51 protein-coding genes, 1 tRNA gene and 1 pseudogene (2 of these 53 only partly in view) are annotated in these 57,077 nt (G+C 67.5%); 20 read left to right on the forward strand and 33 right to left on the reverse strand.

Translation table 11 applies throughout. The features are described from left to right. A protein-coding gene (gene lysS, locus QM721_RS00495) for a lysine--tRNA ligase (RefSeq protein WP_415117888.1) crosses the window boundary here: on the forward strand, positions 1–1,339 show its 3' portion. Its footprint begins 167 nt before the window's first position; 1,339 of the gene's 1,506 nt are visible here — the last part of the coding sequence; its start codon lies off the left edge, out of view; its stop codon occupies positions 1,337–1,339. Positions 1,340–1,595: 256 nt separating this feature from the next. Here lysS and QM721_RS00500 read toward each other — a convergent pair whose 3' ends face one another. From QM721_RS00500 to QM721_RS00510, 3 genes are all read right to left on the reverse strand, one after another. Continuing rightward, complete coding sequence (locus QM721_RS00500) at positions 1,596–2,762, reverse strand: hypothetical protein (protein ID WP_415117890.1); 1,167 nt, start codon at positions 2,760–2,762, stop codon at positions 1,596–1,598. A gap of 10 nt (positions 2,763–2,772) precedes the next feature. Continuing rightward, complete coding sequence (locus QM721_RS00505; RefSeq protein WP_415117892.1) at positions 2,773–4,518, reverse strand: PQQ-binding-like beta-propeller repeat protein; 1,746 nt, start codon at positions 4,516–4,518, stop codon at positions 2,773–2,775. 247 nt (positions 4,519–4,765) lie between these two features. After that, a complete protein-coding gene (locus tag QM721_RS00510) occupies positions 4,766–5,056 on the reverse strand; it encodes a cell division protein CrgA (protein WP_415117894.1) in 291 nt (96 codons plus the stop codon). 38 nt (positions 5,057–5,094) lie between these two features. On the opposite strand from QM721_RS00510, the gene QM721_RS00515 reads away from it, so the two are divergent. Both QM721_RS00515 and QM721_RS00520 read left to right on the forward strand, forming a co-directional pair. Then, the gene (locus QM721_RS00515) at positions 5,095–5,856 is read left to right on the forward strand and encodes a DUF881 domain-containing protein (RefSeq protein ID WP_415117896.1); all 762 of its coding nucleotides are present in this window, start codon (positions 5,095–5,097) and stop codon (positions 5,854–5,856) included. A 30-nt stretch (positions 5,857–5,886) separates the two neighbouring features. Next, positions 5,887–6,519, forward strand: coding sequence for an aminodeoxychorismate/anthranilate synthase component II (locus tag QM721_RS00520; RefSeq protein ID WP_415117898.1), 633 nt, complete (start codon positions 5,887–5,889; stop codon positions 6,517–6,519). A gap of 3 nt (positions 6,520–6,522) precedes the next feature. On the opposite strand, the gene pknB is transcribed toward QM721_RS00520, so the two are convergent. The 6 genes and pseudogenes from pknB to QM721_RS00550 form a co-directional block, all read right to left on the reverse strand. Continuing rightward, on the reverse strand, positions 6,523–8,298 hold the full coding sequence (pknB, locus tag QM721_RS00525; RefSeq protein WP_415118028.1) for a Stk1 family PASTA domain-containing Ser/Thr kinase: 1,776 nt from the start codon (positions 8,296–8,298) through the stop codon (positions 6,523–6,525). A 58-nt stretch (positions 8,299–8,356) separates the two neighbouring features. Further along, complete coding sequence (locus QM721_RS00530) at positions 8,357–9,775, reverse strand: peptidoglycan D,D-transpeptidase FtsI family protein (RefSeq protein ID WP_415117900.1); 1,419 nt, start codon at positions 9,773–9,775, stop codon at positions 8,357–8,359. A 221-nt stretch (positions 9,776–9,996) separates the two neighbouring features. Next, a pseudogene (locus tag QM721_RS00535) lies at positions 9,997–11,340 on the reverse strand (FtsW/RodA/SpoVE family cell cycle protein); the annotation flags it as partial. A gap of 2 nt (positions 11,341–11,342) precedes the next feature. Further along, positions 11,343–12,725 (reverse strand): PP2C family protein-serine/threonine phosphatase, encoded by a 1,383-nt coding sequence (locus QM721_RS00540; protein ID WP_415117902.1) that lies wholly within the window; start codon positions 12,723–12,725, stop codon positions 11,343–11,345. A gap of 2 nt (positions 12,726–12,727) precedes the next feature. After that, a complete protein-coding gene (locus QM721_RS00545) occupies positions 12,728–13,207 on the reverse strand; it encodes an FHA domain-containing protein (protein WP_415117904.1) in 480 nt (159 codons plus the stop codon). Beyond that, the gene (locus QM721_RS00550) at positions 13,200–13,910 is read right to left on the reverse strand and encodes an FhaA domain-containing protein (protein WP_415117906.1); all 711 of its coding nucleotides are present in this window, start codon (positions 13,908–13,910) and stop codon (positions 13,200–13,202) included. Before QM721_RS00550 ends, QM721_RS00545 begins: the two co-directional genes overlap by 8 nt. Positions 13,911–14,070: 160 nt before the next feature. Here QM721_RS00550 and QM721_RS00555 point away from each other — a divergent pair. Beyond that, positions 14,071–14,156, forward strand: a tRNA-Leu gene (locus QM721_RS00555). A gap of 248 nt (positions 14,157–14,404) precedes the next feature. On the opposite strand, the gene QM721_RS00560 is transcribed toward QM721_RS00555, so the two are convergent. Together QM721_RS00560 and QM721_RS00565 are read right to left on the reverse strand one after the other, a co-directional pair. Further along, positions 14,405–14,707 (reverse strand): addiction module antidote protein, encoded by a 303-nt coding sequence (locus QM721_RS00560; RefSeq protein WP_415117908.1) that lies wholly within the window; start codon positions 14,705–14,707, stop codon positions 14,405–14,407. 171 nt (positions 14,708–14,878) lie between these two features. Continuing rightward, entirely contained in the window at positions 14,879–15,364 is a 486-nt protein-coding gene (locus QM721_RS00565; RefSeq protein WP_415117910.1) for a hypothetical protein, read from the reverse strand. 272 nt (positions 15,365–15,636) lie between these two features. On the opposite strand from QM721_RS00565, the gene QM721_RS00570 reads away from it, so the two are divergent. The 3 genes from QM721_RS00570 to QM721_RS00580 all read left to right on the forward strand — a co-directional run bounded on the left by QM721_RS00570 (position 15,637) and on the right by QM721_RS00580 (position 17,724). Next, the gene (locus QM721_RS00570) at positions 15,637–16,284 is read left to right on the forward strand and encodes an AAA family ATPase (protein WP_415117912.1); all 648 of its coding nucleotides are present in this window, start codon (positions 15,637–15,639) and stop codon (positions 16,282–16,284) included. A 478-nt stretch (positions 16,285–16,762) separates the two neighbouring features. After that, the gene (locus tag QM721_RS00575) at positions 16,763–17,053 is read left to right on the forward strand and encodes a helix-turn-helix domain-containing protein (protein WP_415117914.1); all 291 of its coding nucleotides are present in this window, start codon (positions 16,763–16,765) and stop codon (positions 17,051–17,053) included. A 41-nt stretch (positions 17,054–17,094) separates the two neighbouring features. Beyond that, the gene (locus tag QM721_RS00580) at positions 17,095–17,724 is read left to right on the forward strand and encodes an IS630 family transposase (protein WP_415117916.1); all 630 of its coding nucleotides are present in this window, start codon (positions 17,095–17,097) and stop codon (positions 17,722–17,724) included. An 89-nt stretch (positions 17,725–17,813) separates the two neighbouring features. Here the strand turns inward: QM721_RS00580 and QM721_RS00585 are convergent, their stop codons facing one another. From QM721_RS00585 to QM721_RS00615, 7 genes are all read right to left on the reverse strand, one after another. Then, positions 17,814–18,758 (reverse strand): hypothetical protein, encoded by a 945-nt coding sequence (locus QM721_RS00585; RefSeq protein WP_415117918.1) that lies wholly within the window; start codon positions 18,756–18,758, stop codon positions 17,814–17,816. Further along, positions 18,755–19,411 carry a hypothetical protein gene (locus QM721_RS00590; RefSeq protein ID WP_415117920.1) on the reverse strand — a complete coding sequence of 219 codons (657 nt, stop codon included), beginning with the start codon at positions 19,409–19,411 and terminating at the stop codon, positions 18,755–18,757. Before QM721_RS00590 ends, QM721_RS00585 begins: the two co-directional genes overlap by 4 nt. Then, positions 19,408–19,566: a hypothetical protein gene (locus QM721_RS00595; RefSeq protein WP_415117922.1), complete on the reverse strand. Its 159-nt coding sequence runs from the start codon at positions 19,564–19,566 to the stop codon at positions 19,408–19,410. Before QM721_RS00595 ends, QM721_RS00590 begins: the two co-directional genes overlap by 4 nt. 79 nt (positions 19,567–19,645) lie before the next feature. Beyond that, positions 19,646–20,497: a carboxylating nicotinate-nucleotide diphosphorylase gene (gene nadC, locus QM721_RS00600; protein WP_415117924.1), complete on the reverse strand. Its 852-nt coding sequence runs from the start codon at positions 20,495–20,497 to the stop codon at positions 19,646–19,648. Continuing rightward, positions 20,494–22,017 carry an L-aspartate oxidase gene (locus QM721_RS00605; protein ID WP_415117926.1) on the reverse strand — a complete coding sequence of 508 codons (1,524 nt, stop codon included), beginning with the start codon at positions 22,015–22,017 and terminating at the stop codon, positions 20,494–20,496. The genes nadC and QM721_RS00605 overlap by 4 nt, the downstream gene beginning before the upstream one ends. Next, on the reverse strand, positions 22,014–23,006 hold the full coding sequence (gene nadA, locus QM721_RS00610; RefSeq protein ID WP_415117928.1) for a quinolinate synthase NadA: 993 nt from the start codon (positions 23,004–23,006) through the stop codon (positions 22,014–22,016). The genes QM721_RS00605 and nadA overlap by 4 nt, the downstream gene beginning before the upstream one ends. Before the next feature lie 845 nt (positions 23,007–23,851). After that, positions 23,852–24,292, reverse strand: coding sequence for an AAA family ATPase (locus QM721_RS00615; protein WP_415117930.1), 441 nt, complete (start codon positions 24,290–24,292; stop codon positions 23,852–23,854). 782 nt (positions 24,293–25,074) lie between these two features. On the opposite strand from QM721_RS00615, the gene QM721_RS00620 reads away from it, so the two are divergent. Beyond that, the gene (locus QM721_RS00620) at positions 25,075–25,977 is read left to right on the forward strand and encodes a nitronate monooxygenase (RefSeq protein WP_415117932.1); all 903 of its coding nucleotides are present in this window, start codon (positions 25,075–25,077) and stop codon (positions 25,975–25,977) included. Positions 25,978–26,124: 147 nt separating this feature from the next. On the opposite strand, the gene QM721_RS00625 is transcribed toward QM721_RS00620, so the two are convergent. From QM721_RS00625 to QM721_RS00650, 6 genes are all read right to left on the reverse strand, one after another. Next, positions 26,125–27,012 (reverse strand): NUDIX hydrolase, encoded by an 888-nt coding sequence (locus tag QM721_RS00625; protein ID WP_415117934.1) that lies wholly within the window; start codon positions 27,010–27,012, stop codon positions 26,125–26,127. Positions 27,013–27,414: 402 nt separating this feature from the next. Then, positions 27,415–28,260, reverse strand: a complete 846-nt coding sequence (locus tag QM721_RS00630; protein ID WP_415117936.1) for a D-alanyl-D-alanine carboxypeptidase family protein — start codon at positions 28,258–28,260, stop codon at positions 27,415–27,417. Positions 28,261–28,301: 41 nt separating this feature from the next. Further along, positions 28,302–28,967: a DUF6498-containing protein gene (locus QM721_RS00635; RefSeq protein WP_415117938.1), complete on the reverse strand. Its 666-nt coding sequence runs from the start codon at positions 28,965–28,967 to the stop codon at positions 28,302–28,304. 132 nt (positions 28,968–29,099) lie between these two features. Beyond that, positions 29,100–29,987 carry a DUF4031 domain-containing protein gene (locus QM721_RS00640; protein ID WP_415117940.1) on the reverse strand — a complete coding sequence of 296 codons (888 nt, stop codon included), beginning with the start codon at positions 29,985–29,987 and terminating at the stop codon, positions 29,100–29,102. 10 nt (positions 29,988–29,997) lie between these two features. After that, the gene (locus QM721_RS00645; RefSeq protein WP_415117942.1) at positions 29,998–30,525 is read right to left on the reverse strand and encodes a DinB family protein; all 528 of its coding nucleotides are present in this window, start codon (positions 30,523–30,525) and stop codon (positions 29,998–30,000) included. A gap of 1 nt (position 30,526) precedes the next feature. Then, on the reverse strand, positions 30,527–30,991 hold the full coding sequence (locus QM721_RS00650; protein ID WP_415117944.1) for a YbhB/YbcL family Raf kinase inhibitor-like protein: 465 nt from the start codon (positions 30,989–30,991) through the stop codon (positions 30,527–30,529). Between the two features lie 22 nt (positions 30,992–31,013). Between QM721_RS00650 and QM721_RS00655 the strand changes: the two genes are divergently transcribed. Further along, positions 31,014–31,613 (forward strand): hypothetical protein, encoded by a 600-nt coding sequence (locus tag QM721_RS00655; RefSeq protein WP_415117946.1) that lies wholly within the window; start codon positions 31,014–31,016, stop codon positions 31,611–31,613. Between the two features lie 148 nt (positions 31,614–31,761). On the opposite strand, the gene QM721_RS00660 is transcribed toward QM721_RS00655, so the two are convergent. Further along, on the reverse strand, positions 31,762–32,373 hold the full coding sequence (locus QM721_RS00660; RefSeq protein WP_415117948.1) for a hypothetical protein: 612 nt from the start codon (positions 32,371–32,373) through the stop codon (positions 31,762–31,764). Between the two features lie 172 nt (positions 32,374–32,545). Here QM721_RS00660 and QM721_RS00665 point away from each other — a divergent pair, with 172 nt between their 5' ends. After that, entirely contained in the window at positions 32,546–33,490 is a 945-nt protein-coding gene (locus QM721_RS00665) for a hypothetical protein (RefSeq protein ID WP_415117950.1), read from the forward strand. A gap of 75 nt (positions 33,491–33,565) precedes the next feature. Next, entirely contained in the window at positions 33,566–35,239 is a 1,674-nt protein-coding gene (pgi, locus tag QM721_RS00670) for a glucose-6-phosphate isomerase (RefSeq protein WP_415117952.1), read from the forward strand. A 76-nt stretch (positions 35,240–35,315) separates the two neighbouring features. On the opposite strand, the gene QM721_RS00675 is transcribed toward pgi, so the two are convergent. Further along, the gene (locus tag QM721_RS00675; protein ID WP_415117954.1) at positions 35,316–36,221 is read right to left on the reverse strand and encodes an IS982 family transposase; all 906 of its coding nucleotides are present in this window, start codon (positions 36,219–36,221) and stop codon (positions 35,316–35,318) included. 160 nt (positions 36,222–36,381) lie between these two features. Here QM721_RS00675 and QM721_RS00680 point away from each other — a divergent pair, with 160 nt between their 5' ends. From QM721_RS00680 to QM721_RS00690, 3 genes are read left to right on the forward strand one after another with little or no spacing between them, the layout of a single operon-like run. After that, positions 36,382–37,224 (forward strand): ABC transporter permease, encoded by an 843-nt coding sequence (locus tag QM721_RS00680; RefSeq protein ID WP_415117956.1) that lies wholly within the window; start codon positions 36,382–36,384, stop codon positions 37,222–37,224. Continuing rightward, positions 37,217–37,981 (forward strand): ABC transporter ATP-binding protein, encoded by a 765-nt coding sequence (locus QM721_RS00685; protein WP_415117958.1) that lies wholly within the window; start codon positions 37,217–37,219, stop codon positions 37,979–37,981. The genes QM721_RS00680 and QM721_RS00685 overlap by 8 nt, the downstream gene beginning before the upstream one ends. 19 nt (positions 37,982–38,000) lie before the next feature. After that, positions 38,001–39,929 (forward strand): CDP-glycerol glycerophosphotransferase family protein, encoded by a 1,929-nt coding sequence (locus QM721_RS00690; RefSeq protein ID WP_415117960.1) that lies wholly within the window; start codon positions 38,001–38,003, stop codon positions 39,927–39,929. A gap of 511 nt (positions 39,930–40,440) precedes the next feature. Here QM721_RS00690 and QM721_RS00695 read toward each other — a convergent pair. Together QM721_RS00695 and QM721_RS00700 are read right to left on the reverse strand one after the other, a co-directional pair. Then, positions 40,441–42,111 (reverse strand): fibronectin type III domain-containing protein, encoded by a 1,671-nt coding sequence (locus QM721_RS00695; RefSeq protein WP_415117962.1) that lies wholly within the window; start codon positions 42,109–42,111, stop codon positions 40,441–40,443. Continuing rightward, complete coding sequence (locus QM721_RS00700; protein ID WP_415117964.1) at positions 42,111–43,505, reverse strand: phospholipase D-like domain-containing protein; 1,395 nt, start codon at positions 43,503–43,505, stop codon at positions 42,111–42,113. Before QM721_RS00700 ends, QM721_RS00695 begins: the two co-directional genes overlap by 1 nt. A gap of 258 nt (positions 43,506–43,763) precedes the next feature. On the opposite strand from QM721_RS00700, the gene QM721_RS00705 reads away from it, so the two are divergent. The 3 genes from QM721_RS00705 (at position 43,764) to QM721_RS00715 (ending at position 48,587) form a co-directional block, all read left to right on the forward strand. Further along, positions 43,764–44,492, forward strand: a complete 729-nt coding sequence (locus tag QM721_RS00705) for a copper resistance CopC family protein (protein ID WP_415117966.1) — start codon at positions 43,764–43,766, stop codon at positions 44,490–44,492. 248 nt (positions 44,493–44,740) lie between these two features. Beyond that, positions 44,741–46,075, forward strand: coding sequence for a Gfo/Idh/MocA family oxidoreductase (locus QM721_RS00710; RefSeq protein ID WP_415117968.1), 1,335 nt, complete (start codon positions 44,741–44,743; stop codon positions 46,073–46,075). A 10-nt stretch (positions 46,076–46,085) separates the two neighbouring features. Continuing rightward, positions 46,086–48,587: a CDP-glycerol glycerophosphotransferase family protein gene (locus QM721_RS00715; protein WP_415117970.1), complete on the forward strand. Its 2,502-nt coding sequence runs from the start codon at positions 46,086–46,088 to the stop codon at positions 48,585–48,587. A 60-nt stretch (positions 48,588–48,647) separates the two neighbouring features. Here QM721_RS00715 and QM721_RS00720 read toward each other — a convergent pair whose 3' ends face one another. The 3 genes from QM721_RS00720 to QM721_RS00730 all read right to left on the reverse strand — a co-directional run bounded on the left by QM721_RS00720 (position 48,648) and on the right by QM721_RS00730 (position 53,121). Next, positions 48,648–49,520, reverse strand: a complete 873-nt coding sequence (locus QM721_RS00720) for a metallophosphoesterase family protein (RefSeq protein WP_415117972.1) — start codon at positions 49,518–49,520, stop codon at positions 48,648–48,650. 28 nt (positions 49,521–49,548) lie between these two features. Next, positions 49,549–51,222, reverse strand: a complete 1,674-nt coding sequence (locus tag QM721_RS00725) for a fibronectin type III domain-containing protein (RefSeq protein ID WP_415117974.1) — start codon at positions 51,220–51,222, stop codon at positions 49,549–49,551. Between the two features lie 243 nt (positions 51,223–51,465). Continuing rightward, the gene (locus QM721_RS00730; RefSeq protein WP_415117976.1) at positions 51,466–53,121 is read right to left on the reverse strand and encodes an endonuclease/exonuclease/phosphatase family protein; all 1,656 of its coding nucleotides are present in this window, start codon (positions 53,119–53,121) and stop codon (positions 51,466–51,468) included. 177 nt (positions 53,122–53,298) lie between these two features. Here QM721_RS00730 and QM721_RS00735 point away from each other — a divergent pair, with 177 nt between their 5' ends. From QM721_RS00735 to moaC, 3 genes are read left to right on the forward strand one after another with little or no spacing between them, the layout of a single operon-like run. Beyond that, positions 53,299–54,063, forward strand: coding sequence for a HesA/MoeB/ThiF family protein (locus tag QM721_RS00735; RefSeq protein WP_415117978.1), 765 nt, complete (start codon positions 53,299–53,301; stop codon positions 54,061–54,063). Next, the gene (gene glp, locus QM721_RS00740) at positions 54,063–55,280 is read left to right on the forward strand and encodes a gephyrin-like molybdotransferase Glp (protein WP_415117980.1); all 1,218 of its coding nucleotides are present in this window, start codon (positions 54,063–54,065) and stop codon (positions 55,278–55,280) included. Before QM721_RS00735 ends, glp begins: the two co-directional genes overlap by 1 nt. Positions 55,281–55,284: 4 nt before the next feature. Continuing rightward, entirely contained in the window at positions 55,285–55,749 is a 465-nt protein-coding gene (gene moaC, locus QM721_RS00745) for a cyclic pyranopterin monophosphate synthase MoaC (protein WP_415117982.1), read from the forward strand. A 269-nt stretch (positions 55,750–56,018) separates the two neighbouring features. Here the strand turns inward: moaC and QM721_RS00750 are convergent, their stop codons facing one another. Both QM721_RS00750 and QM721_RS00755 read right to left on the reverse strand, forming a co-directional pair. Next, positions 56,019–56,519 (reverse strand): MogA/MoaB family molybdenum cofactor biosynthesis protein, encoded by a 501-nt coding sequence (locus tag QM721_RS00750; protein ID WP_415117984.1) that lies wholly within the window; start codon positions 56,517–56,519, stop codon positions 56,019–56,021. A gap of 211 nt (positions 56,520–56,730) precedes the next feature. Beyond that, positions 56,731–57,077 carry the 3' portion of a hypothetical protein gene (locus QM721_RS00755; RefSeq protein ID WP_415117986.1) on the reverse strand. It continues 307 nt past the right edge of the window, so the window shows 347 of its 654 coding nt (coding positions 308–654); its start codon lies off the right edge, out of view; the stop codon is at positions 56,731–56,733.

Below are 57,077 nucleotides of genomic sequence, written 5' to 3' on the forward strand. Positions count from 1 at the left end.
CGAGACGTCCGACGTGGTGGGCGTCAGCGGTCGAGTGGTGTTCATTCGCAACACCGGCAAGCTCTGTTTCGCGACTCTGCAGGATGGCTTCACCGCGGCCGATTCGGGCACCCGGCTGCAGGTGATGATCTCGCTGGCCGAGGTGGGTGAGCAGCGCCTGGCCGATTGGAAGGCCGACGTCGACCTGGGCGACTTCGTGTTCGTCAAGGGCCGGGTGATCAGCTCGCGCCGTGGCGAGCTGTCGGTGCTGGCCGCCGAGTGGCGCATCGCGTCGAAGGCGCTGCGCCCGCTGCCGACGCTGCACAAGGACCTCAGCGAAGAGACCCGGGTGCGGCAGCGCTACGCCGACCTGGTGGCCCGCCCCGAGGCCCGCGACATGGTGCGCACCCGAGCCACCATCGTCCGGTCGATTCGCGAGACGTTGCACGAGCAGGGTTACCTCGAGGTCGAGACCCCGATTCTGCAGTTGGTGCACGGCGGGGCGGCGGCTCGTCCGTTCAACACGCACCTGAACGCGTTCGACATTCCGATGACCCTGCGCATTGCCATCGAGCTGTATCTCAAGCGGGCCATGGTGGGCGGAGCCGACCGGGTCTACGAGATGGGACGGATCTTTCGCAACGAGGGCATCGACAGTTCGCATTCGGCCGAGTTCACCATGCTCGAGGCATACCAGTCCTGGGGTGACCAGTTCACCATCGCGACGATGACTCGCGACCTGATCGTCAACGCCGCTGCCGCGCTCGGCATCGAGTCGGTGCAGACCCCGCTGGGCGAGGTGCAGCTCACCGGCGAGTGGGCGTGGCTGTCGGTCTACCCCGGGTTGTCGGACGCTTTGGGTGAACAGATCACCCCCGACACCCCGCTGGAGCGGCTGCGGGCCATCGCCGAGGCCCGTGGCATCGAGTACGACCCGGCCTGGATCGACCAGAAGCTGGTGATGGAACTGTTCGGCGCGATCGTCGAACCCACGCTGCTGCAGCCCACCTTCGTGAACGGCTACCCGGCGATCGCGCAGCCGCTGGCCCGCAATAATCCCGACGACCCGCGTCTGGTCGAGGCCTGGGACCTGATCATCGCCGGTGTGGAGCGCGGGACCGGCTTCTCGGAGTTGATCGACCCGGTGATCCAGCGCGAGGTGCTGGTGGCCCAGTCGCTGAAGGCGGCGGCGGGCGACCCCGAGGCGATGCAGCTCGACGAGGACTTTCTGCGCGCGCTCGAGTTCGGCGCGCCCCCGATGGGCGGCATGGGGCTGGGCATCGATCGCACGATCATGCTGTTCACCGGCGCCGGCATTCGCGAGACGATCTTGTTCCCGCTGCTCAAGCCGCAGGGCTGAACGTGACTCCACGCTGACCCGACAACGACCGGCATGTAACGCGCTGGATCGGGTGCCCAGGGTGGGCCTCGATCCAGCGCGGTCTTTCAACGAAGCGCTGATCAATCGTTGGTCGAGCTTGTCGAGACCTCGGATCGCTCTGGCTAGGGAAGCGCCGACTTTTCGCTGGTCGAGCTTGTCGAGACTTCGAATATGCCGCCCCGGCAAGGGGTTGCGACAGGCTCAACCAGCGGTGGTTGCGAAGATTAGCGCTTCCTCAGCTAGTGACCTTGGCCGGCAGTAGTTCCTGGCGTCGGGTGAGCAGGGCCGCACCCCAGACCAGGGCGGCCATCAGCAGCGGGAGTGCGACGATCGGCAGCCGGCCGTCCGAGCGCCAGGCCAACACCACGCCCAGCACAGCCACGCCGGCGACCACCCCGAGCGATGTCAGCAGCGCCCGACGCGACGACGAGAGCAGCGGTGCCTGCAGCACCAACCAGCCCAGGGCCGGCACGATCAGCACCACCAGGGCCACCAGCCAGGGCACACCCACCCACCACGTAACCAGGCTCAGGGCGAGTACCAGCAGGGTGCCGCCGCCCAGCCACAGCAAAGCCGTTATGGACCCCGACGCGTACGACCGTTGCGCCACCAGGTCGTCGGACGGGTTCGCCCAGGCGTCGATCGCCTTCCACCAGCCGCCCCCGCCCAGCGACGAACGGCCGGACTCCGTCACCACCCGGCGGGCCAGCGAGTACACCACGTCGACAACGACCAGCAGCAGCGGGGCCACCACCATGGCGGGCGAGGCGTTGCCCAGCCAGGCCAGATAGGCCAGCGCCAACCCCAACCCGCCCAGCACCGGGCCGAGCGCCCGGTCGATCACCCCAGACGGCGGAACGAACACCAGCAACGGCACGGTGATGGACGCGACCAGCAGGGCCAGCGAGGCCAGGCCCGGGTTGGGCAGCCCGAACGCCACGAGCAGCAGGTAGCCCGCACCCAGCAATCCGAGAACGGCCGGCACCCGTGGGGCGTCCGAACGTTGCGCGGCGCCCACCCCGAAGACGATCACATTGAAGCCCAGCACGCCGACCACAGCAGCCATCGCTGCACCCGAGGCGAACAGGTCGCCGCGGCGCCACTCGAAGGCCAGCACGCCGAGGATCACCACGCCCTGGGCGACCAGCCGCCAGAACCAGTGCAGTGAACGTGCGCTCAGCAGAGCCTCGACCAGCCCGAGCAGCAGTGCCGGCACCAGCACGATCACCACGAGATTGGTGGCGGCCCCCAGCCCCCACAGGGCGAGCCCGCCGGCCGCCGCACCGAGCAGCAGGGCCAGGCCCGACGCGGCGCTCGGACGATCCCCCGGCCGCCGCTGCGACCACAGCAGAACCCCTGCGGTGACCACCAGTGCCAGAACGCAGGCGACGCCTTGAGCCATGCTGTTCACCTCAACTCACCCGGATGCCGAAGATCTTCTGGTCGTAGCTGGCCACCACGATCATGTTGTCGTAGGCCGCCACCGACGCCTCGACGTTCGCCCCGAGCGAGATCGTGGTGTAGTCGCGTCCGGTGTTGGGGTCGAACAGGTGCAGCAGCCCGGCCGAGTCGCCGAACACCCCGTACTCGTGACCGTCGGCACCGTGGATCAGCACCGGTGAACTCCACGAGTAGTGCGCGACATCGCGTGACCAGGCCACCTGGCCGGTGCGCTGGTCGAGCGCCACCAGCGTGCCCTCTGAGGGTGCGGTGGTCTTGCCCACGTTGAAGAACACCAGATCGCTCACCTCGCCCTGGCCCAGCAGCGGGGTGGAGAGCAGGCCGCCCTTGACGTGAAAGTCGTAGTAGGCGGGCAGGTCGTACTGCCACACGATGTCGCCGGTCAGCCCGTCGATCTTGCGCAGGTTGGCCACCTGGTCGCGGCGCTCCGACCCGCGCCAGCCCACGGAGTTGCCGGTGTAGAGGTAGGGGTGGCCGGTGGAGTCGTCGAGCACCGGGGTGGAGTCGGAGTTGTCGCCCAGCGCGCGCGCCCAGACGATCTCGAGCGTGCGGGCATCCCAGCACACCATGAGCCCGTCGTTGTCGGTGGCCCACATCAGGTTCTTCCAGGCCGCCGCCGAACTTTCGATGCCGTACTGCCGGCTGAGCGGCGTACGGTAGGTCATCTTGGTGAGCGTGGGGTTCACCGACACCGTGCCCGCCTTGGCGTCGAAACTGGCGTTGAGCTTGGCCTGGTAGACGATGCCGTTCTCGCCCGGCTCGATCAGGGTGTCAGATTTGCGGTCGACCAGCGCCGAAGAGTCGAACGCCCCCCAGCCGACGGGGTCTTGCCGGTGCGACACCTCGTCGGTGCCGCTGATCGTTGCGACCTCCTTGTTCTTGATCAGATCGAAGATGTGGTAGTTCCAGGGCCCTTTGTCGCTGCCGTTCTCGTTGAGCCCCTGCCCGGCGTACAGCAGCGGGTAGCCGCGCGGGTCGATCGAGCCGGTGCCCTTGAACCCCCACTTGCCCTCGATCTTGGGCCGCGTCACTGACCCGTCGGCCAGGCTGAGCCGATAGACCGAGCCGTCGAACACCGGGTAGATCACCTCGACGAAGTTGTCGTCGGCCACGTTCGCGGCAGACAGCTTCATCGCCTGCTTGGTGTCGCTGGGCCACTTCACCAGCAGCGGCTGGCCGGTCCAGCCCGCGCCGGGAAAATACGACCCATCGGCGCTGACCGCCCCGATGTCGTGGGTCCACTCGATCGACAGCTTCTTCTCGGTGATCTGCGCCGTGCCGTAGGTGGGGGCCGAGCGGGCGTTGTTGCCGCGAAAGGTGAGCACTCCGGGAACGTCGGTGTACTCGCTGCCCGATCCCCAGGCCACCTTTCGTGTGCGGTCGACGTTCTCCACCGGGTTGTTCTGGGAGTTGTAGACCGTCCAGGTGATGTCGCCGGACGCGCCCAGCAAGGCCCGTCCGAACGTCGCGTCGCCCAGCGCCCGCGGTGCCTGGTAGCCCGGCAGCGCGCTCAGCGCGAGCGCCGCCCGCCGGGTGAGCGTGGTGCCCGGGGGTTGGCCCGGGGTGGGGCGGCTGCCGGTCACGATGGTGTCGCTTCCGGCACAAGCCGCCAGGGACACCGACAGGGCGATGGCCAGGGCCGCGGCACCAAACGAGCGCAGCCGGCGGCCCGGACGTCGAGGTCGTATGGAGGTCACCACTACACCGTAGGTGCCAGCTCGGACAGGTTCGCGCGGCCGGGCCGAGTGTCGGCCAGGGAAGCGTTGATTTTCCGTTGGTTGCGCGCGTCGAGACCCTGGATGTGTCACGGTGGCAAGGGGTTCGATGAAATCAACCACCTCTGGTTGAGCTTGTCGAAACCCCTAGTGAGAGCAACTAAAAGCGAGGTATCGACACGCTCGACCAGCGAAGAATCAGCACGTCGCTAGCGGGCGAAGCCGGCAGTCACTTCCACAACGTCGCGATGGCGAAGGCGGCCGCCATGCAGCCCATGCCGATCAACACGTTCCAGCCACCCAGGTCGCTCATGAACGGGATCAGGTGCCCGGCGATGTAGTAGACCACAAGCCAGAGCACGCCCAGTAGGCCGACGGTGATGAACGTCGGTGGTACCCAGCGCCGGCTGCCCGGCGCTGCGACGCGGCGTTTGCGCTCTGCGCGTGCCTCGGCCGCCGCCTCGGCGGACGCCTGCTTCTTCTTATCAGCGGCCTGCTTGCGCGTTCTGGACTCCGGCATGACCACCACTCTACCGGTCGTTGCCTACACTGCCTGATGTGAGGCGACGATGGGTGCGGGCCTGGTCACGCCTGCGTCGCGCCGCGAGCCGCTCCACCGAGATCAGGGTTACCCGCCGGCTGGTCAGCGTGCTGGTTTGCCTGTTCGCCGGCTTCATGATCGCCACCAGCGCCATCAATGCCGGTGGCACCGACCTGCGACCCAACCGCAACACCGACCTGGTCGGCCTGGTCGCCACCGAGTCGAAGCGCAATGCCGAGTTGACCGAGCGGGTCGCCGGCCTGCGCTTTGATGTCGACGCCCTGGCCAAGGCCGACGCCGGCAGCATTCCCGAGCAGACCATGACCGACGCCGCCGCCGTAGCCGGCCAGACCCGGGTGCGCGGGCCGGCCGTTGCGGTGGTGATCGACGACGCTCCGTCCGGCGTGCACCCCGCCGGGGTGAGCCCCGAACTGCTCGTGGTGCACCAGCAGGACATTCAGGCCGTGGTCAACGCGCTGTGGTCGGGCGGCGCCGAGGCGATGACCATTCAGGGCCAGCGGGTCACCTCGCGCACCGGGGTGAAGTGCGTGGGTAACTCGGTGGTGCTGCACGGGGTGCCGTACGCGCCCCCATACGAGATCGTCGCGATCGGCGACCAGAACCGGCTGGAGCAGGCGCTGGCCGATTCGCCGGCGATGAAGATCTACCGGCAGTACGTCGACGCCTACGGCCTCGGCTTCAGCCAGCGCCGTGAGGCCGACGTCACGCTGCCCGCCTACCGTGGCAGTCTCGATATTGAAGCCAGACGCATCGGCTGAGCACCGCGCCGATGCGCGACAATGTCACCCATGGCCCGCATTCTGGTGATCGACAACTACGACTCGTTCGTCTACAACCTGGTGCAGTACCTGGCCCAGTTGGGTGCCGAGGTTGAGGTGTGGCGCAACGACGACGACCGGTTCGGGCAGGACGACTGGTCCGACGGCTACGACGGCGTGCTGCTCTCACCCGGGCCGGGCACGCCCGAGGCGGCCGGGGTGTGCGTCGACGTGGTGAAGAGCCACGGTGGACGGCTGCCGATCTTCGGCGTCTGCCTGGGGCTGCAATCGATGGCGGTGGCCTACGGGGGAGTGGTGAACCGGGCACCGGAGTTGCTGCACGGCAAGACCTCCGAGGTGTTCCACGACGGCACCGGGGTGTTCGCCGGGCTGCCCAGCCCGCTGACCACCACCCGCTACCACTCGCTGGCCCTCGACCCGGCCACCGTGCCCGACGAACTCACGGTGACGGCGCAGACCGAGTCGGGCGTGATCATGGCGGTGCGGCACCGCAGCCTGCCGGTCGAATCGGTGCAGTTTCACCCCGAGTCGGTGCTCACGCAGGGCGGGTACCAGATGCTCGCCAACTGGCTGGCCGAGTGCGGGGACGCCGCCGCCCCCGCCCGCGCGAAGGGGCTCACGCCCCTGATGTCGCTGCGCTGAACGCTACCCGCTGGTTGTCGGATCGGGATCGGGCTCGGCCGATTCGGTGTGCGTCGGGGTCGGCGTCGGCGTGGGGGGTGTCTTGGCGAGGGTGAGCTTGATCTTCTGGCTGCGTTTGATTTCTTCGCCCGCTGCGGGATTCTGCTGGAACACCCGCCCGGCCGGTTGCTCGGTGGTCTCGGCTTCGGTGAACGTGACCTCGAACCCCATGCGGTCGGCCTGGGCCTGTGCTGCTGCCTTGGTCAGACTGTAGAAGTTGGGCACCGTGCCGGTGCCGGGCGCGTAGGTGATGGTGATCGGGGCGTCCAGCGTGACCGTGGCGCCCCCGGACGGCGTCACGTTGAGCACGGTGTTCGGCGTGGCCGTGCTGCCCGAGTCGACCTCAGCGGTGACGTTGGTGAAGCCCAGCTTCTCGAGTGCCGATTTGGCGTCGCTGAGCGACTTGCCGACCAGATCTCTGGGAATGGTGGCCTTCTTGGGCCCGATGTTCACCTGAATGGTCACCGTCGAGTTCACCGGCACCTTGACCCCGGCCAGCGGATCTTGGCTGATCACCCGGCCGACCGTGCCGTCGTCGAGACCGACCACCTGCTGCACCACGACCGAGAGCTTGTTGTCACGCAGGGTCTGCTGGGCAACCTCGCTGCGCTGATCGGTGACCGCAGGCACCGCGATGGTCTCGGTGCGGGCGTCCGGATTGAAGAACAGGAAGGTGCCGTAGCCGAGGCCGAGCACCACCAGGAACGCCACGATGCCCCAGACCCAGGCGCCCTTGCGCCGCGGCTCTTCGACGGCGCGCTGCGCAATCGTCTGGGTGTCGGGCGCCGACGCCGCGCTCACCGGCGACGGTTCGACGGCGGACGGCAGCACCCGGGTGGGGTCCGCGGCCGAGGCCGCCAGCAGTGCGGTAGGAGCCGCGGCCTTGACCGCATGCCCGGCGAGCAGCCGGTTGATGTCGTCGCGCATGTCGGACGCCGTCTGGTAACGGTCGGCGGGGTTCTTGGCCAGAGCCTTGAGCACGATGGCGTCCATGCTCGAGGTGACCAGCGGGTCGAGCTGACTGGGCGGCACCGGCGTCTCGCGGACGTGCTGGTAGGCCACCGACACCGGTGAGTCACCGCGGAACGGCGGCTGGCCGACCAGCAGCTCGTACAGCAGGCAGCCCGCCGAATAGATGTCGCTGCGCGAATCGACGGTCTCGCCGCGCGCCTGTTCGGGCGACAGATACTGGGCGGTGCCGATCACTGCCGCGGTCTGGGTCATGGTTGCCGAGGTGTCTGCCACGGCCCGGGCGATGCCGAAGTCCATCACCTTCACCCGGCCCGCGCTGGTCAGCATGACGTTGGCCGGTTTGATGTCGCGGTGCACGATGCCGGCCCGGTGGGAGTAGGCCAGGGCGTCCAGCACGCCGGCGCTGAACTCCAGGGCGCGGTCGGGTAGAATCTTGCGTCCGTCGCGCAATAGCTCACGCAGCGTGTGGCCCTCGACCAGCTCCATCACGATGTAGGGAATCGAGACTCCCGAGGCGGGGTCGATCTCTTCGCCGGTGTCATAGACGGCGACGATGTTGGGGTGGTTGAGCCCCGCCGAGGCTTGCGCCTCGCGGCGGAACCGGGCCTGAAAGGTTGGGTCGCCGGCCAGGTCGACGCGCAGCAGCTTGACCGCCACCTGGCGACCCAGGCGAGTGTCGCGGGCGCGGCGCACCTCGGCCATGCCGCCCCGGCCCAATGGGCTGCCCAACTCGTAGCGCCCCCCGAGCACCCTCGGTTCGTCGACCATCAGTGCGTCCTCTTCTCGTCGGTCGGGGTCCATTGTTGCCGACCCTGGCACCCGGGGGTCATCGCAGGGCCTCGATCACGGCCTTGGCGATCGGTGCCGCCACCCGTCCGCCCGCGACGTCGGTGTTGGGCATTTCGGCGTCTTGCACGAACACGCAGATCGCCACTTCTGGGTCGTCCGCCCAGGCGATGAACCAGGCGTAGGGGGTGCGCACATTGTCGGAGTTCGCCGTTCCGGTCTTGCCGCCCACCGTCACGCCCGAGACCTGGGCGCGCCAGCCGGTGCCGTTCTCGACCACTCCGACCATCATCTGGCGCAGCTTGGCGGCATTGGCCGAGCTGGTGGCCAGGCTGAGCTGCGACGGACGGGTCTGGCTGAGTAGTTGCAGATCGTCGGAGCGCACCGACTCGACCAGGTAGGGCTGCATCACGACGCCGTCGTTGCGCACCGCGGCAGCGACCATCGCCATCTGCAGCGGTGTCGCGGCCACGTCGTAGCCGCCGATCGAGGCCAGGCCGGTCTGCGGCACGTCGATCTCGTCGGGGAACCGGCTGGCCACCGAAGTGATGTCGGCCAGCGGCTTGGTGCCGAAGCCGAACTTTTCGGCCTGTTCGCGCAGGGCGTCCGCGCCCAGCTTGACGCCCAGCCGGGCGAAGGCCGAGTTGCAACTGAGCTCGAGGGCACGTTTCAGGGTCTGGCTGTCGCCGCAGGTGGTGCCGATCGTGGTGGTGGTGCCGGGCAGCTTGTACGACGATGTGTTCAGCACGCTGTCGGGTTCGTAGCCGGCCTCGAGGGCCGCCGCCGACACGATCACCTTGAAGGTCGAACCCGGGGGAAAGATCTCGCGCACCGCCCGGTTGGCCATCGGACGGTTCTTGGTGTCGCCGGTCAACTTGTTCCAGGCGGCGGTGGCGTCGGTGAGAGTGTGGGTGGCCAGGTCGTTGGGGTCGAAGGTGGGTGAGGTGACCATGGCCAGGATCGCGCCGGTGCTGGGGTTGAGCGCGACCACGGCGCCCTTCTGTGAGCCCAGCGCGTCGGCGGCCGCCTGCTGGGCCTTGGCGTTGAGGGTGGTCTGCACGCTCGCGCCGCTGGGCGTGGCGCCCGTGGCCAGGTCGATCAGCCGGTTGACGAACTGTGAGTCGTCGTTGCCCGAGAGTTGCGATCCGTAGCTTTGCTCAAGTTCGGACGACCCGTAGTTGTAGCTGAAGAAGCCCGTCACCCCCGCGTACAGGTCGCCTTGGGGGTAGCGGCGCTGAAATTTGAACTGGTCCTTGCTGGCCACCGTCTCGGCGATCGCGGTGTTGCCCACCAGGATCGCCCCACGGTCTTGGGCGAATGCCGCGTCGGTGACCCGGCGGTTCTGCGGGTTGGCGTTGAGCGATTCCTGGCGCACCAGGTAGCTCACGCACACGTTGACCAGCAGCGCCAGCGTCATCAGCATCGCCACCAGCGCCACCCGGCGAATCGGACGGTTCATGGCAGCCTCCCCTGTGGCGCGGTGTCGTCGGGGTTCGGTTCGGCGTCCGGAGTGCCGGCGATGATGGCCTGGGTGGGTTCGGCGTCCGGGGAGCCGGACGGGCCGGTGCCGGCGGGGATCGGCTGCGTCCGTTCGTCCGCACCACCCAAGCTTTGGCCGGGGGTGGGTGCCGGACGAGGCTCGGCGGCGTTCGGTCGTGACGGCACCGCCAGCACCTGCGTGGTGTCGTGCGCCAGCGACTGCAACGGCTCTGCCGCCTGGGCCTGCGGCATGCGCACCCGGTGGGTGACCACCATCAGCAGGGCCAGCATGGCGTAGTTGGCCACCAGCGACGACCCGCCCTGGCTGACGAACGGCGTGGTCAGGCCGGTCAGCGGCAGCAACCGGGTGACGCCGCCGATGATCGCGAACACCTGCAGTGCGAAGACGAACGACAGACCGGCGGCGAGCAGCTTGCTGAACGGGTCGCGGGCGGTGAGCGCGGTGCGCAGGCCACGCATGACGATCACCCCGTACAGCACGATGATCGCCATCAGGCCCGCAACGCCCAGCTCTTCGCCCAGCGCGGCCGCGATGAAGTCGTTCTTGGCCAGCGGCGTCAGGTTCGGCCGGCCCAGCCCCCAGCCGGTGCCGAACAGGCCGCCCCAGGCCATGCCGAACTGGCCCTGAATGATCTGGTAGTTCTGGTCCCACTGGGCGAAGGGGTCGAGCCAGGCCGACACCCGGGTCTGCACGTGGCCGTAGTAGCGCCAGCCCAGAAACGCTCCGCCCACAAACAGCACGGTGCCCAGAATCGGCCAGCTCGGACGTTCGGTGGCCACGTACAGCATCATCACGAACAGGCCGAAGAACAGCAGCGACGTGCCCAGATCCTTCTGGTAGATCAGCACCGCCAGGCTGGCCAGCCACATGATGGTGATCGGCCCCAGGTCACGCGGCCGGGGCAGGTCGATGCCGGCCACTCGCGCGCCGGCCAGCGCGAGCACGTCCTTCTTCTCGACCAGGTAGGACGCGAAGGCGACGGCCAGCACGATCTTGGCCAGTTCGGCGGGCTGAAAGCTGTAACTGCCGATCTTGATCCAGATCTGCGCGCCGTGGTTCTCGTAGCCGATCACCGGCAGCAACGGCATCATCAGAATCAGCAGGCCGACCAAGAAGGTCAGGTAGGGGAACCGCTGCAGCACGGCGTGGTCGCGCAGCACGAACAGCACCACGGCGAACACCGCCATCGAGATGGCCAGCCAGGTGAGCTGCAGTTCGGCCGAATGCATCACCGGGCGGGTGCCCTGGTCGAGCCGGTAGATCATCGCGATGCCCAGCCCGTTGAGCAGGTAGACCAGGGGGAACAGCAGGGGGTCGGCATAGGGAATGCGCCAGCGAATCACCAGGTGGGCGAGCAGCCCGATGCCCAGGTAGGCGCTCGCGCCCCACCACCAGTGGTCAGGCAGGTCGCCGTGCAGGTTCAGCGCCGTCAGCACGAAGGCGCCGACGGCCAAGCCCATCGCGAGAATGAGCATCACCAGTTCGACCCCGCGCCGTTTGCGGAAGACGACGACTTCGCTCATGGTCAACAGTCCTCAGGCGCCTTGGGGGTGTCAGCACTGGGGGTCGAGGTGGGCGTCGGCGTCTGGCTGGCCGATGTGGTCGGGCTCGGCCTCGGTGAACCGGACGGGCTCGTGGTGGTCGTCTCGGTGTCAGTCGGGGTTGGCGTGGTGGTGGCCCTGGCGCGTTCTTCGCGCTGCGCGATGCAGCGCTGGGCGATCAGCCTCAGCTCTTCGGTGGTGCTGGCGGCCGTTTGCAGGTCGGGCACCACGATCGCCTTGCGCACCTTCTCTTGATAGAACAGCGGCAGGTCGCTGACCTTGGTGTTGTGCACCTCAATGGCGCTGCTCAGCCGAATGCCGAGCACCGTGTCGGGCAGGCCGCGGAACACCGTGACCAGGTCGTCATTGTCGCCCACGTAGTACTTGGTCTGCACGTAGCCGTACCAGCCGAACAGCCCGCCGCCGATCACCAGCACCGGCAGCACGATGGCCAGCGTGACCTTCAGCCAGGCGGCGGAGCGGCCCTTGGTGGTGGGTTGGTAGCGCTCCAGTTCGGCCAGTTCGCGAGCGTTCGGGCCGGGGCCCGGGTCGCCGGTGGGCAACGGACGGGTGTCTTCGGTCTGGGGCGCGGGCAGGTCGATGTCGAGTTCGGCCGCCGCACCCAGCACCTGGGTCTCGCCGGCCGGGCCGTTCTCGACCACGTCGGCCAGGACGATCGTGATGTTGTCGAGGCCACCCTCGGCGTAGGCGATGCGCACCAGTTCGTCGACCACCTGCTCGGGATCGGAGCCGCCGATCACCGCTTCGATCGCCGTGTCGGTGACCAGGCCGCACAGACCGTCGGAGCAGAGCAGGTAGCGATCGCCGACGCGCACGTCGGTCAGTTCGAGATCGGGTACGTGGTTGGGCTGGCCGTTGAGCACCTTGAGGATCAGCGAGCGGTGCGGGTGCACCAGCGCCTCGGCCTCGGTGATGCGTCCGTCGTCGACCAGGGTCTGCACCCAGGAGTGGTCACGGGTGATGCGTTCGAACGCGCCGTCGCGCAGCCGGTAGCCGCGGGAGTCGCCGATGTTGGCCACGGCGAGCCGTTCGCCGTCGAACAGCAGCCCGCAGACGGTGGTGCCCATGCCGTCCAGCGACGAGTCGAGCGAGACCAGTGAGCGAATGCGCTCGTTGGCCCGGGCGATGGCCCCCGCCGCCACCTCGAGCATGTCTGTGCCGGTGAAGTCGGCGTCGGTCTCGCGCAGTTCGTTGATCGCCACCGCCGAGGCCAGGTCGCCGGCGGCCGCGCCGCCCATGCCGTCGGCGACCATCAGCATGGTGGGCGAGACGTAGGCAGAATCCTGGTTGTTCTTGCGTACCAGGCCCACCTCGGTGCGGGCGACGTAGCGGAAGCTGAGCGGCATGACTACTTCTCCACCACCATCAGGGTGCGGCCGATGCGCAGGGTGTCGGTGGTGCTGAAGGGGGTGGCGGACGTCACTCGCTCGTTGTTCACGTAGGTGCCGTTGGTCGAGCCCAGGTCTTCGACCACGTAGCCGTCCTCGGTGCGGACGATTTGCGCGTGCCGGGTCGACACGTAGTCGTCGTCGAGTACCAACTGGCAGTCGGCGGCGCGTCCGATCTTGATGCCGTCGCCCAGCGGCAGGGTGAGCCCCTCCTGTTTGCCCTTGCTCACCCGCAATTTGGTGGGCAGCGCCCTGGCAGCACGACCGCGCGGCTTCTTCTGCTTGCGTAGCTCGGCCACCGGCTGCAGTTCGCCCACCTCGTTGGTGGCGAGCTTGCGCCCGAACATGTCGGTGCGAATCACATTGCCCACGAACAGCACGAACAGCCACAGAAGTGCCAGGAACAGCAGCTTCAGCGCGAGGACGACGAGATCAGACATCGGCGCCCGGTGAGGTGATCGCGATGCGGGTGGAGCCGATTTCGAAGCGGCTGCCCGCACTGAGGGTGGCGTGCCGCACCCGTTGGCCGTTGATCACGATGCCGTTGGTGGAGCCCAGGTCTTCGATGGTGATCTGCCGGTCGCCCTCGGGGCCCTGCACGTCGATGCGGGCGTGCCGGCGCGAAATGCCGGGATCGTTGATTCGCAGGTCGGCCTCGGTGCCGCGTCCGAGCACGACGCCGGGCGGGTTGAGCGGGTGCCGAATGCCGTTGACTTCGATCACCAGGCTGGCCCGGCGCACCTGGCTGGTCGAGGCGTCGGCGCCGTCCACCCCGGCGACGGCCGCGCTGCTGACGGTGAACCGTCCGGTGGGCAGCTCGGCGTCGAGTTCGTAGTCGATGGTGACCGGCCCGTTGAAGATGTAACCCTTGTCGGCGGCGTAGTCGCGAAGCTGCGGAATGACCTCGGAGTTGAGCATCTTCGAGTACGGTGCGAGCCGGTCGTGGTCGTGCTTCGACAACTGGACGGTGAAGTCGTTGGGCACCAGCTTGCGGTCACGGTTGAGCAGCTTGGCCTCGGCGTCGAGCTCGCGCTGCAACCTGGCGGTGATCTCAACCGGCTGGACATCGCCCTTGAACGCGCGCGCGAAAACGCCGTTGACGGCGCCCTCAAGTTTCTTCTCGACGCGATCGAAGACTCCCATGCGGCCCAGCGTAGTGGAACCCTCAGAGAGGAGGGTGATCGGCGGACGTAGGGTCTGGACCCCGTCTTGAGGCTGGGCGGGCGGGTGTGGGGCTCCACCCTCGTGGGTAAGAGCCCGTCATGCCTGTGGTAATGTTCTGCGGGTCGCTCTCGGGCGGCGAGCGCGAGTGGCGGAATGGCAGACGCGCACGGTTCAGGTCCGTGTGTCCGAAAGGACGTGGAGGTTCAACTCCTCTCTCGCGCACCACAATTGCAGTATTCAAACCTTCACCAACCGGTGAAGGTTTGTTCGTTTCCTGAGCCTTGTCGCCCAGGCGTACGACGACGCGTGGAGCCGATTCGTGGTTCTCGGGAGCCACCGGTTCGATGGGCGCGGCGAGCGGCTACGGTGAGCTCAGCAGGGTGAGTAACTCTGGGGAGTGCTGATTTCCGCTGGTCGAGCTTGTCGAGACCTCAAGCGGAGTGCTCTGACGGGTCGGGCAGCGACCTTCCCCGTCAGGCCACCTCGTGCAGGGTGAGCCGTAGTCCGAGAGCGTTGGTGACTTTGAGGACGGTGGTCCAGGTGGGGTTACCTTCGGCGGAGAGGGCTTTGTAGAGGCCATCGCGGCTCATGCCGACGCGGCGGGCGAGTTCGCTCATGTTGCGGGAGCGGGCGATCACGCCGAGCGCGCGGGGAACCGCGGTCGGGTCGTCCCCGGATTCATCCAGGGCGATCTGGAGGTAGGTGGCCGCGTCGTCGATGCCGTCGAGGTAGTCGGCCGCGTCGAAGCGGGTGTACTTGTCAGCCCTCGTTGTCATCGTCGTCCTCCTGTGTTGTCAGGATCTCGACCATGTGTCGACTATAGCTGACACATGGTCGAAGTGAACGATCCGGCTGTCTGGCCGGGGTCGGTCGTACGCTCGGCGGATCGATGCTGATCGCCGCGAAGTGGGCAGTGCGTCACCACCGGGCCGACGCGGCCCGTCCGATCAGTGCACCAGCGCCTTCAACGACACCATCAGCAGTCCGAGCGCGCCGGTGGCCGCGCCGCCGAGCAGGCGGGCTCGCTGGTCGGTGGTCCAGACGGCCACCTTGCCGTAACCGAGTACGCCCAGCAGCGCGACGCACAGCCACAACGCGACCCAGACAGCTCCGGTGTCGTCGAGAAACCACGGGTGGCCGATCACCAGAACGAGCAACGGCGGGACGACCGCCAGCAGCATTCCCCAGGAGTGCTCGACGGCCACGTGAACGGCCTTCGAGATGCGGGCCATCGGGGGGACGCCGGCGTCCAGAGCGTCGCCGAGATGGGCGATCGTGCCGGCGTAGACGTGCACCGCCCAGAAGATCAACACGGTGATGAGGACCTTCACGAAGACGTCCCAGAACGCATCGGCCTTGTCGGCGGTTACCACCAGCAGGCCGGCGACCAGAACCACGCCGTAGATCGCCTGTTCGGTCGCGAACGTCTTCATCTGTACCCCTCGGCGCACGGTCACCCGCCCGGTGCGCGCGGGGTGCAGGTTGATTATCGCGTGCGGCTCGGGGGACGCAATCGTGCCCCGCAGGCAGCCGACCGAGTTTCGGCTGCAACGCCGCACCGAGCCGCAACGCCGCACCGAGCCGCAACGCCGCACCAAGCCGCAGGGCCGCTCCTTCCAGCATCGGCCCTGCGGGCGCGGGCCGCTCGGCGTAACGTTGTCGGCACAGCCACGAGCGCGGCTCATGGAGATCGCAAGGGGGCAGCATGAACCGATCGATCGTGATCAATCGCGAGTTCGGCAGCGGCGGCCGCGAGGTCGGCCGACTGATCAGTGAACGCACCGGCCTGGGCTTCTACGACACCCGCATTCTGGCCGACGCCGCAGCCAGGCGCGGCGTGCCGGCCAACCAACTTGAGGCATTCGACGAACGGCTCGCGGCGGGGCAGTACCTCAACGTGTCGTTCCCCGGGTTCAGCGACCCCGAGTTCGCGGCGATGCCCTACCGGGTGTTCGCGGTGATCGCCGAGGTGATCACCGAGGCGGCTAAGACCGCACCGGGGGTGTTCATCGGACGCTGCGCCGACTCGATTCTGCGCGAGGCCAAGCTGCCGCTGCTCTCGGTGTTCGTCTACAGCACCGACTCCCGCGCCAAGATCGCCCGCGCGGTCGAGGTCGACGGGGTGCCCGCCAAGGACGCCGAGAAGTACATCGTTCGCATGGACAAGACCCGCAGCCGCTACCAGCAGTACTTCACCGGCACCCACTTCGGCGACCACCGCGGCTACGACCTGTGCCTGAACAGCGGCAACCTGGGCGTCGGCGCGTGCGCCGACGCGATCGTGGCGGTGATCGGCGCGAGTGGTGCTCGGTTTGGCTCGGCTGCGCGACACGGCGATCAGGACGAAGGGTGATCGCCATCATCGCTGGCTCCCCGCCCAGGTCGTTGCCTCGCTGAACGGCCACCAGCCCCCCATGGCGCTCGAGTTGGTCAAGCACCGCGCTCGTGGCAGAGCGAGGGGACCGCTGAGTTTTCGCTGGTCGAGCTTGTCGAGACCTCGAACGGAGTGCGCTCACGAGGGGTTTCGACCTCACTCAACCAGCGGTGGGCGCATCGATCAGGACTTCCCTAGTGGAGTGTCGCTCCTAATAGTTTGGTAATGGGTGGGATTGGCTTGTCCTGATTGATGCTTGATCGGGAGGAGTCGTATCGTGCCCAGGCTGAAGGATCATGTCGTCGCGTTGACGGCTGAGGATCGTGTGAAGCTGACGAGGGTCGTGTCGCGGGGGACGCATCCGGCGCGGATGATTGCGCGGGCGAGGGTTCTGCTTGAGCTGGATGAGAACGCGAGGGTCGTGCCGGGTCGGCGGGTTGTCGCGGAGCGTGTCGGGGTGTCCGAACAGACGGTGTATCTGATCGCGAAGCGGTTCGTCGAGTCCGGTGGGGATGCCGATGAGGTGATTCGCCGCCGCAAACGGGTCACGCCGCCGGTGCCACCGAAGGTGACCGGGGATGTCGAGGCGCGGGTGATCGCGCTGGCGTGCACGAGACCGCCGGAGGGGTTCGACCGGTGGTCGTTGCGGCTGCTGGAGAAACACGTGGCCCTTACCGACGGGCTGCCGCCTCTGGATCACTCCACGATTGGGCGGGCCCTGAAAAAGGGGGGCTTCGTCCTCACTTAAAGAAGTGCTGGACGATCCCGCCGAAAGCCAACGCCGAGTTCGTGGCGCGGATGGAGGATGTTCTGGAGGTCTACCACCGGCCCTTCGACCCGGCAGTGCCGGTGGTGTGCATGGACGAGAAGCCGTACCAGCTGCTCGGCCACGCTCGTGACCCGATCCCGGCGCGCCCCGGCCACGATCTCAAAGAGGACTCGGAGTACGTCCGTCACGGCACCTGCTCGATCTTCGTCTGGGTCGAGCCGCTCGCCGGACACCGCCACGTCGACGCGAAGCCGCGGCGGACCCGGATCGACTGGGCCGCGGGCGTGGACCGGCTGCTGACCATGGACTACCCCGACGCCAAACGCGTCGTCCTCGTCATGGACAACCTCAACACCCATACCCTCGGCTCGCTCTACGAGGCGTTCGAGCCCGCGAAGGCCCGCGCTCTCGCCGAACGGCTCGAGATCCACTACACACCCAAGCACGGCTCCTGGCTCAACATCGCCGAGATCGAGCTGTCCGCCCTCAGCCGGCAATGCCTCACCCGCCGCATCGACGACCTCGACGTCCTCAACGCCGAACTCGCCGCCTGGCAGAAAGCGACCAACGACGACCAACGGCAAGTCGACTGGCAGTTCACGACAAACGACGCCCGCATCAAACTCCGACACCTATACCCAAATATTTAGACACGACACACTACTAGCCGCCCAAGCCCAGTGCAGGGGTCGCCGCGACCTCAGGGTCGAGTCGAACCGGCTGCGATGACCTGGCCGTGCTACCGCTGCGGTTCGAGCACCTCTGCGATGGTGTCGATCACCTTGCCGGCGTAGCTGCGGCCGTCCGGCAGCGTCGAATCGTAGTCGAAGTAGTGCTGCTTCACGTTGTGGTTGTACGGGCCCAATTCGATGAAGCTGATCTTCTCGTCGCGCAGCGCCTCGTTCCACGGCGACGCCTTCGCGATCGGCCAGCGACCGGCGAACAGCAACGTGCCGGACGCTTGCAGAAAGTCCTTCGACCCGTACAGGTGCCACAGGTGCTCGGTGCGGGCCAGCGCGATGTCGTCGCTCAGCATGCCGCCCAGAGACACCAGCGAGCAGCGCAGCCCCATGGCGTGCAGGTACCAGATCGCCCCCAGCGCGATCTGGCCGCCGCCGCTCCAGCCCAGCAGCACCACCTCGTCGGGGTTGCCAGGGGTGTGGCCGTGCTTCACCAGTGCACGATGGATCTCTTTGGCCATGCCCATGTTGTAGGTCGGGCCGTAGCGCCGGTCGGCGCAGACGAACAACTGCATCAGGTTGCGAATGTTGATCAGCACGCCGAGCAGCGAGTTGGGGTTCTTCAACCGGGCCTGTTCGAGCCGCCGCCACAGCCAGCCCAGCAACCGCTCACCGGTCAGCGACCGGTTGTCGACGGAATAGGGAAATACGTCGTCGATCACCCGGTAGCCGGGCAGTCGCCGGCGCAGGTCGGCGATGAACGGCACCTCCTCCTGGGGTACGTCCCGGGCGCCGATGGCGCCGATGCCCGACAGGTACACCACGAATTTGTGCGCCGGTTCGTCCGTGTCGGCCGCCGCGAGCTCGAGTGGGGTGGCAGCCGGGCCGAGATCGACCTCTTCGACGCCGCGGGTCGCCCACCAGTGCAGCGACTCCAGGGGTGCCAGCAGCAGGCCCACGACGGCGAGAGCGCCGATCAGTACCAGCAGGTCGGTGATGATCATGCCCGCACCTCCTCGGTGATCAGCGGACGGCCGTTCAGCACGTCGACGCCCGAGACCCAGAAGGGGCGTCCGGTGATCTTCTCGAACAGCGTCGACAGCCCCGCCGAAATCCATGGCGCGGCCACCATCGACAGCAGATGCATCACCAGCCACGAGGCGGCCACCAGCCCCAGGGCCGGCCAGCGGCCCACTTCGAAGGTGCCGGCCGTCACAGCCCACAGCACCACCGCGCTCCAGGCCGACAGAAACCGGCTGATCGCCGTGCCCAGGTAGGGCATCAGCGCCAAGAAGCCCCAGATCTGCGGCGCCATCGACACCAGCACCCCGCTGAGCACGGTCACGTAGTCGACGCCGTTCTTGCTGAACAGGTTGCCCAGCTCCCACAGCACCACCGACTCGACCACGTGCAACAGCACCAGCCAGGTGCCGCTGACCAGCAGCCCGACCGCGAACTTCCAGCCGGACATCCGGTTCACCAGCAGCACCACGGCCTGCCCGCACATCACCGAAATGCTGGCCAGCAGCGCCACCCCGATCGCGAGCCAGATGGCGAAAGGCTGCTCGCGCACCCAGGCCAGGGCCACCGGGTCGAGTCGGTAGGCCCGTCCGATCAGCTCGAATACTCCTGCCAGGTAGCGGCTGATGTCGTTCACCCTGCCAGTCCCCCGAGCCCGGGTACGGCCTTGCGGGCGGCGGCGATCCAGTCGTGGCCGCCGATCCATGACTCTCCGAAGCCCCGAACGGCGGCATTCAGCGTGGGGCTGTCACCCCCCGCGCTGAGTCTGCCCACTGGCTTGGTGCTGCTCATCGCTGTCCTCCTCGGTGACCGGGCTCGGCACGTAGTCTGCCGCGAATCGGTTACCGACGGGTGCGGAGGCGCACAGTGATCAGGGCCTTGACACGTGATCCAGGCCGATATCGAGCACCCGGGCGCTGTGGGTGAGCCAGCCGACGCTGATCAGGTCGACCCCGGCCTCGGCGATCGGCACCGCGGTCTCGGGGGTGATCCGTCCGGACGCCTCGGTGACCATCGCCCCGTCGACCAGCGCCACCGCTTGGCGCAACCGGTCGGGGGTGAAGTTGTCGAGCAACACCACGTCGGCGCCCACTTCGAGCAGTTCGGCAAGCATCGCCAGCGAGTCGACCTCGACCTCGATCTTGACCAGGTGGCCGGCGTGCGCCCGGGCCGCCTCGACGGCCCTGCGGACGCCGCCGGCGACCGCGATGTGGTTGTCCTTGATCAGCACGGCGTCGTCGAGGCCGAAGCGGTGGTTGACGCCGCCGCCGCAGCGCACCGCGTACTTCTGCAGGGCGCGCAGGCCTGGGATGGTCTTGCGGGTGTCGGCCACCTTGGCGTGGGTGTGGGCGATCGCGTCGGCGATGGTGGCGGTGCCGGTGGCCACTCCCGACAGGTGGCCCAGAAAGTTGAGCGCCACCCGTTCGCCGGTGAGCAGCCCGCGGGCCGGGCCGGTCGCCGTGGCGATCACACTGCCGGGCTCGACCCGTGAGCCGTCCGGCAGGTGCTGCTCGATGCTGATCGCCGGGTCGACGAACTGCCAGGCCAGCACCGCCAGGGGCAGCCCGGCCACCACGCCGGGCTCGCGCGAGACCAGTTGGACGGTCGTGGTCGCGGCGGCGGGAATAATCGCGTCGGTGGTGACGTCGCCGGCCCGGCCGAGGTCTTCGAGCAGCGCGGCGCGCACGATCGGTTCGATCACCAGGGGCGGCAGGGCTCTCACGTGCAGGCTCCTTCGAGTTCGGCCAGCTCGGGCAGGTCGGCCAGCGACAGCAGCGTGTGCCGGGGCGCGACCTGGCCGGCGAAGTCGGTGCGGGTGTGGGCGCCGCGCGATTCGAGGCGGCTGAGGGCGGCGCGCGCGACCAGAAAGCCGACCAGGCCGGTGTCGTTGGCCAGGTGCGGGCGCAACTCGTCCAGGGCCCGCTGCAGCCCGTCGTGGTGGCGCAGCACGCCGGCCCCGGTGCTGACGATGCCGCGAATCCCGTCGATCGCCGGTTCGGCGGGGTGCCATCGCTGGTCGTCCCAGTGCCGGCCGGGCACATCCGGCACGGCGGCGCCGATGCCCGGTTCGGCCTTCAGGTGCTGGCCCACCCAGCGTCCGCAGACCACGGCTTCGAGCAGTGAGTTGGAGGCCAGCCGATTGGCCCCGTGCAGCCCGGTCGAGGCCACCTCGCCGGCCGCGTATAGGCCGGGCACGGTGCTGCGTCCGGCCAGATCAACCAGCACGCCGCCCATGTGATAGTGCGCGGCGGGCCTGATGGGCAGCAGGTCGCGGGTGGGGTCGAGGCCGGCTGCGGCAGCGGTGGCGTTGATCGACGGGAATAGTGCGGCGAACCGGTCGCCGGGCGAGGTGCGAGCGTCGAGAAACACCTGGTGACCGGCCTGCAACTGGGCCCATTCGGCTCGGCTCACCACGTCGCGTGCGCTCAGCGGGTCGGCCAGCACCCACTCGCCGCGTTCGTTGACGATGATCGCGCCCTCGCCGCGCACGGCCTCGCTGACCAGCGGCATCGGGTCGATCGAGACCTCCAGGGCGGTGGGGTGGAACTGCACCATCTCCAGATCGCGCAAGGTGGCTCCGGCTCGGAACGCCAGCGCCAGCCCCTGCCCCCGTGAGCTGAGCGGGTTGGTGGTGTGACTGAACAGCCCGCCGATCCCGCCGGTGCTGAGCACCACGGTCGAACTGCGCAGCAGCACCGGGCCCTCCGGGGTGTTCACCTCGACGCCGCTCACCCGGCCCTGCTCGGTGACGATTCGGGTGGCGGGGGAGTGGTCCCACAGCGAGACCGACGGCAGGGTACGGGCCTTGTCGACCACTGTGCGCAGCAGCTCGGCACCGGTGCCGTCTCCGCCGGCATGCACGATGCGGCGCCGTCCGTGGGCTCCCTCGAGACCCAGTTCGAGGCTGCCGTCGGGGTTGCGGTCCCAGCGGGTGCCCAGCTCGGTCAACCATTCGATGGCGGACGGGCCGGCTTCGGTGATGGCCCGGACGACCCCCTCGTCGCACAGGCCGGCCCCGGCGGCCAGGGTGTCGGCGGTGTGCTCGGCGGGTGAGTCGTCGGGCCCGACCGCAGCGGCCACACCGCCCTGGGCCCAGCCGGTGGAGGTGCCGGTGCTCACCGCGCCCGCCGACAGCACGATGCAGGGCGCCGGGCTCAACTCGATGGCACAGGACAGCCCAGCGAGGCCCCCGCCGACGATCACAGGACCGTCGGCGACGACCTCGGCGCGCGCGTCCGTCATTTCGGCGGTGCCTCTACGGCGAGCATGCGCTCCACCGCCGCCCGGGCGCGCTCGGCGTCGCCGGCATCAATCGTGACCTGGTGGGTCATCGTTGCCAGAGAATGCCGAATCTTCGCCAGTGTGTTGCGCTTCATGTGCGGGCACAGATTGCAGGGCCGCACGAACTCGACGTCGGGGTACTGCTGCGCCACGTTGTCGCTCATCGAGCATTCGGTGACCAGCGCCACACGGTTGGGCCGGTGCTCGGCCACGAACCTGATCATCTGCGCGGTGCTGCCGGAGTAGTCCGCCTCGTCGACCACCTCGGGCGGGCACTCGGGGTGGGCCAGCACTGTGACGCCGTCGGGGTAGTCGGCGCGCACCTGGCGGATGTCGAGTGGGGTGAACCGCTCGTGCACCTCACAGGCGCCCGGGTGGGTGATCACCTTCACGCCGGTCTGCCGGGCGATATTCGCGGCCAGGTACTGGTCGGGAATCATGATCACCTCGGGCACGCCCAGGCTCTCGATGATGCGCACCGCATTACCCGAGGTGCAGCAGATGTCACTCTCGGCCTTCACCGCGACGCTGGTGTTGACGTAGGTGACCACCGGAACGCCCGGGTGTAGCCGGCGCAACTCGCGGACGTCCGCGGCCGTGATGGACTCGGCCAGCGAACAGCCCGAGCGCAGGTCGGGGATCAGCACGGTCTTGGCCGGGTTGAGCAGCTTGGCGGTCTCGGCCATGAAATGCACACCGGCCAGCACGATCACGTCGGCCTCGACGGTGGTGGCCTCGCGGGCCAGTGCGAGCGAGTCGCCGACGATGTCGGCGACGCCGTGAAAGATCTCGGGCCGCATGTAGTTATGGGCCAGGATCACCGCATTGCGCTCGGCCTTCAGTCGCATGATGGCGTTCACGTCGTCGGCCATGGTCGCCCACTCGGCGGCCGGAACCACGTGTTCGACGCGCTGGAACAGCTCGTCGGCGGTCAGCAGGGTGGTGCTCATCGTGCAGCCTCCTCGATCGATGCGCTAGTTATGCTACAACTGAGCAAAAGAGCAATGCAAGTCGGATCTGCGTGCAAGGCTGCGCCCGAATGCCGGCCCGCCGCCGGGATGTGGCACTCGGCGCCATCTCGGCAGCCCAGCGCCGCGACGGGTCGATGGGTGCGTCGTGGGGACGCCTCCGGTGGCGACCACGGCAGGCGTGTCCGCTCTGCCGCGCTGGGCCGTGCGTGGCTTGGAGGTCTCGCAGGCCGGTGGGGGTCCGTGGTGGGGGAGGGTTTGTGGGCTGCGAGTGTGGCTGCCCGAGCGAGGCCGTCAGCCGGTGAGTCTGTCATCGCCGGGTGGGTCGCCCCCGCAGCGTGGCGGGTGTAGCGGTTCCGACTGCTCGGGGTGACGCACAGGGCGGGTCTCGTTCGTGCCCGGCCGGGGTCTTTGCGGCGATTCGTGCGTTATGGCGCCGGCCGCTGCCCCCTGTGCAACCCCACGCGCAGAAACGAGCGTTATGCGGGCCGTCGTGACAGGCCATAACTGTCATCTCGGCGCGGCGGGAGCGAATTGCGCCGCTGCCGCAAACCAATACGCACGTTTGTCGGCAGGCGCCGTCAGGAACTGCCGAACGAGCCGACCGCGGCCGGTCGGGTTCAGGAACGCTGATCAACGCAACGATCGTTGGTTGAGCTCGTCGAAACGCCTTGCCAGGGTGATGTATCCGAGGTCTCGACGAGCTCGACCAGCGACATGTGGGCGCATTCTGATCCGCAATCGGCCCGATCCAGTGAGTGCAGTCGGGGCGCCGCGAGGGCGGGGCGGATGGACCGACGGCGACAGGTTGTGCGGACGCGCGCGACTCAGCGCAACAGCGCTTCGACCTCGTCGGCCAACTCGCCGATGGGGCGCCGTCCGTCGAGTTCAACGGTGGCGTTACGGCGCAGCAACGGCTCGACGGTCTCGATGTACCCGGCGATCTCGGCTCGCTGCTCGGCCGTCGAGCCGTAGGGATTGCCGCTGCGCTGTGAAACCCGTTGGAGCAGCACCGGCAGGGGCGCGCTGAGCAGTACCACGTGTTCGAAGCGGTCGTAGAACCTGCCCTGGTTCGACACTGTGCCCGACACGACCACAGTCTGGTGCGCGTCCAGCAGCCGGGACATGCGGGGCTCGTCCCAATCGCCGTCCGGTCGTACCCACCTGGCATAGTCGGTGTCGACCGTGTGGTGGCCACGTGCACGCAGCTCATCGAGCAGCGTGGTCTTGCCCGCACCCGACATGCCGGTGATCAGCACCCGCGCCATGTTGCTACCTCCGGACGCCTTTCGCGCGATTCGGATCCTTGACTTGAGGGAGATTACCTGATCCAAGGGCTTTCTACGGAACCGTAACTTACGCTACCGTAGGGAAATGATCTCCTGGGATGAGCACAATCCGGACCAGCCCACGGCGTCCCTGCCGGTCGTGATCCAGGGCGGCATGGGCGTCGCCGTATCGTCGTGGCAGCTGGCCCGCGAAGTGTCGCTGCGCGGCCAACTCGGCGTGGTGTCGGGCACCGCGCTCGACGGGGTCCTCGCCCGCACCCTGCAAGACGGCGACCCGGGCGGGCATCGCCGCCGGGCCCTGGCCCACTTTCCCTCACCGGAGATCGCCGAGCGGGTGTTGCGCGCCTACTACCGGCCCGACGGACGAGGTCGTGGCAAGCCGTATCGCCCGCACCCGATGCTGACCATCGCGCCGAGCCGGTCGGCCATCGAACTGAGCCTGGCCGCCAACTTCGCCGAGGTCTGGCTGGCCAAGGAGGGCCATGCCGGCGTGGTCGGCATCAACATGCTGGAGAAGATCCAGACCGCCAATGCCTCGGCGATTCTCGGCGCCATGCTGGCCGGCGTCGACTACGTGATCATGGGCGCGGGCCTGCCGCGCGAGATTCCGCAGTTGCTCACCGACTTCGCCGCCGGCCGCACCGGACGCCTCACCATCGACGTCGCCGACTCGACCAAGACCCACCTGGCCGAGCTTGATCCGGTGCGGTACCTGGGTGCCCACCTACCGGTGCTGCAGCGGCCCGAAATTCCTGGCGATCGTGTCGCTGCATGTGCTCGCCACCTACCTCAACCGCGACCCGCAGACCCGTCCGGACGGCTTCGTGGTCGAGGGGCCGCGGGCCGGCGGGCACAGCGCCCCGCCCCGGGGGCGGATGGTGCTCGACGAGGCCGGCGAGCCCGTCTACGGCCCGAAGGACGAGGCCGATCTGGCCAAGATCGGTGAACTGGGTCTGCCGTTCTGGCTGGCCGGGGCGTACGCCTCGCCCGAGAAGGTGGCCGAGGCCCGGGCGGTCGGGGCGGCGGGGGTGCAGATCGGCACCCTGTTCGCGATGGCGTCCGAGTCGGGGTTGCTGCCCGCGCTGCGCGGCAAGCTGGTGGCCGAGCTCGAGGCCGAGACGCTGGTGGTGCGCAACGACCCGCGGGCCTCGCCGACCGGCTTTCCGTTCAAGATCGCCGAACTGCGCGACACCCTGGCCGACGACGAGCGCTACCAGGCCCGCGAACGCATCTGCGATCTCGGCTACCTGCGCACCCCCGTCGAACGCGCGGACGGCTCGGTGAGCTACCGCTGCGCGTCCGAGCCGGTGCACATGTACCTGCGCAAGGGCGGCGACGAGGCTGAGACGCAGGGACGCAAGTGCCTGTGCAACGCGCTGATGGCCAACATCGGCCTGGGCCAGGTGCGCCGCGACGGCTATGTCGAGCAGCCCGCCGTCACGCTGGGTCAAGACCTCGAGGGTGCCCGGGCACTGTTGCGGCTCTACCCCGGCGGCTGGACGGCGCGTCAGGCCATCGACTGGCTGGTCGGCACCCCCGCTTGCAGTGGCGTGGTCGGACGCCCGGCCGAGAGCGAACTGGTCGGCGCCGGCGTTGGTCGAGTTAGTCGAGACCTCGGTCATCATGCTGCGGCAAGGGGTTTCGACAAGCTCAACCAGCGGTAGGCGCACGAGTCAGTCATTCCCGAGTGAAGCGCTGATTCTTCGTTGGTCGCGCTTGTCGAGGCCTCGGATTGAGTGCCCTCACTATGGGTTTCGACGTAGCCAGCGAGGCCGGGTACGTCGCCGCAGGTCGAGACCCACAGCCGATCGTCAGCGTGCTCGCGGCGCCGGCAGCTTGGTGCCGGCCGCCTGGCGCTCTTGCAGCACCTCGCGGCGAAAGCGGTACAACCGGGCCGGGCGGCCCCCCGTGCCGGCCAGCTCCCCGGTCTCTTCGACCAGGTGCTGCTGCTCGACCAGCCTGCGAAAGTTCTGCGTATGCACGGGTTGGCCGGCCAGCGCCTGCACGCAGGCCTGCAACTGACCCAGGGTGAAGGTGGGCGGCATCAGTTCGAACACCACCGGCCGGTACTGAATCTTGGCCCGCAGCCGGGCAATGCCGGTGGCCAGCACGCGTCGGTGGTCGCCGTGCATACGGTCGCCGGGCAGGGCCGGCGGTCGCGGCACGTCCGCCGATTCGGGCACCAGCCCGGCCTCGTAGAGAACCTCGTAGCGCTGCAAGGCCAGGTCGGGTTGCCACGGTCGGCCGTCCAGCCCGAAGGTGATCGCACAGCGTTGGCGGCGGGCCCGAGGCGAGGCTTCGCCCGTCCAGGTACGCAGGGCCGGGGCGATCAGTTCGGCGACCAGCCCGCCGCTGTCGCGATGGTCCTCCCACGGAAACAGCGCATACCAACTGAGCCACGTTCCGGTCCGGGCCGACAGCCCCCGCACCAGGCCGAGATACGACACCGAGATGGTCCGCGAGCCGCTGCCGTCGCGGTCGCGGTCGGCGAAGGTGTACAACTGCTCGAGGTAGCCGATGTCGAGACCGGTCTGCTCTTCCACCCAGGCCCGAACGGCGGTCTGCAACGAGCGGTGGCCGGGCAGCACCGGGCCCGAGGGCAGCCGGGGTGCATCGGGCAGGGTCAACACGCAGGGCTCGCCGTCGACCAGGGCGACGATCACCGCCAGCACCTCTGCCGCGATCGGCTCGGTCGACATGGCGGCTCCTGCTCCCTGGGTGGTCTCAGCAGAATATCGGTCGTCCTCGGCGGCTCGATGACGCCGTAGCTGAATCCTGTGAGTTGGCCAAGGGCTTCCGGCATCACTTGGTTTGCGCGGCCGACCCGTCTAGAGTCACATGCACAGAGCCTGGGAAGTGACTTTCTCAAGAGCCGGCGGAGGATTGCGAGCCGGCCGCGTCCATTGCAGGACGCATCCCCTGTCCTTCCCGGGCTCGCCAACGTTGGAGTGCTGACTAGGGCATTTGGATGCAATCAGGGCATAAGTGCAAGCTACCGTCAAGTCCCCCTGGGGGTGATACCGGGGTGTCGCGGCGCGTGAAATTCAACATCTGATAGCAAGGTGATGTTGGTTTCGAGGCGCGACTCACGGTGCAGCAGATCAGTCGATGCCCAGATACTCCTCGAGCGTGAGGTTGCTGTTCGGCCCGAACTGCTTGGCGTCGGCCACCCCGATGTAGCGGTAGTGCCACGGCTCGAAGGCGTACCCGGTGATCTTCTCCTTGCCGTTGGGGTAGCGCAAGATGAAGCCGTATCTGTACGCATTGGCCCACAGCCACTTGCCGACCGTGGTGTTGCGCATGCCGACACCCCAGGTGGCGCCGTCCCACAGGTCAACGGCCAGCCCGGTCTGGTGCTCACTTCGTCCGGGTGCGGCGTTGTAGCGCCGGGCCAGGGTTTCGCTGCCGTACTCCTTGATCTTTCTGGCCAGAATCTGCTCCTGCAGTGCGTAGCTGCGGTAGCCGCTGCGCACCAGCACCCGGACGCCCTTGGCGCGGGCCGCCGCGATCAGCCGGTTCAGCGCGGCCTGGGTCTGCTTGGTGAGCCCATAGGGCGCGGTCACGCTGGTGCGCTGGAACGAGGCGTTGATCGGGTGCTTCTTCGACACCACGGGTATGCCGTTCACGGTGAACGGCTCATTGCGTTGGGCGGCGGTGCGGGTGTCCTTCGGCGCCTGCGTGGCAGACGGCCTCGCGGTGGTGGCGGACGGGCTGGGGGTGGCGGTCGCCGTCGTCGGGGTGGCCGAGAGGGTGGGGGTCGGCGCGACAGTGGCGGCCGCTGAGGTCGGTTCGGCCGGTGACGAGGCGACCGTTGGGGCAGGCGGGGTGGAGGACGAACATCCGGCCAGCAGCACCGCGGTGATCAGGGCGGTCAGCGAGCCTGCTACACCGGGGCGCGCGCCCCTGCGGATGGCAGCGCGGTTGAGGTCAGGGTTCGGGCGCGACACCCGACCACGATAACCGTCCGCTCACGACCAGCCGTCGATGGTCAGCCGGACGAACCGATGATCCGTCGGCCAGAGAGTGCCAACAGGTCGGCGAAGGTCTTGATCACCAGCAGCACGCCGACCACGAATGCGCCGCTGCTGAGCTCGATGCCGTGCCCGGCCAGCCAGTCGAGCAGCCCGATCAGCGGCCCGCTGCGGTTGGTGGTGCCCACCCGCGTGCTCACCGCGAAGAACCCGGCGATAGTGGCCACGTGCAGCACGATCAACCGGGGGTAGGGCGACCAGAACGTCTGGTCGGGGGTGACGCTGCGACGCCGGTCGTCCAGAAACCAGTTGCTGGCCAGGTCGACCACGTACCGCAGGGCGATCAGCAAGGCCGGCATGGCGAGGGTCCAGAACCCGTACTGCAGCCCGATCAACAAAGCGATGATCATCACGAAGACCCCGTGACCCAGCGCAAACATGCCGTAGTGCATGACGAAGAAGCCCGTCGTGACCCAGCGCGGGCGGCTCGCCTTGCCGGAGGGGTCCACGCCTTCGGCGGTGGCGATGCGCACAGCGGTGACCACTCCGAGAATCACGTTCTCGACCCAGAACAGCACGAAGACGTTCCCCGGCGGCCAGCCCCACGCCAGTACCCCGGCCAGCAGGAACAGGTTGGTGAACAGCACCCATCCGACATCCATCCACCGCGTACGGCCGCCCATGAGCCCACGGTAGAGCCAACCGGGCTCGTGTCGACCGAGCTCGTGCCGACCGGGCGGGCGTGAACCATCCGGAACCGTCCCCTGAACCATCCGGAACCGTCCCCGGTGGTTCAGGGGACGGTTCTTCTTGGTTCAACCCAGCCGGGCTCGCTCCTCGGCCAGGTTGGTTCGGGCTCTGGCCTGCCAGAGCTCTCGGCCCCGCTCGGTGCGAAATAGCGGGTCGCGGTTCAGCAGGTCGTCGATCACCAGCCGCCGTCCGTGAGCGAACTGCTCGTCGGGGTAGCGCAGGTACTCTTCGCGCACGTCACGCGCATACACGTGGTAGCGACCCGGAATCAGCCCGAGCACCGACAGGTCGGCGTCGCTGAGCAACTGTCCGTAGGCGTCGCCGGGGGCCGGGTCGTGCTCGATCGTGCCGAGCACCAACCGCTGCACCTCGCTCACCTCGTCGGACGGCAGCAGCGGGGCCAGCAGGTCGCGGGCTAGGGCGGCGGACGCCCGCTCGTCCGCCCCCGGTGCTCCGGCGTAGACCGCGTCGTGAAACCAGGCGGCGAGCAGCACGGTCTGCGGTGCGGGATGGCCATCGGTCAGTTCATCGAGCGCATGCAGGCACTGCAGCAGGTGCCGAACGTCGTGGTAGACGCGGTGCGGCTCGCTCCACCGTCCGATCAGCTCGTCGCGCACGGTTTCGCTCCCGGTCAGGCCGAGCCGCTGCCACCGGTCGGCCAGACCTGCCCGGGCGTCCGGACGGCGGGGCGTCCGATCGGCCGGACGAACCCGCAGCCCACCGGCCACCAGTCGGCGGAGCAGCTCGGTGGAGCTCACCTGGAGGGCACCCTGGGCGATCAGTTCGGGGTAGCGCTCGACCGGTACGTCGTAGTGGTCATGGTCGAACGCCCGTGGCGGCAGTCCGGCGGCCCGGGCGAAGGCCTGCAGCTCGTTGAGCGAACGGTCTGACACCAGGTGGCCGAAGAGCGTGCCATGGGCAGGCCAGCGGGGCGGATCGACCAGTACGGCCATGGCGCTCGGGTCAGCCTGCGACGTCGTGCAGGTGGTGCTCCAGGTCGTGCACGAAGTACACCCCGAGAGTGGCCACGGTGAACAGCGAGCCGTTGCTGCGGGTGCCGGGCCGAAACCACTGATCGCCCTGCACCCCCTCGAAGAGGGACGCCGCGTGCCCGGCTGCCTCGGCGTACTCGCCGGCCACGGAGGCCGGCTGCTGGGCGTGGTAGCGATCGTGCGCGGCGGCCTCGTCCTGGTTCCAGTTCGCAAAGGTGGGGTCGCTCTCGGTCAGCATCTGCTGCACCCGGGCACCGAAGATCACGCACACATCACGCACGTGGCAGCCGTATTCGAGCACCGACCATACGGCGGAGTCACTGCGCCGGGCGGCATTCGGACGCTGCAGCGCCGAGGTCCAGCGCGCGATCGTGGCCCGCACCCGGTCCGCCACCTCGGTGGGCTCGGGCGGGGTGTACCCGCACTCGGGGCAGCCCTGGTCGATCACCCAGGTCCAGTCCTTGGTGTCGGGCTCGATGGGTGCCGGTTCGCTGCCCACCTCAGGACTTGCGCCCGAACGTGGCGGTGAACGACGCACTGTCGAGGGTGTGGGCCAGCAGGGTGAACCGGCAGGCCGCGCTGGTGGCCTCATCGTGCACATCCAGCTCCTCGACGTCGAGGGCATACACCGTGAACACGTAACGGTGGGTGGTGCCGGGCGGCGGGCACGGGCCGCCATAGCCGACGTAGCCGTAGTCGTTGTGCCACTGCCGCATCGGCGCCTGCGGGCCCAGGCCCGCGTCGAGGCTGTTGACGGCGGCGGGAATGTCGAAGCCGATCCAGTGCCACCAGCCGCTGCCGGTGGGGGCATCGGGGTCGAAGCAGGTGACGGCGAAACTCTTGGCCTGCTCCGGCGCCTGCGACCAGGCCAGGTCGGGGCTGACGTTCTGGCCGCCGCACGCCGGTTCGCAATAGGTCAGCTCGATGGTGGAGCCGTCCGGAATGGCCTCGCTGCTGAGTTGCATGTGCTCACCCTAACCTTGGGGCATGACGTCGGTGCAGGTGCTAGCGGGGTGCCGCGTGATCGTTGAGTTGCCGGTGGCCCAGCTCGACGATCTGGTCGCGGCCGGTGAGGTGCTGATTCAGGAACGCCTCGACTGCTGGACGGTGCCGTATTCGCGCCGCGACGAACTGCCGGGCTTGCGCGCGATGTTCGGCCGCCGAGTGCGCCTGGGGGTGGCCGACCTGCGCACCGCCGACCAGGTGCAGGACGCGCTGGCCGTCGAGCCGGACCTGGTGTTGTCGCCGTTCGCGCGTGCCGACCTGGTGGCCGCGGCGTCGACTACTCCGCTGGTGCTGGGCGGCCTGACCCCCTCGGAACTGGCCGCCGCCCTGCGGTTCGGCACCGCGGCGGTGCAGGTCGTGCCGTGCGACGCGCTCGGGTCGCTCTACGCCCGCACGGTGACCGGCATGTTTGCCGGTGAGCCGCTGATCGCGACCGGACGGTTGGAGCGGTTTCAGTGCGAGTTGTGGCTCGACGCCGGGGCGGCGGCGGTGTCGCCCAGCGGAGCCGTCACCACTGCCGACGTCGAAGACCCCGACCTGGCCGATTTGCGCCGCCGGGCACAGGGCTACAACTTCGGCTGACCAGAGCATTTGGCGAAACACTGATCAATCGGTGGTCGGGCTTGTCCACACCTCCCAATGTGCCGCTGTGGCAAGGGGTTGCGACGAGTTCAACCAGCCCTGGGCGCGATGAGTTCAACCAGCCCTGGGCGCGTTGATCGGTGCCTTTTCAGCTACGGCGGCGGCGACGCAGCAGCACGCCGATGCCGATCAGCAGCACCATCACGCCCAGCAGCCCGGTGGCGACCACGATCAGTTGATCGATGAGGGGGCTGCCGCTGCTGGGCAGGCCGGTGATCTCGGCACCCCGATCACTGGGCAGCGTTGCTGCCGGTGCCGGCACTTCCACGGGCTGCGTCAGGCCGCTGGGCACCTGGCCCGGCTCGACGCGCACCGGCAGGGTGAGGCTGGTCGCCGCGGCGTCGGCGCTGCCCGGAAAGCTGAGCTGCAGTTCGACCGTGCCCGAGGCGGGTGCTTGGTCGGGCAGTGGTACGTAGGCCTCGAAGGCGCCGCCGCTGCCGGTGAGCGATTGCAGTTCACCGGCCTGGGGTGCGCCACTGACAGTGACCACGACGGGCACACCGGTCAGGGGGCGCTTCTTCGCATCGAGCAGGGTGCCGGCCACCGGCACCAAGGCGCCGGGCGATCCGATGTCGGTGGCCGCCTTGGCCCTGATCGTCGCGGGCTGCGGGCCTTGCCGGGCCGGCGCCGCCTGGGCGGTTCCGAGCCCCGCCAGCAGGGTGAGCACGACGGACGTGAACAAGACGATGACCCGGCGCATGGGTGCCCCGATCGGGTGTCGATGGGTTGCTTGGAACCTCATGGTGCTGGGCCGGACGACCCCCGCAGCGCAGGCACGCCGGGGCGGCGCCAATTCCGTCTGGATTTGAGCCCCGATAAATCCTTAAGGTACGTTGAGAAGCGATATAAGGTTTCTCAGGGGGTTGTGCCGCATGTATCAACCGCGACGGGCCGGACGCTCCGCCGCAGAGCGCGTTCGGGTCGAGGCGCCCCAGCGGGCCGCCGGGCCGGCTCCGCGCCGCGCCGCGCGCCGCTGGTATGCGACGGCCGCTGATCGGGTCGGAGCGATCTTCGTCGGCTTGGCCGTCGTCGGTACAGCCGGGGCGCTCACCCTGGCCGGAACCGCCGCCGCGGCCCCCATCGCCCTACCGGTGACCACCCCCGACAGCCTGGCGCGTGAGGCCGGGGTGTCGCGCGACGCGGCCCGTTCGCAGATCGCCGCCGAGGACGCCCTGGCCGGCGAGGCCGCCAGCCTGGCCACCCGCAGCGACGACGCCGCGACTCTCGAACCGACCAGGACCATGTACGCGAAGAAGGCGGTGGCCGTGGTGGCCGCGCCCGAGGCCGACGCCAAGAAGCTCGGCAGCGTCAAGCTCGCCGGCAAGCTCACCGTCACCCCGCAAACCGACGGGGAGTACCGGCTGGTGCAGTACCGAGGCGGCGAGGCATGGGTGTTGAAGGCGTCGCTGTCGAACTCGAAGCCCTCGGCCGAGCAGGTCGCCGACGGTAGTGCCCCGGCCGCCACCCGCAGCGTGCCGTCCGGCTCGGTGCTCGGCCTGAAGCCGGTGGCCATGGTGGTCTACCGCGCGGTGATGGCGCGCTGGGACGTCAAGAACGTGGGCGGCTACCGGGCGCACAGCCTGTCGGTGCACCAGTTCGGCCGGGCGATCGACTTCATGACCTACTCCAACGTGTCTCAGGGCAACGCCATCGCCGCCTTCCTGATCGCGCACGCCAAAGAGTTTCACGTCGACCACATCATCTACCGGCAGCGCATCTGGACGCCCTACCACCCCAGTTGGCGCCACATGGCCGACCGAGGCAGTGCGACGGCCAACCATATGGACCACGTCCACGTCGCGGTCGACAACGTCTGAGACCGCTGGCCCAGGGGGCGAGAGATCGGGCCTCTTTCGGTGACCTGCGCAGGTAGTCGTCACTAGGCTGGCCGCATGCAGACACCCGTAGACCCCACCAAGACCGAGGCCTGGCAGAAGCTCAAGGCGCTCCACGCCCAGTTCGTGCCCGACCTGCGTGGCGCTTTCGCGGCCGACCCGCAGCGCGCCCAGAAGTACTCGTTCACGGCCGCCGACGTGTACGTCGACCTGTCGAAGAACCTGATCGATTCCGCCGTGCTCAAGGCGCTGGTCGAACTGGCCGACGAGGTCGGAGTGCCGGCGCACCGCGCTGCGATGTTCGCCGGCGAACGCATCAACGTCACCGAGAATCGCTCGGTGCTGCACACCGCGCTGCGCCGGCCCGACGGAGACGTGCTTGAGGTCGACGGCGTGAACGTGGTCGAGCAGGTGCACGAGGTGTTGAACGCCATGTACGCCTTCGCCGAGCGGGTGCGTTCCGGCGATTGGGTCGGCGTCACCGGCAAGAAGATCACCACCATCGTCAACATCGGCATCGGCGGTTCCGACCTCGGCCCGGTGATGGTGTACGAGGCGCTGAAGCCTTACGTCACGCCGGGTCTCGAGGCCCGCTTCATCAGCAATATCGACCCCACCGACGTGGCCGAGACCACCAAGGGGGTCGACCCCGAGAGCGTGCTGTTCATCGTGGCGTCCAAGACCTTCACCACCCTTGAGACGCTGACCAATGCCCGCATGGCCCGCGACTGGCTGTTGAACGCGCTCACCCAGTCGGGTGCCATCGACGGCTCTGAGGCGCAGCGCGCCGACGCCGTGTCGAAGCACTTCGTGGCCGTCTCGACCGCGCTCGACAAGGTCGAGGCCTTCGGCATCGACCCGGCCAACGCCTTCGGTTTCTGGAACTGGGTGGGCGGACGCTACTCGGTCGATTCGGCCGTCGGCCTGCCGTTGATCCTTACCCTCGGCCCCGACAACTTCGCCGAGCTGCTGGCCGGCTTCCGTGCGATGGACGAACACTTCGTTACCGCCCCGTCGGCCGAGAACGTGCCCCTGCTGATGGGCCTGCTGAATGTCTGGTATGTGAACTTCTTCAAGGCAACTTCGCACGCGGTGCTGCCGTATGCGCAGTACCTGCACCGCTTCGCCGCCTACCTGCAGCAGCTCACCATGGAGTCCAACGGCAAGGGCGTGCGGCTCGACGGCTCACCGGTGGTCACCGAGACCGGTGAGATCTTCTGGGGAGAACCCGGCACCAACGGCCAGCACGCGTTCTATCAGTTGATCCACCAGGGCACCCAGTTGATTCCCGCCGACTTCATCGCGGTGGCCACCCCGGCGCACCCGATCAAAGACGGCGATGTCGACGTGCACGAGCTGTTTCTGGCGAACTTCTTCGCCCAGACCAAGGCGCTCGCCTTCGGCAAGACCGCCGACGAGGTGCGGGCCGAGGGTACGCCCGAGGCCATCGTCAGTGCCCGCGTGTTCAAGGGCAATCGGCCCACCACCTCGATCATGGCGCCGGCACTCACCCCGTCGGTGCTGGGCCAGTTGATCGCGCTGTACGAGCACATCACCTTCGTGCAGGGCTCGGTGTGGGGCATCGACAGCTTCGACCAGTGGGGCGTCGAGCTCGGCAAGCAGCTGGCCATGCAGATCGCACCTGCGGTGGCCGGCGACGCCACGGCGCTGGAGGCGCAGGACGCGTCGACCAAGAACCTGGTCGGCTACTACCTGCAGCATCGGGCGTGAGGCGAACGAGAGCCGCCGCCTGACCCGGCGGCGGCTCTCGGCGTCCATTCCACTAGATGACTAATTCCAGGGGGTGTTAGTGGTCGTAGGCGACCAGGTTTCTTCTGGCTAGGGAGTTTGCTTGGTGGTTGTGCCAGATGGCGGTCGTGAGGGCGAGGATGCGTTGCGCGACCCGGGCGGCGACGCCGGCTGGGGTGCGTCCGCCGTGGGCTTCGAGGTCGAGTTGGCCTTTCAACGTGTCGTTGACCGATTCGATGATTTGGCGCAGTGGTTTGAAGAACCGCTGGCCGGGTCGGGGCTTCTCTCCTTTACGGGCCGGGCGGAGCAGATCAATCCCGACCTCGGTCAGTCCGGTTTCGAACTCGCGGCCGCTGTAACCCTTGTCCGCGATGATGATCTGGCGTCGCCGGGTGGGCCGGTCCTGCAACGCCGCAGTGGAATCGAGCAGGTGCTTCACCACGTCACGTTCGTTGGCTTTCGCGCCGGTCAACGCCAACGGCAATCCGTGCAGGGTGCACACCAGATGCAACCTGAGCCCCCAAAAGTAACGGGAATGGGACGCGCAATAGCCGTACTCGGCCCATCCGGCCAAGTCAGAGCGTTTCGCGGTCTCCCGAGACCGGCCACACTCCACCGGGGTGGAGTCCACCACCCACACATCATCACTCGCGACCGGCACATGTCGGGCCAGCTCGGCAGCGAGCCACGCCATGGTGCCGTTCAGCTTCCGCAACCGCTTGTTGTAGCCGGACTGACGCGGCAGATACGGAAACATGCCGGTGAGATGCCGGTGGGCGTACCGCAACCAGCGGGCCTCCGAGGTGTAACCCAGCATCACCGCCAACACGATCAGCTCAGCATCACTGATCCGCTCAACGAACCCGACCTCAGGCCGTTGCGGAACCTGTTCGGGGTGAGCCTTCAACAGATCATCAGCAGTCACGTAGAGTGCAATCGCGAGGGTGTCCAGATCGGTGTCCATCAAAGCCTCCAGAGCTTGACATGGGTTAGCAACACCGACTCTGCGACACCCTCCCCTTCAACCCCCAGACGCCACACCGACCTTGGACTTACTCATCTAGACTGCTGGAGGCGCGGCGAGGCAACCAGCTTTGCCCTGTAAGCGGAGGTTCCGTCCAGCCATGACCGTGGCCCAACTGGCATCTGACCGTGGGTTGCACCGGGTGGGGGCACGTCTGCCTGTGGTTGCCTACCTGAAGCAGACCTGGGCACGTCGCCAGTTCGTCGTCAAGATGGCGCAGTTCCGGTTGCGTGCCGACCTGGAGGACAACCGGCTGGGCATTGTCTGGCTGCTCCTGCAGCCCGTGCTGAACGCGATTGTCTACGGCACGATCTTCTATTTTCTGCAGAGCGACCGGCGGCCCACCGACTACATCGCGCATGTGGTGATCGGCGTCTTCCTGTTCCAGTTTTTCTCCAAGAGCCTTTCTGACGGAGCCAAATCGATCACCGGTAACCGGGCGCTGGTGCAGTCGCTGGCCTTCCCCCGGCTCACTTTGCCGCTGGCCGAGGTGATGGAGCATTTCCTGTCGCTGATGCCCTCTATCGGTCTACTGCTCGTGGCGCTGCCCCTGCTGGGCCACCCGCCGTCGTGGAGTTGGCTGCTGATGGTGCCGCTGCTGGCGCTCTACACGTTGTTCAATGCTGGCATCGCGATGATCGCCGCTCGGCTCACCGTGCACGTCCGTGATCTCACCCAGGTGCTGCCGTTCGTTTCGCGGATCCTGTTCTACACCTCGGGAGTGCTGTTCGATGTCAGCAAGATCTTCGAATCCCACCCGTGGGTGATAGCCGTCTACGACCTCCACCCGCTGTACCAGGTGTTGACCATCGCTCGGCACCTACTGATGGGCAGTCCGTACAACCCTCACTACTGGCTGTACTTCTCGCTGTATGCGGTGATCGTGTTCCTGGTCGGCTTGCTGTTCTTCTGGATGGCCGAAGAGAGGTACGGGCGTGACTGACGTGCCGTTGGTGGTTGACCCGGGCCGGAGCCCCACCGTGATCGTGGACGAGTTGCACGTGGTCTACCGGGCCTATGGCAGCGGCAAGGTGGCCCGTAACACCCAGGGCGGCCTGCTGGCCCGGACTCGGCGGGGGGTTCGTGAGGTGCATGCGCTGAAAGGCCTGTCGTTCGTCGCCTACGAGAACGAGTCGATCGGAGTCATCGGCTCCAACGGCTCCGGCAAGTCGACCCTGATGCGCGCGATCACTGGGCTGACCCCGCCCGAGTCGGGCGCGGTCTATGCCAGCGCGCGCCCGAACCTGCTTGGTGTCGGAGCCGCGCTCATCCCCAACCTGTCCGGTGAGCGCAACATCGTTTTGGGTGGCCTGGCCATGGGCTTTTCGACCAAGGAGGTCGCCGAGATGCGCGACGACATCGTCGCCTTCTCAGAACTGCAGGACTTCATCGATCTGCCGATGAAGACGTACTCCTCGGGCATGCAGGCACGGTTGAAGTTCGCCATCGCCGCAGCCCGGCAGCACGAGATCCTGATCGTCGACGAGGCGCTGTCCGTGGGTGATCGCCGGTTCCGGCAGCGCAGCGAGGCCCGCATCCGGCAGATCCGTGACGAGGCGGGCACCATCTTCTTGGTGTCGCACTCGATGAAGTCGATTCGCGATACGTGCGAACGAGTGCTGTGGATCAACAAGGGCGAGTTGATGATGGACGGTCCTTGCGAAGATGTGGTCACGGCGTACGAGAAATCGCAGCGCTGACGCTGTTGGAAAGGACGCGATGAGCGACGAGGAATCCCTGCCGATTAGCACCGTTTTCGAGGAGACGGTCGCCGTCAGCGGCCCCCCGAAGGCGGCCCAAGCCGAGCAGCGGGTGCGCATGCCGCGGTCGTTCGAGTTCGCTCGCGCCGTGATCGGTGAACGCCGGTTGTCTGCGTGGCTAGTGCCCGTGTCGGACTTCGTGGGGCAAAATTTCTTGGCCGTCACCGGTGCCCTGTGGGGCGTAATGGTGCTGTCGGCGCTGGCCGGATGGCTCTGGCCCGGCGTGATCAGCTACGGCTTGGTGGCCTTCGTCGACTACCTGGCGAGCCGCGAACTGCGCCGCGACACCCTGCTGCTGCGCCGGATGGGTGCCGCGAGCCACGTCCGGCACTTCATTCGCGGAGTGCTGCTGCTCGCCGTGTTCGCTCGAATCGAGCAGCCTGCGCCGGCCCTGGCCTGGACCGCGGTGCTGCTCACCATGATCCTGATCCAGTTGGTGCACGTAGCTGGAACCGCCTGGCTGGCCTCGAAACAGCCCCCGCTGCTGTATCACCCCGAGGGTGGGCAGCGTGCCTCCACGCTGGCCTTTGCCAAGCTGTACCGCCAGTCGAGCTGGACCCCCAAGTGGCTGATTGCAGCCGACATCGTCGTCGCCGTGCTGTTGGGCGTCGCGGCCACGGTGGGGGTGGGCTGGGCGGGGACGCTGCTGGGGGCCTGCGTCATCGTGATCGGCCTGGCAGCCGTGGTGGCCGGGTACGCGCTGCGGCTGCGCCGATTGGGCTCGGAACAGTCGGTGGCGGCCATCACCAAGGAGGTCACCGACGAGCTCGACGTGTTGGCTCCCGAGGTTGTGGTGTATATGTCGGCCGACGCGGGGCAGGCACAATACATTCTGAACCAGTGGGTGCCCACCATCGAGAAGCTGCACCAGAAGGCATTCATCATGGTGCGCGAGTCCAGCCACCTCGAATCTATCCGGCCCACCACTCTGCCGGTGGTGTACGCACCGAGCACCCGGCACTGCGAAGAACTCACCCGGTCGAGTGTCAAGCTGGCTTTCTACTTGGCCAACGCCGGCAAGAATGTGCACCTGCTGCGCGAGGCGCGGCTCAAGCACGTGTTTCTGAACCACGGAGACAGTGACAAGTCGACCTCGGCCAACCCGGTGGCCCGGGTGTACGACGAGGTGTGGGTGGCTGGTGAGGCCGCTGTCGAGCGGTACGAGGCGGCCGGTATTCACATGCCGCGCAAGCAGTACGCGATCGTTGGACGCCCCCAGGTCGAGCAACTCAAGGTCGGACCGCTGAACACCGACGGGCCGAAGGCGATTCTGTACGCGCCCACCTTCGAGGGCTACTACGAAGAGTCGAACTACTCCTCGCTGGAGCGCATGGGTCCACAGATGATTGCACGGATTCTTGCCGAGTACCCGGGCACCCGCATCATCTTCAAGCCGCACCCGGCCAGCGGAGTGCAGCGGCCGGGCATGGTCGAGGCTCGGGTGGCGATCGTCGATATGTTGGCCAAACACCCCGGCCAGCACCTTTATGTCGGGCCGGAGTCCGAACTGACCCTGTACGAGTGCTTCGACATGGCCGATGCCATGATCAGCGACATCTCGAGCGTGGTGACCGACTATCTGTACACGGAGCGTCCGCTGGTTACCTCCAACCCGCGCCGGTTGCCCCGCGACCTGTTCTTTCACACCTTCCCGACCCAGCAGGCCTCGTACATCATGGAGGGCGTCCTGGAGAACTTCAACGAGGTTATGGACGATGTCCTGGGTCTGGATTCGCAGCGCGAGCAGCGGGTCGCGGTGAAGAAGTACGTGCTGGGCGATCACCCCAATGGCCCCACCGCGACCTTCGTGGCTGAATCCGACCGACTCACCGTCGAGGCCACCGAGCACGCGGCGAGCATTCGCAACGAGTTCCGGGTGAAGTCCTGATCGTCGCCGACAAAGCCCTGGCGGCTAACGGAAGCGTTGCCTTTTCGTAGGTCGAGCTTGTCGAGACCTCAGATAGTGTGCCCTCACTAGGGGTTTCGACAAGCTCAACCAGCGAAGGATGCGCTGACCAACGGCAGCATCGCGGGTTCAGCTTGTCGAAGCCCCTTGCCGCAGGGGTGTATCTGAGGTCTCGACAAGCTCGACCAGTGAAAATCAGCGGTTCCCCAAGTGCTGACGACAAGTGTCGACCGCGACCGGCGACCCAGGATCAGAGCCGTCGCAGGCCTCGTCCATCAACCGCATTCCTGCTGCAGCGAGGCCGGTAACTCGCCGCCGGTGATCGCCGGCCGCCTATCAGTGCCGCACGTTCACGACGAGCGGCTCTTGGGGTTGCTGGGTGTCGAGCGAGTGGGACGGCTTACGTAACGAACTGGGCCAGGGCACGAGTGCCCTGGCCCAGTTCGTTACGTCAACACCGCTGGAGTCGCCCCGCGATTCCTACCGTGACTGATCAGTTGGGAACGGTGTGGGTGCCGACGCTGTCGCTGGCGCCCGCCGCGGGGACGGTGTACTTGGTCGTGACCGAGGTGGACCCCTTGCCCACCAGCGAACCGTCGATGCGCAGGTAGACCGTCTTGCCGGGCGGCAGCCCCTGAAGGGTGAAGTTACCGCTGCTATCGGTGGAGTCCTGCGCCACCACCTCGCGGTCGTCGGTCCAGGCTGTACGGGCCGCGACGAACACGTCGCGCAGATAGCTACCGGCCTTCGAGCGCACTCGGCCGGTCAGCGTGCCGCCGGCGGTGATCGCCACGCTGGTGGCGGTCACCGGGGTGCTGCTGAGCACGACCGTCACCGAGGTGGCGTCCTCCCGGGCGTATGCCTTGCCTGAGGTGTCGACCCACTGGGTGGTGTAGTTCCCGCTGCCCACGTAGGCCAACTGCACGTAATATTTGCCGGGCCGAACCTCGAGCTTGTACTTTCCCGCACTCGACACCGGAACCTGCGCGTTCACGTCGCCGGTGCTCTTGGAATATGCCACCGCCACGTAGTCGCTCAACACGCTGCTGCTGGCTCCGGTGAGGGTGCCCGCGATGAAGCCCATGGGCGAACGAGTCTTGGCCATGGTGGCCTCGCTGCGATCGCTCACGGCGACCGTGGTGACCTTGCCGGAGGCGTCGGTGACCTTCTGCATCATGCGAATGCGCACGTAGTAGTTGGTGTTGCTGTCCAAACCCGTCACCGTGCCCGAGGTGCCCGACGACAAGGTGGCGTAGGAGGCATTCTCGGTCATCTCCTGGTTCTCGGCCCAATAGGCCCGGAACACATGCTTGCTCGCGTCATAGCCAGCGGGGGCCGTCCACTTCAGGCTGACGCTCTCGTGATCGGTTTCGGTGACGGTCAGGCCCGTGGGCTGGTCGTACATCGGTGAGGTGGTGCCGTCCGCCAAGGTGACCGTTGTGGCATTGGTCGACTTCGTCGCACTCACCGAGGAATAGCCGCTCACTCGAATGCCGGGCAGGTCGGTGTTGCCGGTCACCGGCAGCCGGTTGGCCACGGTGAATTTGTAGCTGACCCCGGACTTGAGGCCGGTGAACACCGTCGAGCCGTCGAACCCGTACTGGTATTTGGTGGCCTGGCCACTGGCCTTGGCCCGCAGCACATAGCCGGGGGAACCGGTTACCGTGCGCCAGGTGACCTCGACTGAGGTCTTGGTCGCGTTGGCCGCGTGAATCTCGACCGGTGCGGTGTAGCTGAACTTCGATGTCTTCACCTTCACAGCCGACGTCACTGCTCCGGTGGAGGTGCCGCTGCTGGAGGCTGCGCTCCACGGCTCCACCCACACGTAGTAGGAGGTGGACGTGCTCAGGCTCGACAGCGTGAGCGGCGACGCGGTGACGTACTTCGAGGACGCCTTGCTGCGGCTCGAACTGGTGCCGTAATAGACCCGGTAGGCGGCGGGCGTGCCCCCGCTGGGTGCCTTCCAGGTGACCGTGACGCCGTTTGATCCCGTGATCTTCTTGGCGGTCAGGCTGGTGGGCTGGCCGAAGGCGGCGAGGGCGGTGGTCGACGGGGCGACCAGTCCCAACGAGACTGTCAGTGCGCCGATCAGCGCCATGATCACAGTGCGACCGAACATGTGGGTCTTGGCCTTGTCTTTCATGGTGGTGGTGGTCGAACTCATTACGTGCACGCCTCGTTCTCTTGGTTCAACTCGTTCCAGCCGGCCTGGTAGACGCCGATTACCCGGCGCATGTCTTCTGCGGTGGCGGCATTCGCGCGCCGGGTGTCCATGGTGATCACGTGCTCTTCGCTGTAGCGCAAGCCCGAGGTGGTCATGTTGGCGGTGCCGAACATGGCTCGTCCAGCGTTGCTGGTGGACGGCGTGATCAGGATCATCTTGGTGTGAATGGGCACCGAGGTGCAGCGCACCATGCTGGTGGCCTTGTACTTCTTCAGCACCTTCACCACGTCTTTCGACACGGTCTGCGCGCCACCCTCTTGCGACAACAGGACCTTCACATCGCAACCGCGCTTCTTGAGGCTGATCAGGGACTTCACCAGGGTGAGCGCCCGGGTGATGGTGAGCCGGTACATAGCCACCCGGATCTTGCTGTCGACGTTGCAGTCCACGTCGTCGAACTGGGTGGTGTAGTAGTCATCGACGCCCTGCGGCTGGGGGCTGAACGACACCGAGGTACCCCGGCCCGAGTCGGTGTAGTGCCGGTACAGGGTGTCGGTCCAGATGCCGCGCAGCTTCTTCAGTGTGGGCTTCACATCGCCAACAGTGACGAACTTGCCGTTCTTACAGTTGGTGCCGCCGCTGTACGAACCGCTGCAGACCTTCATGTTGGCGTAGCGGGCGGCGAAGTTGTCATACAGCTTCTGGTCGTCGTAGATCAGCGACGCTTCCTGCCAGTAGGTGCGCACCTGGCTACGGGCGAACTGACCCGACGAACTGAAGACGGCGGGGTGTACCGCACCGTCGCTCTCCCACACCGTGTCAGAGATGGTGACGAACTTCTCGTGGTTGATGGCGAAGGGGAACACCGACTTCTTATTGGTGTTGAAGCAGCCGTTGTAGCACCAGTAAATGCTGGCAATCTTGGTGTCCACTAGGCGCTTGATGATGTTCGCCTTCGCCGACGCCGGGGTGATGCTACCGCCGTCCATCACGAAGCCGATCGACACGTTGCGCTGCTTCTTCACGTACTCCATGGCCCGCCAGATGATCTCGCTGTCGGACTCGGGACGCTCGGTGGTGCCGATCGCTCGAATGAAGTACATGCCGACCATGATGGTGGCGTTCTTCTTGGCGCCACAGATGATCTGGGCAAGGCGGTTGGCATAACTCCAGGGCGTCTGGTTCTTGGCGTCCAGATACCCGCGGTACTCCATGTCGTCGGTGTTGAAGAACGCTTCGAAGGCGCGCGGCGTCTCGGTGAGCGTGGGGCACGAGCTCAGGTCTTGGGGCACCGCCTTCGCCTCGCTCGTAGTGTCATCGATGGTGAACGTGATCGCGCTGGCCGGCGTGAGTGCCAGCCCGCTGATCAGCACGGCGACGCCGAGCACGGCCATCAAACGCTGCGTCCACCTGGTTCGGTTGGCCGAAAGCGGCATCCATCCCCCCATTAGTTGTTTGCGCCAACAGGTGATTTGCGAATATTGACAGCAAACCGCGTGGCGCGTTATCAGTACTTCCTCAGGCATGGTAGCTGACGAATCTGTGGCCTCCGGACGGGCGGAACGGGGCACTCACGCCTGCGGGTACTGTGGTCACCGACGTCCGACGCGCCGGCCATCAGGGTGCCGCGCAGCGGGAAAGGAAGATCTCGCATGCGACTCCGTGGGCTTCTCGGGGCACTCGCGGCTGCACTACTGCTCGTGCTGGTGGCGCCTCCGGCGCCGGCTCATGCCGAGGACGACTACCTGGTCGGCAGCGATCCGCAACCTCGACAAGAACTCAACGACACCCCCGGCTGGGTCACGCTCGCCTTCAAGTCGAAGGCCAGCGCCAAGCTCGCCAAGATCATCGTTCTCGACGCCAAGGGCACCAACGTCACCAGCGGCGCGCTCATCGTCGAGGGCACCAACGTCACCACTCAGCTATCTTTCGACCTGCCCAAGGGCACCTACAGCGTGTATTACCGCACCAGTGGCACCGATGGGAAGCCCCGGGGCGGTGCCTTCCAGTTCGCTTATGGCAAGGGTGAATGGACCGCGCTCGACAAGGAGGTGTGGGTCGGCGAGGCCGAAGAGCCACCGATCATGAGCAACCCTGACCCCAACGCGTCCGTTCCCGGCGTGCCTAGCGCGTCGACAACCGAAAGTGCGACGACCCAGCCGTCTGAGTCGGCCGATGCTACCGCCGCCGCGGTCACCAGCCCCACCGATGCCCCGTCGGGCGAAAGTGGATCATCGCCGGCCGGGTGGCTGATCGCAGCCGGCCTGGTTGCAGCCGGCTTGCTGGGCTGGGCGGCGGTGTTGTTTGTGCGGCGCAAGCGCAGCCCGGCAGCCGGCGGCACGAACTCGTCCGGCGGCGACCCGGGCGAGTTCGGAGCCTGAGTGTCCGGTTCGCGCACGGTGCGCTGTGGATCTTCCCCGACAGCGGGCCGTGGCCCCAGATTCGAGGCAGCCGCTCGGAGGGTCGCGTCAGGCCACCCGGCCGCGAAGGGCAATGGCCCCCGACCGTGCGCTTCATAACCCCACCCTTTTTGCTGCGATAATCGATGCATTCGATACAGCGTCCGACGAGCCTGTCATGCCGTACCCACGCGGGCGGGCACGGACGCGGATTTGCCGAGGAGGCACGCGTGCGGGTTATCACCTACGGGACGTTCGACCTGTTCCACGAGGGGCACCGACGGCTGCTGGAACGGGCCAAGGCCCTGGGTGACTACCTGATCGTCGCGGTCACCACCGACAACTACGACGACTCTCGGGGCAAGCTGAACGTGCAGCAGACCTTGATGGAGCGCATTCGCAACGTGCAGAACACGGGGCTCGCCGACGAGATCATCATCGAGGAGTACGAGGGCCAGAAGGTCCAAGACATGCAGAAGTACAAGGTCGACATCTTCGCCATCGGCAGCGACTGGCTGGGAAAATTCGACTACCTCAACGACTACACGAAGGTGGTCTACCTCGACCGCACCAAGGGGGTCTCGAGCACCGAGTTGCGCAACGAAGCCGGGGTGTTGCGCGTCGGGATCGTGGGCGCCGGACGCATCGCGGCGCGATTCGTCGAAGAGGCTCGCTACGTCAGCGGCGTCAGCGTCGAGGCGGTGTACAGCCGCAACCACGGCCGGGCCGCCGACTTCGCCGAGCGCTGCGAGCTGCAGTGGGCCAACGAGTCTTTCGACGACCTGCTGCAGCATGTGGACGCGATCTATATCGCATCGCCCCACTCCAGCCACTACGACTACGCCAAGCAGGCCATCGAGGCGGGGGTGCACGTGCTGTGCGAGAAGCCGATGACGCTCACCAAGCAGGCGACCGCCGAACTGTACGCCCTGGCCTCCGCTCGGCAGGTGGTGCTGGTCGAGGCAATCAAGACCGCGTTCGCCCCGGGCTTTCAACGCATGGTGGCGGTGGCGCGCATCGGCACCATCGGCACCGTCCGGTCGGTGGATGCGACGTTCACCAAGCTGGTCAGCGAGGGCCGCGAGCTGCACGGCGATGAGGGGGGCAGCATTTCCGAACTCGCCACCTACCCACTGGTGGCGATCGTCAAGCTGCTCGGCACCGATTTCACCGATGTGCGCACCTACAGTTACCGCCCCGAGGGTGCCGAGGTGGAGCTTTTCAGCCGCATCGACGTGACCTACCCGCACGCGATCGCATCGGCCCGCACCGGCATCGGGGTGAAGGCCGAGGGTGACCTGGTGGTGGCCGGCACCCGCGGCTACGTCTACGTGCCGGCGCCGTGGTGGAAGACGGAGTACTTCGAGGCCCGCTTCGAGAACCCGGGCAAGAACAAGAAGTACTACTACAAATTCGACGGTGACGGGCTGCGCTATGAACTGGCCGAGTTCGCCTGGCTGATTCGCAACTCGACTCCGGAATCGTTCAAGCTGCGGGCCGCCGAGTCGATCGCTATCGCCGACATCATCGAGCGGGCCCGCGCTCAGGCAACCATCATCAGCTGAACGGACTCAGATGGCTTCGAAGCTCGACTTCTACAAGCGCGCGCTCTACCACGCGCTGCGCGCCGTCAACGATCGCCCCGATTCGGTCGTGCACAAGGTGTATCGCGGCTCGCTGCTGGCGTCGCGCCGGGTGGTCAGCATGGTCACCCGCAAGCCGGTCGCCTGGATCGCGCAGTTGCAGTCGGCGCGCTGGCTCGACGACCACCGCTTCGAGATCACCGGCTTCGCTTTCGAACGCGGCATTGGCTTTGAGAACGCCGCACCGACCGTCCGGGTATGGCTTCAGGGCCGTGGCGGGCTCCGTATTCCCGCCCAGGTCGAGTTTCGCCGCGACATGGCTGCCAGTGCTCGCACCAAAGACAGTGACTTCGACTACTCCAACACCGGCTTCCGCGCCGTCTTCGACCTGTCTTCGTTGTTCGCCCACGAGCCGGTGACCCTGCGCACCATGATCAGCGTGTCGGGCGAGGGGCGCACCCGGCGTGGCGGCTTCGAGAAGCGCTTCGGCGGCGGCTCGGCCCGGTTCCCGTCCACCCGCATCGCCCTGGGCAGCCAGATCGTGCCTTGCTGGGACCGCGAGCTGGGACTGCAGTTCGAGGTGCGTCGCCCGGCCGCCGAACTGGTGTCGGGGGAGTTCCACGGGCGCAGGGTCGAACTCACGGTGCGCGGCGCGGGCATCACCGGGGGTGCGCTGGTCAACGAGGGCACGTCCGTGGCGTTGCGCATCGCCGCCGCGACCGAGGATGAGGTGCGGCTGACCGGCGAGTTGCCGACGCCGGTCGTCGCGACGAACTCGGGAGGCGGTCATCTGGCCGAGGACGTGGACGGTCAGCACGGCTGGTTGCCGCATGTCTGGTACCGGGCGATGGTGACGCACAGCGGCGGAGGAACACACCAGGTCGCCAGCACTGCGGAAGAATGTGAGTTGGACAACGGTGGAGATCTCACCGGGTATCTGCTCGATGGCGGTCTGTGCGTACGCGACACCCCGGCGTCGCTGGTGGTCACCTCAGCGGTTCTTGAGACCGAGCCCGACCTGGTTGTGCGGGTAACCGGGCGGGTGCGCGGTGACGTCGAGGGTGCACAACTGTCGTTCGTCGGGGCTCACCAAACACTGTCGGTGACCCTCACGCTGGCTGATGGCCGGTTTGAGGCGTGCTGCCCGCTGATGAGCAGCACCTGGGGCCGGCCGCCGCTGCCGCCGAAGGCGAGCGCTTTCACCCTGCGTGGGATCACCGCGACCGGGGAGTGGTTCTGGGTCGGCACCGACGCACGCCTGATCGACGACCTGCCGCAGGAACTGGAGCATGAATTGTTCCGGTTCCGGTTCCAGACCGACGGCGCACGTCGGCTGCAGTTTCGGGTGAAGGCACCCCGCGCCGACGGCGAGTTGGGCTTCTACCATCAGCGGATGCTCGAAGAGAATTACCGCAAGACCACCTTCGAGCCCGAGAACAGCATCTTCTTCGAGTCGTTCTACGGCCGTAGCGCCGCCTGCAACCCGCGTGCCCTCGATGCGCTGATCGCGCGCGAGCACCCCGAGATCACCCGCTATTGGGGCGTGATCGACAACTCCGTCGGCGTGCCCGAAGGGGCAGTTCCGGTGGTGTACAACACCAAGGCCTGGTGGGACGCCCGTGGCCGCTCGCGCTGGGTGATCGCTAACGACTGGCTACGCAACAAATTCAAGCATCAACCCCACCAGGTGGTGCTGCAGACCTGGCACGGTTCGATGTTCAAGCGCATCGGCCTGGATCGCCCGGGTTTGGACAAGATTGTGGAGTTGGCGCTGAAGCGGGAGCGCAACAACTGGGACCTGCTGCTCAGCCAGAACCGGCACAGCAGTGAGATCTTCCGCTCCGCCTACGCGTGGCAAGGGCCGATCCTCGAAGAGGGTTACCCGCGCAATGACGCGATGGCCGACGGCGACGGCGTTGCCGTTCGTGAGTTGCTGGGCATTCCGCTCACCGACACGGTCGTGCTGTACGCGCCGACGTGGCGCGACGACCAGACCAAGGCAAAGTTGCTGCTCGATGTCGCTGCGCTGGCGGCCGAACTGGGTGAGGGGTACACGGTGCTGCTGCGCGGCCATACCCGCACCTTCGAGTCCAGTGAGGCGGTGACGGCGGCGCACCTGCTCGATGTGACCACCTACCCCGATATCACCGAGTTGTTTCTCGCCTCCGACGTGTTGGTCACCGACTACTCGTCGGTGATGTTCGACTTTTCGGTGACGGGACGTCCGATGATCTTCTTCGTGCCTGATCTGGACGACTATCGCGACAAAATTCGCGGGGTCTACTTCGACCTCGAAGAGGTGGCGCCCGGCCCGGTCATCTACTCCCAGGAACTGGTGGTACCCGCCATCCGGTCGGCAGCCGAAGACCGAGCCACGAGGTATGCCGACTCCTACGCTGCCTGGCAGGAACGCTTCAATGCTCACGACGACGGGCAGTCCTCCCGCCGGGTGATGGAGCGCCTTTTCGCCACCGAGCCACCCCGGCTGAAGTAGCAGCCGAACAAGGTGGTCGGCGGCCAGGGCCGGTCGCGGCCCACGGCTGATCGAGCCTGCTCAGCGGCGCGGCGGCAGCGAGTCGCTGCCGTGCACCGAGGTGCCGTCGGTGACCCAGGTTTCGATCCGGCCATCGGGGTACAGCTCCACCACCCTGAAGCCGCGAAACGTCGTGCCCCAGTGCCCGCCGGCGTGCCCGTCGAACAGGTAAGGGACGCCCTCGGCGGTCTTCACCCCGGCTTCGTCGTGGTCGTGACCGTTCAGCACCGCCGCCACGTTGCGGTACCGACCCAGCAGTTCCACGGTCGCGGGGCAGTCGATGCCCCACTTCGTCCAGGTGCGGGGGGTGATGTGAAACGCGACTATCACGGGGGCGTCGCCGGCGGCGTCCAGTTGCTCGGTGAGCCAGGCACCGTCGGCGCACAGGTAGTCGCCCGCGGCATTCGAGGTGCCCGCCGCAATGATGCGCACCCCGTTGGCGCTCACCGTGTGGTTGAACCCGTGGCCCCACAGGTCGCGCCACTGCTGTTCGGTGGCGCCGTCGTGGTTGCCCTGAACGGGCAGCAGCCGAGGCTGCACACCCTTCAGCAGGTCGCGCAGCGGGGCCAGCCACTCGGCTTCGTGGGCCAAGTCGCCGTTCAGAACCACCAGGTCAAGCGGGGTGGCCGCGTGCTGGGCGTTGAGTCGCTCGATCAGCTCGGTGGCGAACTGGTCGTAGTCGGTGCCGTGTTCGCCGTAGTGCAGGTCGCTGGCGGCGGCCAGGCGTAGAACCGGAGTGGGGAGATCGGTCATCGAGGGTGCTCCGCTCGGGGTGCCGGAGGGCGAGGCGGGGCCGGATGTCGCAGCGCCGGACGGGCCCTCGACTGCTCCCGGGGCGCAGCCGGCCAGGGCCCCGGCGGCGCCGCCCAGCAGCACCCGGCGAGTGACCACCACACGAGGAACGTTACCCGACCGGGTGCGCTCAGGGCAGGTAGAGCGTGACCCGCACCATGTTGTGATCGGAGGGCGGCTTGGCCGCGAATGTGCCCGCGGCGGTGACGTCGACGACGGTCTGCCACTGCTGCACCCGCACGCTCGGCGACACGTACACGTAGTCGATCACCGATCCGTTGATGTAGGCCGAGCGTGGCGGCGACTTGGTCAGGTTGTTCTTGGTGTTGTACTCGGTGCCCACGCGGCTCTCGACGGTTGCCGAGCGTGCCGGAATTGTCGATTTGTAGGTGTTGCCCAACGGGTCGAGGTAACCGGCATCGGTGATCACGTCGTAAGGGGCGTTCGACGGACTGGCGTACTTGCTCGACTTGAAGTCGCCCAGGATCACCACTGGCAGCCCCGAGGTGTTGTGCTTCTTGATCTCGGCGAGCAGTTCGCTGGTCTGGGCCGCCCGGAGTTTGTAGTGGTAGGTCGAGCCGGACGCGTCGTCATTGGGATCGAGGTGGGTGTTGGCCACGAAGAACCGTTTGCCGGACGACTTCTGCTTCAACTCGGCCCAGGCCATGAACCGTTTGGTGTCGGACGGGTCCTGCGCGTCGTACTCCAGCGAGCCCTGGCGCAGCAGCGCCACCCGGTCGACGTTGTAGATGATCCGGACGTCGTGTGAGGCGCCCCGGTTCTTCACGGTGCAGTTGTTCGGGCTGGTCGACTTCTCACAGTTGTAGCGATAGGCGTTGGTGAGCGCGTAGTTCGACCCGAGCAGTTCCAGCAGGTCGTCGAATTGGGCCTTCTTCGTGCCGTCCGCACCGGTGGTCAGGCCTGGCGAAGCCTCTTGCGCACCGAGCACGTCCAGATTCTGCGCTTTGATCGCGGCGACCAGCGAAGCACGCCGGGTCGACCACGGGTAACTGCTGTTGCAGTTGGCGCACAGCACGTTGTAGGTGGCGGCCCGCAGCGGCACGATGGCTTCGCTCGAGGTGGTCGTCACCTTGAGTCGGGTGCCAAAGGTGGAGGTGGCGGTGCCTTTGCTGTTCTTCGTGCGCAGCTTGAACCAGTAGTTCGTGCTCTTCTTCAGGCCCTTCACGGTCAGCGTCGTGGCTGTGGTGCTCAGATAGGTGGGGGCAGAGATGGCGGCGTCGGTGCCGTACTTCACCTGGTAGCGGGCGGCCCCCGAGCGGGCTTGCCAGGTGAGGGTGACCGAGTCGGCGTCGTAGGCGTCGGCGCGCAGCCCGCCGGGGGTGAGTGTGGTGTAGCTGCTTGCCGAGCTTTGGGTGCGCACCGTGCTGGTCTTGCCATACTTGCTGAGCTTGCTGCCGGTGGTGCGAGCAACTGCCACCTTAACGTAATAGGTGGTGCCGGCTTTCAGCCCGGTGAGTTCGGCCGTCGGTTCGCTGGTGCGCACGTACTTGGGGGAGGTCCACGACTTCGACGTGGAGTACTTCACCAAGTAGCGGGGCGCACCCCACACGGGCGTCCAACTGATCGCCACGGCAGTGGTCGACACCATGCCCTGGGCCGGCGCGCCGGGGGTAACCCAGGCCGACTGGGCCTTGGCCGGGCTGACCAGCAGGCCGCCGGCGATGATTGCCAGGGCCAGCAGCAGGTGCACCGCGCGGTGCCCGACGGCAGCCACACCGGTGCGCGCAGCGGCTGACGCTCCGACGGAATCACGCCCGCACGGGTCGCGGAGAACAATTGCCATGACGGTCTTCCAATCCGGGGCTGGTGTCGCACCAGTGAGGATGGCCGCGGTCGTCTCGAACCGGGCCGCGACCAGTGCCGACAGCACGAGTTGAGCGACAACCGGGCGTAGCAGACGTCAAGGCAGGGCTCCTCGGGGGCGAGGGACGGGATTCGTCCTTCGCCAGACGCTATAGGGAGAAAAGTCAAGCGTCACTCGCACTCTCAACCCTTGGATGAGTTTAAGAAAATGCTGAGTGGACACTCAGGGCAGTAGAACGGTGGCCCTGATCAGGTTGTGATCGGACGGCGGCGTGCCGATGAACCGGCCGGCCGCGTTCACCTTGAGCACCGTCTCCCACTCCAGCACGCGCATCTTCGAGGTGAAGATGTAGTCGGGGTTCGAACCGTTGACGCCGTCGGTGCGCCGGGCCTGGGGTTGCAGGTCGTTGTAGCTGGCGAACTGGGTGTTGATGCGCTTCTCGACCGTGGCGCCGCTGGTGCTGGTGGTCGAGTGGTAACTATTGCCCAGCGGGTCGATGAAGCCCGCGGCCCGCATGATGTCGTAGGGGCCGTTGGTCGGCACATCCCACTTGGTGGAGTTGTAGTCGCCGACCGCGATCACCGGCAGGTTGCCGCGGTGCGCGGCAATCGTCTGCGCGACTTTGCGCGCCTGGGCGTTGCGAATGGTGTAGAAGTGCCGCGAGCCGCCGGAGTCGTTGCGCGGTTCCAGGTGCGTGCTGGTGAACAGGAACCGCTTGCCGTTGATCGTGTGCTCGAAAATCGCCCAGGTGATGAACCGGTCGGCACCGAAGCCGGGCACGTCGGCGAGTTGTCTCGAACCGCTGCTGATCAGCCGCACGGTGGCCGTGTTGTAGATGATGCGCACCGCACCCGACGCGCCGCGGTCGGTGCTGCGGCACTTGCGGTCGGTCTTCGAGTTACGACAGTTGAATCGCACCAGGTTGGTCATGCGATAGCCGGCCGGGGCCACCAGCCGGGCCAGGTCTTCGAACTGGCTGGTGTGGGTGCCCTTCAGTTCGGCCACAGAGGCTTCCTGGATGCCCACCACGTCGAGCTTGGCGTTGATGATCGTGTCCGCCACGCCCTGCCGGCGGGGGCTCCAGGCCCGGCAATTGGCGCACTGCACGTTGTAGCTGGCCACCCGCAGCGGGTCGCCGTCGGGCGTGGTGGCGGTGGTCGGCGCGCTCCAATCGCTGACCGGGGTCTTGCCTTTCAGTAGCCGGGCCCGCACCGTGTAGACGGTCTTGGCCTTGAGGCCGTTCTTGACCAGTTTGGTGCCGCTCGGCCTGGTCAGCTTCGCCTTCTTGCCCGGAGCCTTCCACTCCAACTGCACGGTGGTGCCCTTGGCCGGTTTGAGCCACGAAACGGTGACGCTCACCGACGAGTTGGTGGTCACCTGCGGCAGCGGAGCATTCAGCGGGTAGGGCGTGGTCACGGCGAGTTCGGACGACGGCGCACCGATCGGCGTGCCGAATGCGTCGAGCGCCTCGACCTGCGCCCAGTACCGGGTGTTGGCGGCCAGCCCGCTGACCAGAGCCGCGGCACGGGTACCGGTGACCTCGTGCAACGCCGGGCCGCCAGCACTGGTGGCGAGTCGTAGCCGGTAGCCGACGGCTGCCGGCAGCGGCGTCCACGAGAAGGCGATCATGGTGGCCCGGGCGTTGGCCGGGCCGAAGCTGAGCGGCACGGGGCTCGGAGTGGGTGTCAGGGTCGGATCTGCCGACGGGGCGATCGGGGTGCCCGCCGGGGCCGTCGCGCTCGGGCTGGAGGCTGCGTCCACCGAGGCGGAAGGTGGTGGCTCGACCGTGGGATCGGCCGATGCGGTGCCGGGGTTCACAGCGAGCGAGAGCACGGCGAAAAGCACCACGAACGGTGCATGCCAGCGAAAGCTGCTCATCGGTCCCCCCCAAGTCCGTAGAGCGTGCCCCCAGGCTATCAGCGGGGAAGGGGCCCAGGGCTTCACCGAAAACAAGAATCTGCTGAGAGGTTCCCCAGGTAAGGCTGTCGAGTCGGGCCCGACAGCCCCACCTGCCGAACCTGCTGAGTGTCGCGTGCGCCGCTATAGGTTGTGGGGGTGCATACCGCAGCCGCGCCGCAGTCACTCACCGATGCCCAACGGGAGCGCTACCGTCGCAACATCGACGTGGTCGGCATGGGGGAGCCGGGGCAGCTACGGCTGCTGGGCTCCACCGTGCTGGTGGTCGGCGCCGGCGGGCTCGGTTCGCCCGTGATCACCTATCTGGCTGCCGCCGGCGTCGGACGCTTGGTGATCGCCGACGGCGACGTGGTCGAAACCGCCAACCTGCAGCGCCAGGTGATCCATTCCGGGGCGCTGGTCGGGGTGAACAAGGCGATCTCGGCGGCAGCCCGGGTCGCCGACCTCAACCCCGACGTTGCCGTCGATGTGGTGCCGGCGATGGCCACCGCCCGATCGCTGGCCGAACTGCTGCCGGGCGTCGATCTGACCATTGACTGCTGCGACACCTACACCGCCAAGTTCATGGTTTCCGACGCCTGTGCCGCGGCCGGCGCCCCGCTGGTCTGGGGCTCGGCGGTCGGCGTGCAGGGGCAGGTTTCGGTGTTCGGCGTGGCCACCGACGACACCCGGCCGGTCTGGCTGCGGGACCTGTTCCCGTCCGAACCCGAACCGGGCAGCTATCCGCTGGCCACGCAGATCGGGGTGCTGGGCGCCGTGGTGTCGCAGGTCGGGTCGGTGATGGCCACCGAGGCGATCAAGCTGCTGGCCGGGTTCGGGCGTCCGCTGGCCGGACGGCTGTTGGTGCTGGACGCCGCGGCCGGACGCTGGGATCTGCTGCCGTTGCGTCCCGGACGGCGCTGATGCCCGGCGGGCTGCTTGAGGTCGAGGCCTATCTTGCGCGGGTGCTCGGCCTGGCCGACGGCTTCGATCCACCGGTTGAAAGCGTGTCGCTGGCGGCCGCGACGGGCCGGGTGCTGGCCGCCGACCTGACCGCTGGGGTGTCGGTTCCGCCGTTCGACAACTCGGCCATGGACGGTTTCGCCGTGCGGGCCGCCGACCTGGCGTCGGTGCCCGTGGTGCTCGTGGTGGTGGGCGAGAGCGCGGCCGCGGCCGGGCCGATCCCGTCCGTGGTGCCGGGCACCGCGGTGCGGGTGATGACCGGGGGCCGGGTGCCCCCCGGCGCCGACACCGTGGTGCCGGTGGAACTGACCGATCAGCCGGCCGGTGCCGCGCCGCTGCCGGCCCAGGTCGAGGTGCGCCGGCAGGTGCCCGACGGCGGCAACGTGCGTCGGGCTGCGGACGACCTGGCCGCCGGCGACCCGGTGCTGCCGGCGGGTGCCCTGATCACACCGGCGGCGGTCGGGTCGGCGGCATCGGTGGGGTGGGGTGCACTGCCGGTGTTCGGGGTGCCGCGGGTTGCGGTGGTGTCGACCGGTGCCGAGTTGGTCGAGCCCGGTGCGTCACTCGCCGAGGGCCAGTTGCATGACTCCAATTCGGCCATGGTGGCCGCGTTGGCGGCCGCCGCAGGGGCCGAGGTGCGGTTCGCGGGGCGCAGCGGCGACGACCCCGACGAACTGGCCGCGCTGCTGGCCGCGCTGCCGCCGGTCGACCTGATTCTCACCTCGGGCGGGGTCTCGGCCGGGGCCTACGAACCACTGCGGCTGCTCGGCGCAGGCCTGGAGTTCGTGTCGGTGGCGATGCAGCCCGGCAAGCCGCAGGGCTACGGCCGCATCGGTGGGGTGCCGCTGCTGGCCTTCCCGGGCAACCCGGTCAGTTCGTTCGTGTCGTTCCGGGTGTTCGGACGTCCGCTGATCGATGCGCTGGCCGGGCTGTGTAGACGGGACCGTACCCGGGTCGGTCGGGCGGCTGAGGGCTGGGCCTCGCCGCCCGGACGCCGCCAGTACCTGCCGGTGCGGCTCGACGAGACCGCCGACGGCACGCTGGTGCGGGCCAGCCACCGGCGCGGCTCGGGCTCGCACCTGGTGGCTTCGCTGGCGCTGGCCGACGCCCTGGCGGTGGTGCCGGCCGAGCAGACGGTGGTCGAGGCTGGCGCAACGCTGACACTGGTGGAAGTCTGAGCCGATGCACTTCACCCACCTGGACGACGCGGGCGCCGCTCGCATGGTCGACGTGACCGCCAAGCAGCCGACCGTGCGCGAGGCGACGGCCAAGGGCTCTGTCACCTGCTCGGCCGCGGTGGTCGAGGCGTTGCGTACCGGCACCGTGCCCAAGGGTGACGTGCTGGCGGTGGCCCGGGTGGCCGGCATCGCCGCCACCAAGAAGGTGCCCGAGTTGCTGCCGCTGGCGCATGTGATCGGGGTGCACGGGGCGGTGGTCGACCTAGCCATCACCGACACCGGCGTCGAGATCACGGCCACGGTGCGCACCGCCGACCGCACCGGGGTCGAGATGGAGGCCCTGACCGCGGTAACGGTAGCGGCCCTGGCCATCGTCGACATGGTGAAGGGCGTCGACCGGTCGGCCGCGATCGCGGACTGTCGCATCGTGGCCAAGTCCGGTGGACGCAGCGGCAACTGGCGGCGGTAACTCCCTATCGAGGTCGCCACGGACCGGGGTCGTCAGAGGACAACGCCGCCGGTCGAGCTGGTCGTCGGTCGTCGGGCGAGATGGTCGCGACCTCGGATCGCATGCCCTCACGAGGGGTTTCGAGAAGGGAAGCGCTGATTTTTCGCTGGTCGAGCTTGTCGAGACCTCGATGATGCCGTTCCGGTTAGGGGTTTCGACAAGCTCAACCAGCGAGGGTTGCGTTGGTCAGCGCTTCGTTGGTCGTTGGTCGAGCTTGTCGACCCCCGCAGTCAGTCGGCCCGCGGGTGATCTCCACCGTCCAACTGGTCGAGCACATGAGCGATCAGCGGACCCACCACGGCGACCGCGTCGGCCACGCCGCCCGACGATCCGGGAGCGTTGACCACGAATGCCGGGCGGCCCTTCTTGAGTTGCACGATGCCCGCCTCACCGCGCGACAACACCGCGGTCGGCACGTGCGCGGCACCGCGGCGGCGAATCTCGTCGGCCACGCCCGGCAGCCGGCGCACGAACAGTTCGGCCGTCACCTCGGGGGTGATGTCGCTCGGGGCGATGCCGGTACCTCCGGTGGTGAGCACCAGTCGTGCCCCCGCCTTGATCGCGGCGCGAATGCCGCGCCTGATCGCGGCGGCGTCGTCCGGAACCACGGTGATCGTGGCACGCACCCCGTAGCCGCGGAGTAGTTCGGCTGCCCGGGGCCCCGAGGTGTCGGCGTATTCACCCGCACTCGCCCGGTCAGACACGGTGATCACGGCGCCCACGATTCTCATGCCGTCACGCTACCGGCCCCCTGCGACGGCGGTGCCGCTCAGCAAGTGCCGCGCTCAGCAGGTGGAGTGCTTGGGTAAGAGATTCCGTCAAGTGGGCGCTGCCGTCGCGTAGCAGGCATGGCCTACTGGAGGGAGCTCCAAGTGCTGGTTTTCGCTGGTCGAGCTGGTCGAGGCCTCGGAGGTGCCGGTCTGGTGGTGGGGGGGGACAGGATCAACCAGCGGTTGGTGGAGTGCTCAGCAGGTACAGGGCGTAGTCGAAGTGCCGCCCTTCACGTTCGACGGGCACGAGTTCTTCGGTCACCGGCCCGAGCGCCGCGAGTGTCGCGGCGAGTTCGGGCGCCGGGCCCTGCGACCAGATCGCCAGTACGCCGCCGGGCGCCAGCCGCTGCGTCGCGGCCGCCAGCCAGTCGGCGGCGTACACCCGGGCATTGCGGTCGTGGATCAGAAAGCCGGGCCCATTGTCGACATCAAGCAGAATCGCGTCGAAGACCTCGTCGCGTCGCGGCAGCCACTCGGCGATGTCGCCGTGGTGCAACCGCACGCGCGGTTCGTGTGCCA

The organism is Micropruina sp. (assembly GCF_047602085.1).
GTDB lineage: Bacteria > Actinomycetota > Actinomycetes > Propionibacteriales > Propionibacteriaceae > Micropruina.

Bases quoted from the DNA above. Each gene is read 5' to 3' on its own strand.
- QM721_RS00500 (WP_415117890.1), bottom strand. From the start codon at position 2,762: ATGGCTCAAGGCGTCGCCTGCGTTCTGGCACTGGTGGTCACCGCAGGG.
- QM721_RS00510 (WP_415117894.1), bottom strand. From the start codon at position 5,056: ATGCCGGAGTCCAGAACGCGCAAGCAGGCCGCTGATAAGAAGAAGCAG.
- QM721_RS00520 (WP_415117898.1), top strand. From the start codon at position 5,887: ATGGCCCGCATTCTGGTGATCGACAACTACGACTCGTTCGTCTACAAC.
- pknB (WP_415118028.1), bottom strand. From the start codon at position 8,298: ATGGTCGACGAACCGAGGGTGCTCGGGGGGCGCTACGAGTTGGGCAGC.
- QM721_RS00530 (WP_415117900.1), bottom strand. From the start codon at position 9,775: ATGAACCGTCCGATTCGCCGGGTGGCGCTGGTGGCGATGCTGATGACG.
- QM721_RS00540 (WP_415117902.1), bottom strand. From the start codon at position 12,725: ATGCCGCTCAGCTTCCGCTACGTCGCCCGCACCGAGGTGGGCCTGGTA.
- QM721_RS00545 (WP_415117904.1), bottom strand. From the start codon at position 13,207: ATGTCTGATCTCGTCGTCCTCGCGCTGAAGCTGCTGTTCCTGGCACTT.
- QM721_RS00550 (WP_415117906.1), bottom strand. From the start codon at position 13,910: ATGGGAGTCTTCGATCGCGTCGAGAAGAAACTTGAGGGCGCCGTCAAC.
- QM721_RS00560 (WP_415117908.1), bottom strand. From the start codon at position 14,707: ATGACAACGAGGGCTGACAAGTACACCCGCTTCGACGCGGCCGACTAC.
- QM721_RS00565 (WP_415117910.1), bottom strand. From the start codon at position 15,364: ATGAAGACGTTCGCGACCGAACAGGCGATCTACGGCGTGGTTCTGGTC.
- QM721_RS00570 (WP_415117912.1), top strand. From the start codon at position 15,637: ATGAACCGATCGATCGTGATCAATCGCGAGTTCGGCAGCGGCGGCCGC.
- QM721_RS00585 (WP_415117918.1), bottom strand. From the start codon at position 18,758: ATGATCATCACCGACCTGCTGGTACTGATCGGCGCTCTCGCCGTCGTG.
- QM721_RS00595 (WP_415117922.1), bottom strand. From the start codon at position 19,566: ATGAGCAGCACCAAGCCAGTGGGCAGACTCAGCGCGGGGGGTGACAGC.
- QM721_RS00605 (WP_415117926.1), bottom strand. From the start codon at position 22,017: ATGACGGACGCGCGCGCCGAGGTCGTCGCCGACGGTCCTGTGATCGTC.
- nadA (WP_415117928.1), bottom strand. From the start codon at position 23,006: ATGAGCACCACCCTGCTGACCGCCGACGAGCTGTTCCAGCGCGTCGAA.
- QM721_RS00615 (WP_415117930.1), bottom strand. From the start codon at position 24,292: ATGGCGCGGGTGCTGATCACCGGCATGTCGGGTGCGGGCAAGACCACG.
- QM721_RS00625 (WP_415117934.1), bottom strand. From the start codon at position 27,012: ATGTCGACCGAGCCGATCGCGGCAGAGGTGCTGGCGGTGATCGTCGCC.
- QM721_RS00635 (WP_415117938.1), bottom strand. From the start codon at position 28,967: ATGGGCGGCCGTACGCGGTGGATGGATGTCGGATGGGTGCTGTTCACC.
- QM721_RS00640 (WP_415117940.1), bottom strand. From the start codon at position 29,987: ATGGCCGTACTGGTCGATCCGCCCCGCTGGCCTGCCCATGGCACGCTC.
- QM721_RS00650 (WP_415117944.1), bottom strand. From the start codon at position 30,991: ATGCAACTCAGCAGCGAGGCCATTCCGGACGGCTCCACCATCGAGCTG.
- QM721_RS00655 (WP_415117946.1), top strand. From the start codon at position 31,014: ATGACGTCGGTGCAGGTGCTAGCGGGGTGCCGCGTGATCGTTGAGTTG.
- QM721_RS00660 (WP_415117948.1), bottom strand. From the start codon at position 32,373: ATGCGCCGGGTCATCGTCTTGTTCACGTCCGTCGTGCTCACCCTGCTG.
- QM721_RS00665 (WP_415117950.1), top strand. From the start codon at position 32,546: ATGTATCAACCGCGACGGGCCGGACGCTCCGCCGCAGAGCGCGTTCGG.
- pgi (WP_415117952.1), top strand. From the start codon at position 33,566: ATGCAGACACCCGTAGACCCCACCAAGACCGAGGCCTGGCAGAAGCTC.
- QM721_RS00675 (WP_415117954.1), bottom strand. From the start codon at position 36,221: ATGGACACCGATCTGGACACCCTCGCGATTGCACTCTACGTGACTGCT.
- QM721_RS00680 (WP_415117956.1), top strand. From the start codon at position 36,382: ATGACCGTGGCCCAACTGGCATCTGACCGTGGGTTGCACCGGGTGGGG.
- QM721_RS00690 (WP_415117960.1), top strand. From the start codon at position 38,001: ATGAGCGACGAGGAATCCCTGCCGATTAGCACCGTTTTCGAGGAGACG.
- QM721_RS00695 (WP_415117962.1), bottom strand. From the start codon at position 42,111: ATGAGTTCGACCACCACCACCATGAAAGACAAGGCCAAGACCCACATG.
- QM721_RS00700 (WP_415117964.1), bottom strand. From the start codon at position 43,505: ATGGCCGTGCTCGGCGTCGCCGTGCTGATCAGCGGGCTGGCACTCACG.
- QM721_RS00705 (WP_415117966.1), top strand. From the start codon at position 43,764: ATGCGACTCCGTGGGCTTCTCGGGGCACTCGCGGCTGCACTACTGCTC.
- QM721_RS00715 (WP_415117970.1), top strand. From the start codon at position 46,086: ATGGCTTCGAAGCTCGACTTCTACAAGCGCGCGCTCTACCACGCGCTG.
- QM721_RS00725 (WP_415117974.1), bottom strand. From the start codon at position 51,222: ATGGCAATTGTTCTCCGCGACCCGTGCGGGCGTGATTCCGTCGGAGCG.
- QM721_RS00730 (WP_415117976.1), bottom strand. From the start codon at position 53,121: ATGAGCAGCTTTCGCTGGCATGCACCGTTCGTGGTGCTTTTCGCCGTG.
- glp (WP_415117980.1), top strand. From the start codon at position 54,063: ATGCCCGGCGGGCTGCTTGAGGTCGAGGCCTATCTTGCGCGGGTGCTC.
- moaC (WP_415117982.1), top strand. From the start codon at position 55,285: ATGCACTTCACCCACCTGGACGACGCGGGCGCCGCTCGCATGGTCGAC.
- QM721_RS00750 (WP_415117984.1), bottom strand. From the start codon at position 56,519: ATGAGAATCGTGGGCGCCGTGATCACCGTGTCTGACCGGGCGAGTGCG.